The 49,012-nt window shown below is 70.4% G+C and carries 45 protein-coding genes and 2 pseudogenes; 8 read left to right on the top strand and 39 right to left on the bottom strand.

What is annotated here, in order from left to right:
• Positions 1-318: 318 nt before the first annotated feature.
• The gene (locus ACWD6N_RS27465) at positions 319-1,077 is read left to right on the top strand and encodes a transposase family protein (RefSeq protein WP_354967762.1); all 759 of its coding nucleotides are present in this window, start codon (positions 319-321) and stop codon (positions 1,075-1,077) included.
• Positions 1,078-1,389: 312 nt separating this feature from the next.
• Entirely contained in the window at positions 1,390-2,226 is an 837-nt protein-coding gene (locus ACWD6N_RS27460; protein WP_354967763.1) for an IS5 family transposase, read from the top strand.
• A 40-nt stretch (positions 2,227-2,266) separates the two neighbouring features.
• Here ACWD6N_RS27460 and ACWD6N_RS27455 read toward each other — a convergent pair whose 3' ends face one another.
• The 9 genes from ACWD6N_RS27455 to ACWD6N_RS27415 all read right to left on the bottom strand — a co-directional run bounded on the left by ACWD6N_RS27455 (position 2,267) and on the right by ACWD6N_RS27415 (position 13,359).
• The gene (locus ACWD6N_RS27455) at positions 2,267-3,883 is read right to left on the bottom strand and encodes a glycoside hydrolase family 13 protein (RefSeq protein ID WP_450005258.1); all 1,617 of its coding nucleotides are present in this window, start codon (positions 3,881-3,883) and stop codon (positions 2,267-2,269) included.
• Positions 3,880-5,910: a hypothetical protein gene (locus ACWD6N_RS27450; protein ID WP_450005257.1), complete on the bottom strand. Its 2,031-nt coding sequence runs from the start codon at positions 5,908-5,910 to the stop codon at positions 3,880-3,882. Before ACWD6N_RS27450 ends, ACWD6N_RS27455 begins: the two co-directional genes overlap by 4 nt.
• Positions 5,911-5,924: 14 nt before the next feature.
• Positions 5,925-7,205: a Gfo/Idh/MocA family protein gene (locus tag ACWD6N_RS27445; protein ID WP_354967766.1), complete on the bottom strand. Its 1,281-nt coding sequence runs from the start codon at positions 7,203-7,205 to the stop codon at positions 5,925-5,927.
• A 63-nt stretch (positions 7,206-7,268) separates the two neighbouring features.
• Entirely contained in the window at positions 7,269-8,339 is a 1,071-nt protein-coding gene (locus ACWD6N_RS27440; RefSeq protein WP_354967767.1) for a glycoside hydrolase family 130 protein, read from the bottom strand.
• 4 nt (positions 8,340-8,343) lie between these two features.
• Positions 8,344-9,156, bottom strand: coding sequence for a carbohydrate ABC transporter permease (locus ACWD6N_RS27435; protein ID WP_354967768.1), 813 nt, complete (start codon positions 9,154-9,156; stop codon positions 8,344-8,346).
• Positions 9,157-9,259: 103 nt separating this feature from the next.
• Complete coding sequence (locus ACWD6N_RS27430) at positions 9,260-10,186, bottom strand: carbohydrate ABC transporter permease (RefSeq protein WP_354967769.1); 927 nt, start codon at positions 10,184-10,186, stop codon at positions 9,260-9,262.
• Entirely contained in the window at positions 10,183-11,466 is a 1,284-nt protein-coding gene (locus ACWD6N_RS27425) for an extracellular solute-binding protein (RefSeq protein WP_354967770.1), read from the bottom strand. The genes ACWD6N_RS27430 and ACWD6N_RS27425 overlap by 4 nt, the downstream gene beginning before the upstream one ends.
• 67 nt (positions 11,467-11,533) lie before the next feature.
• Positions 11,534-12,574: a LacI family DNA-binding transcriptional regulator gene (locus tag ACWD6N_RS27420; RefSeq protein ID WP_354967771.1), complete on the bottom strand. Its 1,041-nt coding sequence runs from the start codon at positions 12,572-12,574 to the stop codon at positions 11,534-11,536.
• Between the two features lie 356 nt (positions 12,575-12,930).
• On the bottom strand, positions 12,931-13,359 hold the full coding sequence (locus tag ACWD6N_RS27415; protein WP_387328803.1) for a transposase: 429 nt from the start codon (positions 13,357-13,359) through the stop codon (positions 12,931-12,933).
• Between the two features lie 125 nt (positions 13,360-13,484).
• Here ACWD6N_RS27415 and ACWD6N_RS27410 point away from each other — a divergent pair, with 125 nt between their 5' ends.
• Both ACWD6N_RS27410 and ACWD6N_RS27405 read left to right on the top strand, forming a co-directional pair.
• Positions 13,485-14,024, top strand: a complete 540-nt coding sequence (locus tag ACWD6N_RS27410; RefSeq protein WP_354967772.1) for a transposase family protein — start codon at positions 13,485-13,487, stop codon at positions 14,022-14,024.
• A 33-nt stretch (positions 14,025-14,057) separates the two neighbouring features.
• A pseudogene (locus tag ACWD6N_RS27405) lies at positions 14,058-14,357 on the top strand (hypothetical protein); the annotation flags it as partial.
• Between the two features lie 36 nt (positions 14,358-14,393).
• Here the strand turns inward: ACWD6N_RS27405 and ACWD6N_RS27400 are convergent.
• Both ACWD6N_RS27400 and ACWD6N_RS27395 read right to left on the bottom strand, forming a co-directional pair.
• Complete coding sequence (locus ACWD6N_RS27400; RefSeq protein WP_354967773.1) at positions 14,394-15,155, bottom strand: IS66 family transposase; 762 nt, start codon at positions 15,153-15,155, stop codon at positions 14,394-14,396.
• The gene (locus tag ACWD6N_RS27395; RefSeq protein WP_354967811.1) at positions 15,152-15,484 is read right to left on the bottom strand and encodes a DUF6444 domain-containing protein; all 333 of its coding nucleotides are present in this window, start codon (positions 15,482-15,484) and stop codon (positions 15,152-15,154) included. Before ACWD6N_RS27395 ends, ACWD6N_RS27400 begins: the two co-directional genes overlap by 4 nt.
• Before the next feature lie 263 nt (positions 15,485-15,747).
• Here ACWD6N_RS27395 and ACWD6N_RS27390 point away from each other — a divergent pair, with 263 nt between their 5' ends.
• On the top strand, positions 15,748-15,981 hold the full coding sequence (locus ACWD6N_RS27390) for a hypothetical protein (protein ID WP_354967774.1): 234 nt from the start codon (positions 15,748-15,750) through the stop codon (positions 15,979-15,981).
• Between the two features lie 89 nt (positions 15,982-16,070).
• Here ACWD6N_RS27390 and ACWD6N_RS27385 read toward each other — a convergent pair.
• Both ACWD6N_RS27385 and ACWD6N_RS27380 read right to left on the bottom strand, forming a co-directional pair.
• A pseudogene (locus tag ACWD6N_RS27385) lies at positions 16,071-16,187 on the bottom strand (IS701 family transposase); the annotation flags it as partial.
• Positions 16,142-16,498: a Rossmann-fold NAD(P)-binding domain-containing protein gene (locus tag ACWD6N_RS27380; RefSeq protein ID WP_354967775.1), complete on the bottom strand. Its 357-nt coding sequence runs from the start codon at positions 16,496-16,498 to the stop codon at positions 16,142-16,144. The pseudogene ACWD6N_RS27385 and the gene ACWD6N_RS27380, both read right to left, overlap by 46 nt.
• Before the next feature lie 62 nt (positions 16,499-16,560).
• On the opposite strand from ACWD6N_RS27380, the gene ACWD6N_RS27375 reads away from it, so the two are divergent.
• Positions 16,561-18,414 carry a GH39 family glycosyl hydrolase gene (locus ACWD6N_RS27375; RefSeq protein WP_354967776.1) on the top strand — a complete coding sequence of 618 codons (1,854 nt, stop codon included), beginning with the start codon at positions 16,561-16,563 and terminating at the stop codon, positions 18,412-18,414.
• A 207-nt stretch (positions 18,415-18,621) separates the two neighbouring features.
• Here ACWD6N_RS27375 and ACWD6N_RS27370 read toward each other — a convergent pair whose 3' ends face one another.
• The 5 genes from ACWD6N_RS27370 to ACWD6N_RS27350 are packed head-to-tail and all read right to left on the bottom strand — an operon-like array spanning position 18,622 to position 24,355.
• Entirely contained in the window at positions 18,622-20,163 is a 1,542-nt protein-coding gene (locus ACWD6N_RS27370; protein ID WP_354967777.1) for a glucoamylase family protein, read from the bottom strand.
• Between the two features lie 27 nt (positions 20,164-20,190).
• Positions 20,191-21,039: a carbohydrate ABC transporter permease gene (locus ACWD6N_RS27365; protein WP_354967778.1), complete on the bottom strand. Its 849-nt coding sequence runs from the start codon at positions 21,037-21,039 to the stop codon at positions 20,191-20,193.
• 2 nt (positions 21,040-21,041) lie between these two features.
• Entirely contained in the window at positions 21,042-22,010 is a 969-nt protein-coding gene (locus ACWD6N_RS27360; RefSeq protein WP_450005256.1) for a carbohydrate ABC transporter permease, read from the bottom strand.
• Position 22,011: 1 nt separating this feature from the next.
• A complete protein-coding gene (locus ACWD6N_RS27355; RefSeq protein WP_354967780.1) occupies positions 22,012-23,280 on the bottom strand; it encodes a sugar ABC transporter substrate-binding protein in 1,269 nt (422 codons plus the stop codon).
• 43 nt (positions 23,281-23,323) lie between these two features.
• Positions 23,324-24,355 carry a LacI family DNA-binding transcriptional regulator gene (locus ACWD6N_RS27350; protein WP_354967781.1) on the bottom strand — a complete coding sequence of 344 codons (1,032 nt, stop codon included), beginning with the start codon at positions 24,353-24,355 and terminating at the stop codon, positions 23,324-23,326.
• Between the two features lie 199 nt (positions 24,356-24,554).
• Here ACWD6N_RS27350 and ACWD6N_RS27345 point away from each other — a divergent pair, with 199 nt between their 5' ends.
• Positions 24,555-24,962 carry a hypothetical protein gene (locus ACWD6N_RS27345; protein ID WP_354967782.1) on the top strand — a complete coding sequence of 136 codons (408 nt, stop codon included), beginning with the start codon at positions 24,555-24,557 and terminating at the stop codon, positions 24,960-24,962.
• On the opposite strand, the gene ACWD6N_RS27340 is transcribed toward ACWD6N_RS27345, so the two are convergent.
• The 19 genes from ACWD6N_RS27340 to ACWD6N_RS27250 all read right to left on the bottom strand — a co-directional run bounded on the left by ACWD6N_RS27340 (position 24,949) and on the right by ACWD6N_RS27250 (position 45,128).
• Complete coding sequence (locus ACWD6N_RS27340) at positions 24,949-25,731, bottom strand: enoyl-CoA hydratase/isomerase family protein (RefSeq protein ID WP_354967783.1); 783 nt, start codon at positions 25,729-25,731, stop codon at positions 24,949-24,951. The genes ACWD6N_RS27345 and ACWD6N_RS27340 overlap by 14 nt on opposite strands.
• A complete protein-coding gene (locus tag ACWD6N_RS27335) occupies positions 25,731-26,993 on the bottom strand; it encodes a TetR family transcriptional regulator (RefSeq protein ID WP_354967784.1) in 1,263 nt (420 codons plus the stop codon). Before ACWD6N_RS27335 ends, ACWD6N_RS27340 begins: the two co-directional genes overlap by 1 nt.
• Positions 26,994-27,003: 10 nt before the next feature.
• Entirely contained in the window at positions 27,004-27,411 is a 408-nt protein-coding gene (locus ACWD6N_RS27330; protein ID WP_354967785.1) for a PaaI family thioesterase, read from the bottom strand.
• Positions 27,408-28,979, bottom strand: a complete 1,572-nt coding sequence (locus tag ACWD6N_RS27325; RefSeq protein ID WP_354967786.1) for an AMP-binding protein — start codon at positions 28,977-28,979, stop codon at positions 27,408-27,410. Before ACWD6N_RS27325 ends, ACWD6N_RS27330 begins: the two co-directional genes overlap by 4 nt.
• 32 nt (positions 28,980-29,011) lie before the next feature.
• Entirely contained in the window at positions 29,012-29,986 is a 975-nt protein-coding gene (locus tag ACWD6N_RS27320; RefSeq protein WP_354967787.1) for an LLM class flavin-dependent oxidoreductase, read from the bottom strand.
• Between the two features lie 2 nt (positions 29,987-29,988).
• The gene (locus ACWD6N_RS27315) at positions 29,989-30,792 is read right to left on the bottom strand and encodes an SDR family NAD(P)-dependent oxidoreductase (RefSeq protein WP_450005255.1); all 804 of its coding nucleotides are present in this window, start codon (positions 30,790-30,792) and stop codon (positions 29,989-29,991) included.
• A gap of 11 nt (positions 30,793-30,803) precedes the next feature.
• Positions 30,804-32,525, bottom strand: coding sequence for a branched-chain amino acid ABC transporter ATP-binding protein/permease (locus tag ACWD6N_RS27310; protein ID WP_354967789.1), 1,722 nt, complete (start codon positions 32,523-32,525; stop codon positions 30,804-30,806).
• 40 nt (positions 32,526-32,565) lie between these two features.
• Positions 32,566-33,447 (bottom strand): branched-chain amino acid ABC transporter permease, encoded by an 882-nt coding sequence (locus tag ACWD6N_RS27305; RefSeq protein WP_354967790.1) that lies wholly within the window; start codon positions 33,445-33,447, stop codon positions 32,566-32,568.
• A 67-nt stretch (positions 33,448-33,514) separates the two neighbouring features.
• On the bottom strand, positions 33,515-34,723 hold the full coding sequence (locus ACWD6N_RS27300; protein ID WP_354967791.1) for an ABC transporter substrate-binding protein: 1,209 nt from the start codon (positions 34,721-34,723) through the stop codon (positions 33,515-33,517).
• A gap of 52 nt (positions 34,724-34,775) precedes the next feature.
• Positions 34,776-35,525 carry an ABC transporter ATP-binding protein gene (locus ACWD6N_RS27295; RefSeq protein WP_354967792.1) on the bottom strand — a complete coding sequence of 250 codons (750 nt, stop codon included), beginning with the start codon at positions 35,523-35,525 and terminating at the stop codon, positions 34,776-34,778.
• A 277-nt stretch (positions 35,526-35,802) separates the two neighbouring features.
• A complete protein-coding gene (locus tag ACWD6N_RS27290; protein WP_354967793.1) occupies positions 35,803-36,981 on the bottom strand; it encodes an acetyl-CoA hydrolase/transferase C-terminal domain-containing protein in 1,179 nt (392 codons plus the stop codon).
• Between the two features lie 10 nt (positions 36,982-36,991).
• Entirely contained in the window at positions 36,992-37,729 is a 738-nt protein-coding gene (locus tag ACWD6N_RS27285) for an SDR family NAD(P)-dependent oxidoreductase (protein WP_354967794.1), read from the bottom strand.
• On the bottom strand, positions 37,722-38,882 hold the full coding sequence (locus ACWD6N_RS27280) for a thiolase family protein (protein ID WP_354967795.1): 1,161 nt from the start codon (positions 38,880-38,882) through the stop codon (positions 37,722-37,724). The genes ACWD6N_RS27285 and ACWD6N_RS27280 overlap by 8 nt, the downstream gene beginning before the upstream one ends.
• Positions 38,879-40,036 carry a Zn-ribbon domain-containing OB-fold protein gene (locus tag ACWD6N_RS27275; protein ID WP_354967796.1) on the bottom strand — a complete coding sequence of 386 codons (1,158 nt, stop codon included), beginning with the start codon at positions 40,034-40,036 and terminating at the stop codon, positions 38,879-38,881. Before ACWD6N_RS27275 ends, ACWD6N_RS27280 begins: the two co-directional genes overlap by 4 nt.
• Positions 40,037-40,038: 2 nt before the next feature.
• Positions 40,039-41,097 carry an acyl-CoA dehydrogenase family protein gene (locus ACWD6N_RS27270; protein ID WP_354967797.1) on the bottom strand — a complete coding sequence of 353 codons (1,059 nt, stop codon included), beginning with the start codon at positions 41,095-41,097 and terminating at the stop codon, positions 40,039-40,041.
• On the bottom strand, positions 41,094-42,224 hold the full coding sequence (locus tag ACWD6N_RS27265; RefSeq protein ID WP_354967798.1) for an acyl-CoA dehydrogenase family protein: 1,131 nt from the start codon (positions 42,222-42,224) through the stop codon (positions 41,094-41,096). Before ACWD6N_RS27265 ends, ACWD6N_RS27270 begins: the two co-directional genes overlap by 4 nt.
• Positions 42,225-42,974, bottom strand: a complete 750-nt coding sequence (locus ACWD6N_RS27260) for an enoyl-CoA hydratase-related protein (RefSeq protein WP_354967799.1) — start codon at positions 42,972-42,974, stop codon at positions 42,225-42,227.
• The gene (locus tag ACWD6N_RS27255) at positions 42,971-44,920 is read right to left on the bottom strand and encodes a flavin-containing monooxygenase (protein ID WP_450005254.1); all 1,950 of its coding nucleotides are present in this window, start codon (positions 44,918-44,920) and stop codon (positions 42,971-42,973) included. Before ACWD6N_RS27255 ends, ACWD6N_RS27260 begins: the two co-directional genes overlap by 4 nt.
• Before the next feature lie 67 nt (positions 44,921-44,987).
• Positions 44,988-45,128, bottom strand: coding sequence for a hypothetical protein (locus ACWD6N_RS27250; protein ID WP_354967801.1), 141 nt, complete (start codon positions 45,126-45,128; stop codon positions 44,988-44,990).
• A gap of 225 nt (positions 45,129-45,353) precedes the next feature.
• Between ACWD6N_RS27250 and ACWD6N_RS27245 the strand changes: the two genes are divergently transcribed.
• Positions 45,354-45,998 (top strand): IS6 family transposase, encoded by a 645-nt coding sequence (locus ACWD6N_RS27245; protein WP_354967812.1) that lies wholly within the window; start codon positions 45,354-45,356, stop codon positions 45,996-45,998.
• On the opposite strand, the gene ACWD6N_RS27240 is transcribed toward ACWD6N_RS27245, so the two are convergent.
• Together ACWD6N_RS27240 and ACWD6N_RS27235 are read right to left on the bottom strand one after the other, a co-directional pair.
• Positions 45,959-47,127, bottom strand: a protein-coding gene (locus ACWD6N_RS27240; protein ID WP_354967802.1) for an IS3 family transposase whose coding sequence is annotated in 2 segments (ribosomal slippage) — positions 45,959-46,854 and positions 46,854-47,127 — 1,170 coding nt in all. Because the reading frame shifts where the segments join, the coding sequence is not laid out codon by codon here. The two genes, ACWD6N_RS27245 and ACWD6N_RS27240, sit on opposite strands and share 40 nt — an antisense overlap.
• A gap of 341 nt (positions 47,128-47,468) precedes the next feature.
• The gene (locus ACWD6N_RS27235) at positions 47,469-48,830 is read right to left on the bottom strand and encodes a hypothetical protein (protein ID WP_450005253.1); all 1,362 of its coding nucleotides are present in this window, start codon (positions 48,828-48,830) and stop codon (positions 47,469-47,471) included.
• Positions 48,831-49,012 lie beyond the last annotated feature (182 nt).

Below are 49,012 nucleotides of genomic sequence, written 5' to 3'. Positions count from 1 at the left end.
GGCGATTCACGGCCAGATCTACGTCAGACGGAATCTGGTACGTGAAGCGAGACGAAACAGGCGTCGACTGGCCCGTCAGGGCGGAGTCGTATCACTGAGGTGATCTCAGCAAGGATCCGGGCGCGGTTCGGCATGACACGGGCATAGCGTCCATAGCGGACAGCGTGGGATAAGGACGTGGAGCCATCGGTAGACAGGTTCTTGCGACGGAATCAGTCTCCGAGAGGGCTCCACGTGATCACCTATTCTGCCAGGCTTGACGTGCCCAGGGAACTCGTGCGACACGTGGCGCGTCTGCTTCGCGCTGAGCGTCGGACGGTGGGAACCCGACCGCGATCCCGGGCGCTGACGTGCTTCTACCAGGCGCTTCTGGTGCTGGTGTGGTTCCGCAAGGGCGAGGACAAGACCACCCTCGGGGCCGGGTTCGGCGTGTCGAGGGCAACCGCTTACCGGTACGTCGCCGAGGCCGTACGCGTCCTGGCGGCGCAGACACCCACCCTGCACGACGCCCTGCAACGGGTAGCCGCCGACGGCTGGTCGCACGTGATCCTCGACGGGAAACTCTTCGACACCGACCGGCTGGCCGAGACGACCACCAGCGTGAAAGGCGAAACGATCGACGCTTGGTACTCCGGGAAACACCGCGACTTCGGTGCGAACATCCAAGCCATCATGCGCCCGGACGGGCTACCGATCTGGACCTCGCAGGCGATGCCCGGACACCTGCACGACCTGACCTGCGCCCAACAGTTGGACCTCACCGGCGCGCTCTACTGGGCCGCTTCGGCGCTGGATCTGCCGACCCTGGCCGACTCCGGCTACGAAGGCGCTGGCCAGGGCATCCACACCCCGTACAAGCAGCCCGCCGACGGCCGCCGCCTCGCCGCAGACAACCGCACCCACAACGCGATCCTTCGATCCATGCGGTGCCTCGGAGAACGCGGCTTCGCGATCCTCACCGGCCGATGGCGGACCCTACGCCACACCACCGCCAGCCCACGGCAGATCGGCGACATCGTCCGCGCTGCTCTCCACCTCATCCACTTCGAATACCGATACCTACCGGATTCTTGTTGAGATCACGTCACTATCCAAACCGCAAAGCGGCAGAATAGGGCACGCCGCAAACAGGTTATAGCGGGACACCGGTTCATCGAATGCCTTCTGACTGGGCGTTTTAATCTTGTCTGCGTGGGATCAGCAGCATTCGGCCCGCCGGCTGCCGGGCCAGTAGAGCCGACGACTCACGGCTATCGGCACCATTTGCCTGACTGATGTCGCAACGATATGCCAGCTTCGTTCCACGGAACGTGTCTGGTTCAGAAAAGTCCTCGTGTGGTCGGACCGCGGGTGCGATCCACTACCGCTCGTCCACAGTAGAACCACGGCATGGTTGAGCGACCTACCTACCCCTGCGACCTGTCCGACGCCCGCTGGGCGCTGATCGCACCACGCCTGAATGCCTGGCGTCAGGCCCGTACCCAGGCCGGCGTCGGCGGACGCGCTGCCACCCACAACTTGCGGGAGATTTTCAACGCGATCCTGTACGTCAACCGCACGGGCATCGCCCGGCGCTATCTGCCCCACGATCTCCCGCCCTGGCAGACCGTCTACGGCTACTTCACCGCTTGGACTAACGACGGCATCTTCGTCCAGCTCAACTACCAGCTCACCGGACTGACCCGCACCAAGGCCGGACGTGCCGTGCACCCGTCGGCCTGCATCATCGACAGCCAGAGTGTGAAAACCTCCACCAACGCACCCCTGCCCACCCAGGGCATCGACGCCGGCAAGAAGATCGTCGGACGCAAGCGGGGCATCATCACCGACACCCTCGGCCTACTCCTCGCCGTCGTCGTCACCGCTGCCAGCGCCAGCGACAACACCATCGGCATCAACCTGCTCGACCAGGCCAAAGCCATCCACCCTGCCTTGGCCAAGACCTGGGTCGACGCGGGCTTCAAGAACAAGGTCATCGAACACGGCGCCGCCCTCGGCATCGACGTCGAAGTCGTCACCAGGGACCCACAGATCAAAGGATTCTCCGTGGTCAAACGCCGATGGGTCGTCGAACGCACCCTCGGCTGGATCATGCAACACCGACGCCTCGCCCGCGACTACGAAGCCCTACCCGACAACTCAGCCAGCATGATCCGCATCGCGATGATCGACAACCTCACCAAACGCATCACCGACGAAACCACCCCAACCTGGCGAGACACCTGAAGGCAGCATCACTCGCAAAATACGTGAATCAGACGCCCTCTCAGGCCGGGATGAACCAGACCGCGGCGTCCGGCGGCAGCAGGAGCGCCCCGCCCGCCGGTTCGGCCGGTACGCTCGCCAGCAGCACCCGGCCGACACCGGTCAGCGGCACCGCCCCGCCGCCGGTGTTGACCGCGCAGCCAAACCCGTCGCCGCGACGGAACGCCACCACGTCCGGTCCGGCGTCCCACCAAGTCAGCTCAGCGGCCCCGATGTTCTCCCCCACCTTCCGGCGCAACCGAATCGCCGCCCGGTAGAGCGCCAGCGTGGAGGCCGGGTCGGCCGTCTGCCGCTGCACGCTCCAGGCTCCCCAGCCGTCGGGCTGCGGCAGCCAGGGCGGGTCGGCGCCGTCTGGCGAGAAGGCGTACGTCTCGCCGTCCGCCGTCCACGGAATCGGTACCCGCGAGCCGTCCCGCCCGCGCACGGTCCGCCCGGAGCGTTCCCAGATCGGGTCGCGGAGCGCCTCGTCGGGGAGGTCCACCTGGGGCAGCCCCAGTTCCTCCCCCTGGTAGACGTACGCCGCGCCGGGCAGCGCCAGCATCAACAGGGCGGCGGCCCGGGCCCGGGCCGCCCGCGGGCCCCCACCTCCCGAACCGTAGCGGGTGACGGTCCGGGTCGCGTCGTGGCTGTTAAGCACCCAGGCCGGCCGGGCGCCGACCCGGCGGTACGCCTCGAGCGTCCGCCCGATGGTGTCCCGCAGCGCGGGGGCGAACCAGTCGCACTCCAGCAACTCGAAGGTGAACGCCTGATGCAGCTCGTCGGGGCGGACGTACCGGGCCTGCCGGTCGGCGTCGAAGAGGCACACCTCCCCGATCAGCGCCCGCTCCCCCGGCACCGCGTCGACCATGGTTCGCCACTGCCGGTACAGCCCGTGCACGCCCGGCTGGTCGAAGAAGGGCATCAGGTGGTTACGCCGGAACTCGATGTGCTGTCCGGCGCCGGCGTCGACCATGTCGGGGTGCTTGAACAGAGCGTGCGCCATGTCGATGCACAGCCCGTCCACACCCCGGTCCAGCCAACACCGGACGATCTTCCGGAACTCCGCCCGCAACTGCGGGTTGTCCCAGTTCAGGTCGGGCTGTTCGGGGCTGAACAGGTGCAGGTACCACTCGTCGGGCCAGCCGTCCGGGCTCGGCACCCGCCGCCAGGCGCTCCCGCCGAACGCCGAACGCCAGTCGTTGGGTGGCCGGTCCGGGTCGTGGTCATCGACCGGACGGAAGACGTACCGGCGACGGGCAGGGCTGCCCGGCGGTGCGGCGAGCGCCTCGCGGAACCAAGGGTGCCGGTCCGAGGTGTGGTTGGGCACCAGGTCGCAGACGACCCGCAGGCCGAGCCGATGCGCGTCGGCGACGAGCGCGTCGAAATCGGCGAGGGTGCCGAAGGCCGGGTCGACACCGCGATAGTCGGCGACGTCGTACCCGCCATCGGCCATCGGTGACGGATAGAACGGGGTCAGCCAGACGGCGTCCACGCCGAGGGAGACCAGGTACGGCAGGCGGGCGGTCACCCCGGGCAGGTCGCCGACTCCGTCGCCGTCGGAGTCGGCGAAACTGCGCACGTACACCTGGTAGCAGACCCCGCCGCGCCACCACAGCTCCCCCGGCGCGGACCCGGTCATTGGCGGACCAGGGTGAAGCCGCCAGGCAGCACGGTGACCCGCAGCGTGGCGGCGGCGCCGGTGCCCCGCGAGCGGAGCACGCCCGCCGCGTCGTACACCTCGACGGTGGCCGGTCCGGTGGCGGTGATCTCCGCCGTCCGGGCGGTCCGGGCAGCACTGCGCAGCAGCGTCGTGCGCCGTTCGCCGCCGGCCAGGGTGAGCCGGGAGACCAGCGGCTCCAGCACGACCGCGTCGACGGTCGCCGGCTCCCCGGCCGCCGCCTCGACGGTCAGGTCCGTGGCGTGGGCGGCGAGTTCGCGGGGCAGGGTGACCGGGAGCAGGGCGCCCGGGGCCGGGGAGTTGCCCTGGGCGCCGATCCGGGCGTGGTCGACCTCGCCGAGCGGTCCGGCGTCGCTGCGCCAGACCGTCCGGGCGGGTACGCCGGAACGCAGGTCCACCACGGGCAGCACCAGCCGGGGCTGGTCGGCCGGCGGGAGCTGCCAGCGCAGCCCGGCCCCGGCGGGCAGGTCGACGTACGCCCCACTGATCAGCGATTCGTCGGTCCAAGCGGACGGTGGGGTGACCACGGTCGCCCCACCCGATCGGGCGGCATCCTCGGCTTCCAGGGTCACCGCGCCGACCCGTTCGACGACCTCGGTGCGGCGGGCGAGGGCGGTCAGCTCGGGACGGGCGTCCAGGGCCAGCATGCTGAGCAGCGTGTGGATGGTGGACTCGGCGCCGGAGTTCCGGTTGACCTGCCCGTCGCCGTTGATGCCGTCGATGGCCCGGCCGGTGTCCGGGTCGTAGCCGGGCGTCCCGGCCGGGTTCGCGCCGAAGTACCAGGCGGCGGTGACGGCGGCGAGCTGCGCGAACCCGGAACGTCCGCTGGCATCGGCGACGGCGAGCAGCGACTGCACCCGGGAGTCGACGCCGTAGGCGATCTGGGTCCGGTCGGTGCGGGTGGGCAGCCGGCCGTTGTCCGGGCCGCCGGAGGTGAGCAGCCAGGGGGTGAAGACGGCCGAGTCGGTGACGGCCGGGCCGAGCAGGGTCCGGTCGCCGAGTGCCTGCGCGGCCCGGGCGAGCGCGGCCGGCATCTGGGCGCCCCATCCGTGCCAGACCGAGCGCGAAAGCGCCCAGGGACGGATCGCACCGAATGGCCATTCCCGCACGTCGCCGTCGGCGAGGGCGGCGATGCCCCGGGCGAGTTGGCGCAGCGCCCGGCGGGCGGTGGTGCCGCCGCCGGCCTCGACGTAGGCGCCGAGACCGAGCACCGCCTCGGCGGTGGCGTCCGCGCCGTCCACGATCAGCCAGGCCGGGGTACGTTCCCCGTCGATGATCTGCCACCGGTTGTAGCGGACGAGCACCTGGCGCTGCACGGCGGCGATCGCCAGGTCGAGGCGGTTCCGCAGGAAGTCGGCGAAGTCCGGGTCGGTGGCGCGGAACGCGGCGTACCCCTCGCCGAGCGCCCAGATCGTCCGGGCCAGCCAGTACGACGCGTCGCTGTCGGACGGGTCCGGCAGTTCCTTCGGCTCGGCGCTCGGGTTGAGCGTGCCGTCTGGCTGCATCCAGAGCACCACGTTGCCGGCGTGCGGACCGTCCGCGGTCTGCAGATAGGTCAGGCCGCGCAGGAGCTGGTACGCACCGTCGCGGCTGGTGGTGGCCCCGGTCTGCCGCCAGTGCCGCAGGTAGACCACCGCGGCCCGGGAGATGTCGTCGGCGTTGTAGGCGCCCTGCCCCCAGGTGTCGGTTTCCGGGTCGTATGCTCCGCCGCCGACCCGGCGGAACTCGCCGTCCGGCCCGGGTTCGGCGTACGTCCAGAGCACCCCGATTCGCGGGGTGTCGGCGAGCCGGTAGGTGGTGTGCCCGTGCTGGTCCGGCGGCGTGACGTCCTGCCGCAGGAAGTCCAGGTGGGCGAGGTTGGTGAGCGGACGGCCCCGCGCCACCGTGCTCCGCGGGGCGGCGGCGGGGGCGGCGGCTCCGGCCGGGGCAGGAGCCAGCAGCGGGGTGGTGAGCGCGAGGCTGCCCAGCAGCAGCGATCGACGTTTCACGGGGGTCTCCTCGGTCAGGACGGGTGAGTGGTGGGGGCAGCCGTCGGGCGTCCCGACGGCTGCTGTCCGAGGTGGACGGTGCGTTCCTCGCAGGCGGAGCGGCGGGCCGCGGCGGCGACGGTCACCGCCGTCACGCCCTCGGTGACTCCGGCGACGGGCCGGTCGCCGGTACGGACGCAGCGCACCAGGTCGTACATGACGGCCCGCACGCTCTCGGCGTAGACGTACGGTTTGGCGGCCTCGCCGCCGAGGTCGACGGTGATCCGGCAGCGATGCGGCAGCCGGCGCTCGTGGCCCCGATCCCGGGTGTGTGCCGGGCCGGCGTGCCGGTGCACCGCCACCTCGACGGCGGCCCGGTCACCCAACCTGTGGCCGTCGACGGCCAGCAGTTCCGCGACCCGGGCCGGCAGGCTTCCGACCAGCGCGGCTCCGGCGTCGTCGGTCCAGAGGTCGACGGTGGCGTGCACCGGGATCCAGCCGGTCACCCGGGCCTCGGCGGTGCCGAAGTCGATCCGCATCAGTTGCCGCTCACACCGGTGGGCGTGGCTGAAGCCATGCGCGAACGTCGCCACCGCGCCGTCCGGGTACCGGGTGGTGGCGACCGCCAGGTCGACCAGGTCGCTGCCGGGGCGGTGGCCGAGCATGCCCTGCACCGACTCGGGGGTCGAGCCGACCAGGGCGTCGGCCGCGTCGAAGAAGTGCACGCCGTGCTCGACGAAGATCCCGCCGCTGACCCGCTCGTCCCAGAACCAGTGCTCCGAGCCGAGATCCTCGTCGCTGGCGTCGTTCTCGAAGGCAAGCCGCCGGAGCGGACTGAGCAGCGGGCCGGGCGGCGGGCCGGGCGGGGAACCGGGCGGCGTGCCGAACCTTGGGTCACGCAGCCGGGCCAGCGCCCGTAGCACGGGGTTGTAGCGCAGCACGTGGTCGACCACCAGGACGCGGCCGGTGGCGGCGATCGCGTTCCGGATGGCGATGGCGTCGTCCTCGCCGGTGGCGAGGGGTTTCTCGGCGAAGACATGCCGGCCGGCGCGCAGCGCCGCGAGGATGATCTGCGCGTGGCCGGCCGGCGGGGTGGCGACCACCACGACGTCCACGTCGTCGGCGGCGACAAGCGTCTGCCAGTCCGGCACCGCCCGGGCGGCCAGCGTCCCGGCCAGCCGCCCGGCCCGGTCGGTGTCCGGGTCGGCGACCACGGTCACCGTCACGTCCGGCAGGTCGCGCAGGGCGCCGGAGAGGAAGGTGGCGAAGCCGCCGGCCCCGACGACGCCGAGGCGCAGCGCGGCCGGGCCGGTCACCGGGCCCACCCCGGTGCGGCAGCCGGCCCGGTAACGATGACCGGTCGGGCCGGACCGCCCGACTTACCGGACACGGTCCAGCCGGGCAACGCCGATTTTGGCGTCTGCCATCCCGTAGAAGACGTACCGGAGCCCGTCGACCTCCTCGATCGCGGTCGGGAAGACCACGTTCGGCACGGTGCCGGAGCGCTCGTCCTCCGTTTCGGGCACCAGGATCGGCTCGGCGGTACGGGCAAGCACCCGGCCCGGGTCGGCCGGGTCGAGCAGCATCGCCCCGGCCGCGTACTCGACCTTCTGAGTGCTGGGGTCGAAGGTGTCGGGGATGTGGCCGGTCACCCCGTGGTGGATGAGCAGCCAGCCCTCCTCCACCCGGATCGGCGGCGGGCCGGCGCCGATCTTCAACTCCTCGTACGGGAACTCGGACAGGGCGACGCAGCGGTGGTCGCGGAGCCGGACCAGGGCGGTGATGTCGGAGTGCACCTCCTCGGCGGGGACGTAGGAGATCCAGATGCCGGGCCGCTCGTCGGTGATTCCGGCGGGCAGGTGCACCCCCTCACCGGGGCGGAACCAGCCCAGGTCCCACATTGGACGGTGCAGCATCGCGTAGCAGGGCCGGCCGTCCGGGCCGGGTACCGGCTCGGGGAAGAAGACCGCGTCCTTGTTCGGGAAGAGGTTCAGGTCGGTGTCCAGGCCCGGCTGGTAGGCGAACTGCATCGGACCGAGGCGGCGCCAGGTGCGCAGGTCGGTGGAGACGGCCAGGGCCAAGCGCGGCCCGAGTGGCCCGTAGGCGACGTACGTCATCAGGTGCATACCGAGGCTCGGCACCCAGGTGGCGCGCGGATCCTCTACCCCGGCGTTGTTCAGCCCGCGCTCCCACCTCTCGTCGGGGGCGAGGACGACGCCGCGGCGGATCACCCCGGCCGGTACCCCGTCGTGGAACTCGACCTCGGCGAGCCCGACCCGGGAGACGTTCCCCTCGGCGACCAGCCGGGGCAGCAGGTGGAGCTTCCCGTCCGGGGTACGCCCGCTGGCCGGGTTGAGCACCCCCTCGACCTCCAGCGGCTCCGCCGCCTCGGGCGCCATGACCACGCCGAGTCGGGTGAGGGTGTACGGGACGACGGTGGAGACAGTCAACGGTTCAACCCTTTACGCCAGATCCGATGTTGCTGGAAGTGAAGTGCTTCTGAAAGGCGACGAACAGCGCGACGGCTGGTGCGGCCAGGACGCAGGCGCCGGCGAGAATCGCGCCGTACGGGTTGGCGGCCCGCGCGGCGACGTTGCTCAGGTAGTTGGCGAGCGAGACCGCCAGCGGCTGCATGTCGGTCTGCTTCGTGATCAAAAACGGCCAGAGGAACTCGTTCCACGGGCCGATGAAGGTCAGCAGCACCACTGTGAGCAGTGCCGGGCGGACCAGCGGCAGCGCGACCGACCAGAGGATGCGCAGTTCGCCCGCGCCGTCCATCCGGGCGGCGGCGAAGAGGTCGGCCGGCAGTTGCAGGAAGAACTGCCGGAAGACGAAGACCGCCGTGGTGTTGATCGCATACGGCAGGATCATCCCGAGGTAGGAGTCGGCCAGCCCGTAGCCGCGCACGATCAGCACGTAGAGCGGGATCAGCAGGAGCTGGAACGGCACCACCTGGACCAGCAGGACCAGCGCGAAGAGGGTGCCCCGGCCCCGGAAGCTGAGTTGCGCCAGCGCGTAGCCGGCGAGTACGCCGAAGACGACCGTGCCGAGGATGACCCCGCCGGTGAAGATCCCGGAGTTGGCAAGGGACCGGAGCAGGTCGATCTCGGCGTTGATCTCCCGGTAGTTGTCCAGGGTGAGGCCGCCGGTAGGGAAAGCCCCGGCCGGGGAGGTGTCCGGTTCGGCCTGCAACGACCCGATGAACATGTAGTAGAACGGGAAGATGAAGGCGAGCGCGAAGGCGACCAGGGCCGTAGTGCGCAGCACCCGTCGGAGGGTGCCGGGGCGACGGCGTGCCACGGACGCGGACGCGACTCCGGGTGCGGGTGTGGGTGCGGGTGTGGGTGTGCCGAGGGTGCTGGTCGACATGTCAGGGCCTCTCCAGCAGTCGACGGTTGATCATCGATACGGTGACGACGCCAACGACGAGCAGCACACCGATCGCCGCCGCAACGTCCGGGGCGCCCTGCTCGATGCCGCGCTGGTACATCAGCAGCACCGGGGAGGTGGAGGCGCCGTTCGGGCCGCCGCCTCCGGTGAGCAAGTAGGGCTCGGTGAAGAGGTTCGCGCCGGTGATGGTCGCCAGGATCACCACCAGGGTGGTGGCGGGGCGGACCGCCGGTACCGTCACCGAGCGGAACCGCTGCCAGGCAGTCGCCCCGTCCACCGCCGCCGACTCGTACAGCTCCTTCGGGACGGTCTGCAACGCGGCGAGGTAGAGCAGGATGAAGAAGCCGAGCTGCTTCCAGGCCACGAAGACCGCGATGAGCGGCATCGCGAGCGTCTCGTTGACCAGCCAGGACGGGTCCGGGGCGAGCGGGCCGAGGACCCTGTTGACCAGGCCGTCCGAGCTGAACAGGAAGAGCCAGACCCCGACCACGGCGACGCTGGCGGTCACGTACGGCACGTAGTAGGCGACCCGCAGGAAGGTGCGCCCCCGGATGGACCGGTTGAGCGCCACGGCGAGCGTGAGCGCCAGCACGGCGGTGAGCGGCACGTTGATCAGCAGGAAGACCAGAATGTTGCCGAACGCCTGCCGGACCCCCGGGTCGCCGATCACGGCCCGGTAGTTCTCCAGCCCAACGAAGGGACGCTCGACCTGGGCTCCCGGCGCGGCGAAGAAGTAGTCGTGGAAGCTCATCCAAACGGCGAACCCGAGCGGGTACGCGAAAACCAGCACGATGAACGCGGCGTAGGGCGCGGTCAGGGCCAGCCCGACCGGGTGACGGCCGAGCAGGGCCGTCACCGGTCGGCGGCCGGGGTGCTGGTGCGTACCCCGGGTGAGGCGGGCGCTCATCGCTGGCCGGCTAGCCCGTCGACCTTCTGCGCGGCGTCGCCGAACGCGTCGGCCACCGGCCGCTTGCCGAAGATCACCGACTCGGAGTACGCATCCCGGAACGTCTGCCAAATGGTGATGGAGTTCGGCACGTTCGGTACCTCGACGGTGCGCCCGGCCTGGTCGGCGAAGTCGCGGTAGGCGGGCTTCTGGGTAAAGAAGTCCGCGTAGGTGGCGGTCAGGTCGGTCCGCAGCGGCATCTGGCCGGTCGCCTTCAGCAGCGCGCCGTCCTGCTCCTGGCTGGTAGCGAACTTCAGCACCTCCCAGGCGGTGCCCCGCTTCTGGCAGGAGGAGTACATGGCGGCGTTTTTGGCGTCGCTGAAGGTCTTCGTCTCGGCGGCGGGCTTGCCGGCGGAGGTCGGGACCGGCTTCAGACCCCACTTGATCTTGTTGCCGTAGACGGCGATCGCCCACGGGCCGACGATCGCCATGGCGGCCTTGCCCTCACCGAAGGAGTCACCGTTGTACTGCTCCTTCGGGGCCAGTCCTTCGGCGTAGAGGGTCTTCCAGAAGTCGGCGACCCGCTGCCCCTCGGCCGAGTTGAGTTGCGCCTTGCCGTCCTCGACGAGCTGCTTGCCGCCGGTCTCGGCGACGAACAGCGGGTAGAAGTCGAACCAGGACTGGAAGAACTGGCTGGTCGGCGAGGGGTAGATGGCCGCCTGCGCGGCGCCGGAGGACTTGATCTTCCGACTCGTGTCGAGGAACTCCGCGTACGTGCCGAGCGGCGGGTTCTCCGAATCGACACCGGCCTTCTGCATGATCGCCTTGTTGTAGACGATCATGACCGGGTTGGCCTTCCAGGGCATCTGGTAGTACTTGCCGTCCGGCGACTTGTACTGCTCGGCGACCGAACCGGACCGCTGTTCGATGTAGCCCTTGGCGCCCTCGAAGTCGTCCAACGCGACCAGCCCGCCCTGCTTCTGGAACTGCGGCACCGCGGCCGGCGCGGTGTTGAAGATCAGGCAGGGGGCGTTCCCGGCCGTGATCGCGGCGCCGATGACCTCCTCCGAGGACTTGCCGGCCGGGATCTCCTGGGCGGTAATCTTCTGGTCGGCGTGCTGGCTGTTCCACGCCTCGACCATCGCCGTGCCCCAGGCCAACTCCTCCTTGTTGTTGGAGAGCCAGATGGTGATCGGCCCCTTGGCCGAGGAGTCGGCCTTGGCGTCGGAGCCGCCGTCACTGCAGGCTGCGGTGAGGCCGAGGGAGAGCACGAGCAACGCGGCGGGGACGGTCCGTTTCATGATGGGTCTCCGATCTCGACTGCCGTGACGATCGACCGGCCGGGCCGGCGCGACGCCGGCCGGCCGGTCACGGCGGTGGGGGTGGTGGGGGTGGTGCGGCGGTGGAGGCGCGAACGACGAGCTGCGCGGGGGGCATCTCGACATCCGCGCCGCCGTCGCCGTCGATGAGGTTGAGCAGGGTACGGGCGGCGGCGCCGCCCCACCCGGACGGATCCGTCCGGACGCTGGTCAGCGCCGGGCTGATGTGGGCGGCCAATTCGGTGTCGTCGAAGCCGGTGACCGAGAGCCGGCCCGGGACGTCCAGGCCACGCTCCCGGGCCACAGCCATGCCGGCCATCGCCGTCACGTCGTTGGCGTAGATAATCGCGGTCGGCGGCTCGGCCAGGTCGAGCAGTCGGTGGGTGGCTGCGGCCCCACCGGCCGCCGAGAAGTCGGAGGGCACGCACGGCCCGGGCGACAACCCGGCGGCCCGCAGCGCGTTCTCCCAGGCCTCCCGCCGCGCCCTCCCGTGCAGGAAGTGGTCCGGGCCGGCGACGTGCGCGACGTGCCGGTGCCCCAACTCCACCAGATGGCGTACAGCGGCGGTGATCCCCCGCCGATCGTCGACGAGCACCGCCGGGAACGGGCTGGCAACGTCGGGACGGCCGAGGGTGACGGCAGGCAGCCGCAGCTCCTCCAGCAGGGCGATCCGGGGATCGGCGATCCGCAGGTCGAGGAGGAAGACCCCGTCCACCCGCCCATCGGCGGCCAGACGCCGGTAGCCCGCCTCCTCCGCCCGCTGGCTGGGGACGACCTGGAGGACCAGCGCCTGGTTCCGCTCGACCAGGACTCGTTCCACGCCGGCGATGAAGGCGGGGAAGAACGGGTCGGCGCCGAGCAACTCCGGCGGGCGCGCCAGGACCAGGCCGACGGCGAACGCCCGCGAGGTGGACAGGGCCCGGGCACGGTGGCTCGGGGTCCAACCCAGCGCCTTCGCCGTCGCCAGGATGCGCTGGCGGGTCTCCTCGGCCACCCCGGGCCGGCCGTTGAGGGCGAAGGAAACCGCTCCCTTGGAGACCCCGGCGGCACGGGCGACGTCGGTAATTGTCGGCCGGTCTCGGCTGACCAACTCGGCCTCCTTCCCGTACCCGCCAGAGCGCGGAGCACCACTGTCGCTAAACCGGTTTGGGGAATGCTAGACCGGTTTAGCAGACGGATCAATAGGTCGTTCCGATCACAATCAGTGACCATGCCGTGCTGATCATGAGAGAAGATCACCGGTAGACCCGGCCGAGGGCCGGCCGCCGCGCGACCCAGACGCGTCGACCGGCGGCTGGCAACTGAGCCCTTCGACGCGCGAGGACGACCACTGTGTCCGACTACAACGAGATAGACGCCTTCGGTGTGAACTCTCGGCAAGCCGGTCGGAATCGGGTGTCGTCCGAGGTCATCCGGCTTGCGGAGGGTCGTCTCGGCCTGGCGCGGCTAGTGTGCCGCGCCGGAAATTCGCCTACAAAATCGCGCGAGTGATTCGAGGATCTCTTCGGCGGTCTTGGTCCAGATGAACGGTCGGGGGTTGCTGTTCCAGTCGGCGATCCAGGATCGGATGTCAGCTCCAAGGGCCTGGACGCTTTTGTGGGTTCCGCGGCGGACTTTCTGGTCGGTAAGGAAGCCGAACCAGCGTTCGACCTGGTTGATCCATGATGAGCCGGTCGGGGTGAAGCGCATGTGGAACCGCGGGTGTTTCGCCAGCCAGGCACGTACTGCCGGCGTTTTGTGGGTGCCGTAGTTGTCGCAGATCAGGTGCACGTCGAGCTCGGCCGGGACGCTCTTGTCGATGGTGATCAGGAATTTCTTGAACTCGGTCGCCCGGTGCTGACGGTGCAGCTCGCTGATGACTGAGCCGTCGGCCACGGCCCCGGCGTTGTGCCGACTTGCGGTGGTCTGTTCACGTTTTGGGGGTGGAGTTGTGGGACGAGCGCGACTTCTGATGATCTTTCGGGTGCCTACGCCAGAAGATCGTTTCAGGAGCCGCGCTCGTGTCCTCATCTTCCCCGATCAGCCCTGCTGTTGACCACCTCGCGGATCTGGCCCTCTGGGAGGCCGAACTTGCCACGGACCCGTTGTCGGTGCCGTCATCGCTGCTCAACCGTCTAGGGCAGGTACCCAACCCGCGCCGGCTGCGGGGTCTTCGCCACCGGCTCGTGGTGATCCTGGTCCTGACCGCGTGCGCAACCTTGGTGGTGGGCAACGACTCCGTGGCGGCGATCCGGCAGTGGGCGGCGGGTACCCCGCAAGATGTCCTGCACCGGATCGGGGCCCGGTTCGACCCGCTGCTCGGCCGGTACACCGTGCCCAGCGAACGGACCTTCCGCCGGGTCCTGGCCGGTCTGGACGGTGACGCCCTCGATACGGCGACCTGCGGATACGCCGCGGACGTCGTGCGAGGCGATGCGCCCGTCCCGGTCATCGCGGCCACCGCGGGACCCCTCGAACGGGAGCAGCGCCGGGCCGAGCAGCGGGCGGTGACCCACCCGCGGCCGGCCGGGCTGCTGCCCGCCGCCGCGGTCGACGGGTAACTCCTGCGCGGGACCCGCACCCCGACCGGGCAGGTGTTCCTGGTCGCGTCGATCACCCACCACGGCGGCGTGATCCTGGGCCAACGCCAGGTCCCGGACAAACGCGGCGAGAACACGGTGGTCGCCGACCTGCTGGCACCCCTCGATGTGGCCGGGATGATGCTGACCTTGGACACACTGCACACGACGAAGAAGACCGCCCGCCTGATCACCGAGGTCCTCGACGCCCACTACCTTCTGGTCTTGAAGGGGAATCAGCCCCTCGCCTACCAGGCCGCCCAGGCGCTGCTACGCGGTACCGACACCGAGTTCGCCGACCACACGCACGTCGACGACGACCGCGGACACGGTCGCACCGAACGCCGGACCCTACGCACCGCACCGGCCGATGACAGCCTGTTCCCCGGCGCCCGCGGTGGCGTTCGCGGCGAGGACGACGGCGGATCGCAGCCGGTGGGTGTGTTCGGTGGTGGCGGCCGCGTCGAGGGCCGTGCCGGTGGTGGCGGCGGTGTCGGCCAGTGTTTTCAACTCCAGCAGGGCGGTGATTGCCTGCTGGGCGTATGCGGCGATGAGGGTGTCGGCGTTGTCCACGACGTAGACCAGTTCGCGCAGGACGTGGGCGTTGCACAGGGCGTGCGTGGCTTGGGTGTAGGTGTCGTAGGGCGCCCACGCGTCATGCACGGCGATCCCGGTGAACACGGGCAGGATCCCGGCGTCGTTCATCGCCGCGGTCCCCCGTTTCGGGTGCGCGGTGTACAGGACATCGGTGGGGGTGGACGCGGAGTGCAACCAGCCCAGCCCACCGGCGGTGCGCCACCCGGTCTCGTCGAAATGCGCCACCGGCGCCGCGGTGATCCGGTCGCGGATCACCGGTAGGACCGTGTCGATGACGCCCAGGGCGGCGCGTTTCACCCAGCACGCCACGGTGCCCGCGCTGACCGGCGCGGCGAACACCTCGGCCAGGGTCTGCGCGGTGCGCCCGATCGACAGGAACTGCCCGTGCAGCAGGTACACCCCCAGGGCGGCGATCCGCGGCCCGTACGCCACCGGCGCGCTCGCCTGCGCAGGTACGCCGGCCTGGGTGTGGTGCCCACACGGGCAAGCCACGGTGATGATCTCGTGCTGGGTCACGACCAGTCTCGGCTCGGAATGCCGAACACCTGCCGGATCAGTACTCCCACCTGCGTCGCGTCGTCACCCAGACCGGCACCGCAGCTGGCACACGCCGCCGGGACATGCCGCACCGTGACGTCCGGCACGGCGACGCGCTCCAAGGTCGACCCGGGCTGCCCCGGCGGGCGTCCCGGTCCCCGACCGGTCTTCTTCCGCAGCGACTTCGGCGCGGGCTTGACCAGGCCATCCGACGAGGGTGGCTTCGACGAGTTCCTCGACGACATACCCAGCCGGGCCTCCAACTCGGCGATCCGGCCGAGGGCCTGCTCCAACCGGGCCACCAACACCGCGTTCAAACGCCAGCAACTCGTCATACGACGGCGGCTGCGGCGACTCGGCGAACACGATCCGCCAACCTACCAGCCTCCACCATGGACACCTCTGGCGGCCAACGACCTATCCGGTCACCCGGATTCTTGTTGAGATCACGTCACTGCTGGACCGGCGTGCGAATGTCGTCGAGCTTACGGTCTCGGGGCCGAACGGAAGGATCGAGGGCCTCAATCTGCGGCTCTATGAGCCCCAGCCGGGGCGCTGGAGCCTGACCTTCGTGAACCTCCGCGATGGACTGCTCACCCCGTCCGTGCATGGCGGGTTCCACGACGGTGTGGGCGAGTTCTACGGCGACGACCAGCTCGGGGGACGCGCGATCAGGGCGCGTTTCCTCATCTTCCGGCAGGGGCCGGACAAGGCGAGGTCCGAACAGGCCTTCTCAGACGACGGCGGGAAGACATGGGAGACGAACTGGATCGCCGCGGACAATCGAATTGCCAACGCCAGGTGAGCATTTTTTTCTATAACCTCGGCGGCTGGTCCTCGCCGAGGTCCGCGACGACATGCGCGACTTGAAGCTCGTGCGAGTCATCACCATGGCGTGCCCTTCTTCAGATCGCCGGTTTCATCGACCACCAGCACCGCGTTCGGGCCACCGAACCGGTCGGCGATCAGCTGCCGCAGGTCGTCGCGGACGACGTCGGCGTCCCACACCGCCCGGTATCAGGCCGACGAGGAACTCGGTGAAGAGGCCGGCGCGCGATGGGGTACGGGAGGCCGGAGGCGCGGAGCAGCCGCTCGGTGTGGCCGTTGGTGTACGCGTAGCAGAACGGGGAGGTCACATCCGCGTCGAGGCCGCTGAGCAGCACCACGTGCCCGACCCCGGTCCGCGTGGCCGCGTCGAGGACGTTGTGGTGGTGGACGAACACCCGCGCGGCCTCGCCGTCGCTGGACACGAACACCAGCGTGTCGTTCAGGGCGGCATGCAGCGCCGCGGGGTCGTCCGGCGGCGGGTAGCGGGATCGCACGACGGACGGTAACCGGTTACATTCGTCGAACCGGTTCAATCAAGACCGCCAGGAGGTACCCGGTGACGAACACCAGCGGACCCCAGCCGTCCGACGCCCGGACCGATTGGGAAGCCCGCATCGCCCGCCGCAGCGACGAAGGCGACACGGCCGCGCTACCCGACCTACCACCACCGGCCCGCCTCACCGCCACCCCCGGCCGCGGACACGTCCGCCTCTCCTGGCATCCCGTCGACGGCACGGTCGGCTACCTGGTGCATCGTGCAACGCTGGATGGCGATCGGGTGTCCGGCCCGTTCACCCCGCTGGACCACCTCGGCGGCGACGTGCTCTCCGTTCCCGACACCTGGTACGTCGACACCACCGGCACGCCGGGCGAGCGGTATGCGTATGCGGTGGCTGCCGTACCCGAGGTGACCGTGACCAGCGCGCTGAGCGACCCGGTCACGGCGGCCGCCCTGCCCGGCGCCGGCGAACCAGGCACCGTCACGCTGCGCCTCGACGCGGACGCCCCGGGCACCACCCTGCACCGTCCCTGGCAGCCGATGATCGGCAGCGAGCGGCTGTCCCAACTGCTCTGCCGGGACCACTCAGGCGGCCGGGAGATCGGCATCGAACTGCTGGCCGCGCTCCGCCGGGTACGCGAGGAGATCGGCGTGACCGCCGTGCGGGCGCACGCGATCCTGCACGACGACCTCGGCGTCTACCGCGAGGTCGACGGCGAGCCGGTGTACGACTTCAGCCGCGTGGACCAGATTTACGATCTACTCCTGGGCGTCGGAATGACGCCGGTGGTGGAGATCGGGTTCATGCCCCGCGATCTGGCCAGCGATCCGGACCGCACCGTCTTCAACTATCGCGGCATCATTTCCCCGCCGCGCGACTGGGACCGGTGGTCGGGGCTCGTTCGGGCGCTGGTGACCCACCTGCTGGACCGGTACGGCGAGCAGGTGCTCGGTTGGGACTTCGAGGTGTGGAACGAGGCCAACCTGGAGGTCTTCTGGAGCGGCAGCCACGAAGAATGGATGCGGCTGTACGACGTGACCGCCCGCGCGGTCAAGGACGTCGACCCGCGGATCCCGGTCGGTGGGCCCTCGTCGGCGGCCGCTGGCTGGGTGGACGCGCTGCTGGAGCATGCCGTACGGTCCGGCGCACCGGTGGACTTCGTCTCCACCCACACGTACGGCAGCCCGCCGCTGGACCTGCGGCCCACTCTGGCCCGCCTCGGCTTCCCCGACGCGCGGATCCTGTGGACCGAGTGGGGCGTCACCCCCACCCACTTCCACCCGATCAGCGACGGTACCTCGGCCGCCACGTTCCTGCTCACCGGCATGCGGTCGGCCGCAGGCAGGGTCGAGGCGCTGTCCTACTGGGTGGCCAGCGATCACTTCGAGGAACTCGGCCGGCCGCCGAGGCTGCTGCACGGCGGGTTCGGCCTGCTCACTGTCGGCGGTATCGCCAAGCCGCGCTACCACGCGCTGCGGATGCTCGCGCAACTCGGCGAGACCGAACTGCCGGTACGGGCCGCCGGCGACGGCGCGGACGGTCTGGTGCAGAGCTGGGCCAGCCGGCGCGGCGACGGCAGCCTGGCGATCCTGGTCTGGGTGTCCACCCTCGACCAGGGCAAGCGGGACGGAGACCCGGCGCTGGCCCGGCGGATCCGGTTGGTCATCGACGGCGCGGCCGGACGGCCCGCCCTGGTTTCCCGGCTCGACCGGGAGCACGGTGACATCACCACCCTCGCCGACCGGTTGGGCGTCGCCGAGTGGCCGACCGATGAGCAGTGGGCCGCGCTGCGCGCCGCCGACCAGGTCGCGGCGGAGAAGGTGCAGCCCTCCACAGACGCTGGAGCGGCGGTGATCGAGCTGGACCTGCCGCAGCCCGGCGCGGTGCTGGTGGAGGTCCCCGGGGCCTGATCCCTGCCCACCCCGGTGCGTCGTCGGCCGGGGTATCGGGCAGCCAGGTCCGCGGACCGGCCGGCCTCGGCTCGGCTCCCGCGGTGCCGACCACTCGAAGGATCGTGCTCGATTGCGGAAGTAGCGCCCTACGGCGCGTGGCCGTGGGCCCTACTTCGCTGCACCGCGACGGGTTGGGCAGGTCGACCGTTACCTTTTCCGGCGCCGTCAGGCGGCCCCACGCAGCTGTGGAAGGCTCTGGTTGGCCGGCACGTTGAAGGTCTCCTGTGCGATCAGTGGACGGATCCGGCGTTCGAACTGTGGCGAGACGAACGCGCGGCGCAGGAGGTCGTTGGCGAGCTCGTTGCCGAGCGCACCCATGATCATGGCTTGATCGAGCGAGAGGTAGCGCTTGGCCACGGTGCCGCTGCCGACCGCGATCGCGTCGTAGAAGCCGCCGGGACCGTACGAGTCGAAGTTGGCCCTGAGGCGGGCGAGGTTGTCGACGACCGCTGCCTTGGCGTACGGGAGGGCGAGGAACGCCGCGTGCGGGGTCACCACGCCGTCGCCGTAGTCGGGGTCCGGGCCGGCTGGGCGGCAGTCACCGAACCCGGCGTCGTACTTCGAGCGCTCCATGTCGGACGGGTAGCCGTCGGTGTCCATGCCTATCGCGTCGACGCCCCAGGCCTGGTAACCGCCGGCCGGGTCGCTCGCCGGGGAAAAGCCCCAGTATCCGTACCCGGCGTCGTTCATCCCGTGCTCAATCTGGCCGGCGACCGTCGCGGGATGGTTGCGGCCCCAGCTGTTGGGGGCCCACTGCGCTTCGGGCACGAACAGGTCCGGCATCAGGGCCTCGAACATGTCGCCACCCCAGCTGGGTACGAACTGGATGCCGCGGTACCGGTACGCGCCCTCGTACACCGGCACGCCCTCGTAGGTGGTGTCGAAGCCGACCGGCTGCATCTCGTGCCAGCTCCAGTCGCAGGTGGCCGGCAGGGTGCGCATCGTGTTGTAGTAGGCCTTCGGTGGGATCTGGCCCATCGCGATGCCGAGGTACGTCGCGATGCGGGGCTCGGTGACGGTGATGTCGTAGTGGTTGCAGGTGAACCAGACGCCGTCGCGCTGCTGCGAGCACCCGGGGGGCGGCGCGTCCCAGAAGCCGCCGGCGATCAGGCCGCTGGCCCCGAACGGCGTCGACGCCGCCGGGTTGTAGTAGAAGCCGAAGTTCATCTTTCGCAGGATCGCGTCGGCCTTGCCGCGCAGCTCCGGCACGGCGCCCTTGACCACGTTGAGCGCGGCCGCCAGCCAGCCGTTGTCCACGCTCGACATAAAGGGATAGACCGGGTCGCCGTTGTCGGGCCATACCGTGACGACCGAGCCGTCTCGCGGGTCGTACCAGTTGTAGTACATGCCCGACGCGGTGTGATGCTTGAGCCGGGCGAGCGTGTCGAGGGTCCTGGCGATCCGCTGGCGGGCTTCGGCCCGCGAGATGATGCCGAGCCTACTGGCGACCACCGCAGACCACAGGTAGCCGCCGATGTTGGTGGGGGACGTGTAGGTGGCGCGGCCGCCGGCGGCAAGGTCGCCGGTGATGTTGTCGGCGACCAGGCCGGTGCCGGGGTCGGTCATGGCGGCCATCGACCGCCAGGTGTCCGTGGCGTAGCGGAGCAGTGCCCGGTCGGGGCCGCGCTCGCCGGGTGCCGCGACGGCGGCCGGGCCGCCTGCCAGCACGAGTGCCAGCGCGAGCAGCGGTGCGAGAAGGCGTCGCATGGGTCTCCTTGTCTGGTTCGGGGATGGTCACTTGATTCCGGTGGTCGCGATGCCGCGCAGGAAGTGCCGCTGGAGGAACAGGAACACGATGAGCACCGGGAGCACCACGACGACCGCGCCGGCGAGGAGCAGCCCGTAGTTGCGTTCGTTCTCGCCGACGCTGTAGAGCGCGAGGGCGACCGGCAACGTGTACTTGTCCTCCGTGGTGGCGACCACGAGGGGCCACAGGAAGTTGTTCCAGGACGCGAGGAACGTGAGGATCCCGAGGGTGGCCAGTGCCGGCCGGCACAGCGGAAGCACCACCCGCCAGAAGATCCGGAACTCGCCGGCGCCGTCGACCCTGGCGGCCTCGATGAGCTCGTCGGGGATCGACTGGAGGAACTGCCGCATGAGGAACACGCCGAACGGTCCGACGAGGAACGGCAGGATCAGGCCGGCGTACGTGTTGGTCAGGCCCATGTTGCTGACCAGCACGAACTGCGGGACGAAGGTGACCATGCCGGGCACCATGAGCATGCCGAGCACGGCCAGGAAGAGCGCCCGCTTGCCGGGGTACCGCAGCTTGGCCAATGCGTACCCGACGAGCGAGCAGAACAGCAGGTTGCCGACCATGACCAGCGTCGCGACCAGTGCGGAGTTGAAGAAGTAGAGCGGAAAGTCGAGCCGGGAGAACAGCCCACGGAAGTTGTCGAGCGTGACCGTCTCGGGCCACCAGGTCGGCGGCACGTCGCGGATCTCCCGCTCCGGCTTGAGCGATGACAATGCCATCCAGAGGAACGGTCCGGCCACGGCGAGTAGCCCGAGGAGCAGGACGGCGTAGAGCGCGGCCTTCGCAACCCGATCGCGGGTACGCAGGGTGGTGTCCTTCGTGGCCATCGTCAGTTCCTCTTCCTCTCCCCCAGCAGGCGGAACTGCACGACCGACAGCGCCACGATCGCCAGAAAGAGCACGTAGCTGGCGGCGGCCGCGTAGCCGTAGTTGCCGAAGCCGAACTGGTTGTAGATGTGGAACGACACCGACAGCGTCGAGGAGAGCGGGCCGCCCTGCGTCATGACGAGCGGCTCCTCGAAGAACTGGAGATAGCCGATGCCGGTGATCACCCCGGCGAAGAGCAGCGTCGGCCGGAGCATCGGCACGGTGACGTTGCGGAACTGCTGCCACCGCGTCGCGCCGTCGAGCGTCGCCGCCTCGTAGAGGTCGGCCGGCACCGCCTGGAGTCCGGCCAGGAAGATCACCATCAGGAAACCGAAGTTGCGCCAGGCCGCCATGACGATCAGCGACGGCAGCGCGAGCGTGGTGTCGTACAGCCAGTTCGGCCCGTCGACCCCGACCAGGCGCAGCAGGTTGTTGACCAGCCCGATCTCGGGATCGAGCAGGAAGCGCCAGACCACCGCGATCGCCACGATGCTGGTCACGACCGGCAGGTAGAAGCCGACCCGGAACAGCGCGCGGAAGCGTACGAGCCCGGAGTTGAGCGCGGTCGCGGCGGCCAGGGCCAGCACCATCGTCAGCGGCACGCCGATGACGACGAAGACCAGGGTGTTGACCGACGAGCGCAGGAACAGTTGATCAGAGAACAGGCGGGTGTAGTTGTCGATGCCGACGACGTTGACGGCCAGCGGGTGGCGCAGGTCGGTGGAGCGCAGGTCGGTGAAGCTCATGAGCAGCGAGACCACCACCGGCAGTGCCATGAACACGAGGAACAACACGGTGAAGGGCGCAGAGAAGGCCCAGCCGGTCAGCGCCCGCTGCAGGCGCTGCCGCCGCCGGACCGACCCGGCGGGCCGGTCGGGGCTCGTCGCCCCGGCCGGTCGCGCCGGTGCCGTCGCCGCGGGGGCGGCGGCCATGTCAGCTCCCGGTCCCGATGGCGCTCGCTCTCTCCTGGATCGCCTTGGCGGTCGCGGCCGGGTCCGCATTCTGCTTGCACAGCTTCTCGGCCTCAAGGTCGAAGGCAGCCGCGATCTGCTCCCAGGTCGTGATCGCCGGCGGCGCCTTGGCGCTCTTGAGCTGCTGGCCGAACGTGGTCAGGAACGTGTCGCCGGACAGCGTCGGGTCGTTCCAGGCCGACTGCACCGCGGGCAGGTCCTTGACCGCCTGGTACCACCTGACCTGCACCTCGGGCCGGCTCAGCCACTGCACGAACTTCCAGCCGCCGTCGCGGTTCTTGGCATCCTTGAAGACCGCGAGATTGCTGCCGCCGATGAACGAGGTCGACGACTTCTTCGTCGGCATCTGCGCGACCGCGTACTTGTCCTTGAAGCCGGCGCCGCCCTGCTCCTCGACGATGCCCATGTGCCATGGGCCGGAGATGAAGGAGCCGATCTCACCCTTGACGAAGCCGGGCTCGAGCGAGCCGTCCGGCAGCGCGGTCGGGGACAGGCCCTCCTTGAAGAAGGACTGGTAGTAGGCGAGCGCCTCGGTCATCTCCGAGGTGTCGAAGCTCAGCTTGTCGGCGCTGGCCACGTCCGCGCCGTTGGACCAGGCGAACGGCAGGACCGACTGCCAGCTGCCGGTCTTGCCGGGCTGGAGGTTGAGGCCCCACTTGGCGCCGGCCTTCTCCTTCATGCCCTTGGCCATGGCCTTGAGGTCGTCCCACGACTTCGGGCCGTCGGGAAACCCGGCCTTGGTGGCCAGGTCCTTGCGGTAGTAGATCAGCCGGGTCTCGACGTACCAGGGGACGCCGTACGAGGTGTTGTCGACGATCGTGGTGTCCCAGGCGCCGGGGAAGAAGTCGTCTTTCTTGATGAGGTCCGGCGGGGCCGGGTCGAGCGCACCGGTCTTGGCGAACTCGCCCTGCCAGGTGGTACCGATCATCGACACGTCCGGCGTCTGCTTCGCGGCGATGGCGCTCGCGATCTTCTGGTGCGCCGCGTCCCAGGGCACCGCCGTCACGGAGACCTTGGCGTCGGGGTTCTCGGTGGAGAACTCCTTCGCGAACTCGGCGAGCTTCTCGCCTTCGGTGCCCATCGCCCAGACGGTGATGTCCCCGCTCGCCTTTCCCGCGCCGACGGACTTCGCCTCGTCCTGGCCGCCGCCCGAGTCACGGCCACAACCGGCCAGCGCGACCGACGCGGCCAGGACGACCGCGGCCGCGGCGGTTAACCGCCTACTTCTCATCTCGTACCTCCGGAGGTTGGTGGTTTCGATGGGTGTGAGCTACTCACCTGCCGGTACCTCCGGTCGGAGGCGCCGAGCAGCCGCAACTGCCGCGCAGGACGAGTTCGGTGGGCAGCACGAGACTGCCCGCAGGAGTGTCGCCGGGCTTGTCGGCGGCACGCAGGATCAGCCGGGCCGCCTCGGCGGTGAGCTCGCGTACGGGTTGCCGGACGGTGGTCAGGGACGGGGTGACGAGGGCGGCGGCCGGCACGTCGTCGAAGCCGGTGATGACCAGGTCCTGCGGCACCCGCAGGCCCCGGCCGAGCGCACCGACCAGCACGCCGAGGGCGATCTCGTCGTTGGCGCAGACCACCCCGGCGGGCCGGGGTGCGTCGCCGCCCAGCAACTGGTCGGCGGCGAGCAACCCGTCGGCCTGCTGCATGCTGACCGCGACCGGCTCGTTGGGCGGCTCGATGCCGAGGTCGTGGTGCGCCCGCCGGAAGGCGGCCCAGCGTTCGTTGACGTCGGGCGAGCCGGCCGGGTTGCCGACGAAGGTCAGCTCGCGCAGGTCGTGGTCGGCGAGCAGGTGACGGGTGAGCGCCAGCATGCTGCCGGCGTTGTCGGCGCGTATCGAGGGGATGTCGCCGGGCCCCTCGCCGGCGACCACCACCACGGGGACCATCCCGGCGAGCCGGAGCAGCGCCCCGTCGGCGATCGTGCCACCCATGACGGCGACGCCGTCCACCCGGCGGCCCATCTCCAGCACCTGGTCGTCGGAGTCGGAGCGCAGGTGCGTGCAGAGGATGTGCACGCTGGCCCGCGACCCCACCGCCTCGGACTCGAAGCCCTGGATCAGCTCGGTGAAGTAGGGGCCGGACAGACCGGGGAAGACCAGACCGAGGGCGCCGTGCCGGCCGGCGGCCAGGGCTCGGCCGAGGTGGTCGGGGCGGTATCCGTGCTTCTCGATCGCCTCTAGCACCCGTCGCCGCATCTCCTCCGAGACCTGGCCGGTGCCGTTGGAGACGCGCGAGACGGTCGCCACGGAGACGCCGGCGAGCCTGGCGATCTCGCGAACCGTCATACGGCTGTTGCCCATCGCTCCCTCAATCCGTAACCGGCCTCACAGAAACCGGTTTCAGGCGACCATAGGCAGCCGCGACGAAGTTCACAACCCTCGGGTCCACAATCTCCCGTGCGAGGAGGCCTGCCCCTGTGGGGCTCGAGAATTGGGTTACATCGGCTGACCTGCGGTTCGGCACATGCTCGCCGCCGGCGTGGCCGACACGATGGCGGCCATGACCGCGTCCCTTCTGTACCTGCTGCTTCGGCAGGTCCTGCAGATGTTGACCCAGATCGTCCGCGATGGCGGGGCCAAGGATGTCGAGATACTTGTACTCCGCCACCAGGTGGCGGTGCTACGCCGAGAGGTGCACCGCCCCGATCTCGAACCGGCCGACGGGGTGGTCCTGGCCGCCTTGTCGCGGCTGCTGCCCCGCCCGCTCTGGGCGGCGTTCTTCGTCACCCCAGCGACCCTGCTCCGCTGGCACCGACAGCTGATCTCGCACTGGACCTACCCGCACGCCCGGCCCGGCCGGCCACCGGTCGACCAGCAAGTGCGGGAGCTGGTGCTGCGACTCGCCGCGGAAACCCGACCTGGGGACACCGCCGGATTCAGCCCCGGTAAACGTGTCAGCCGGCCTTGACGTCCTCCCAGCGGGGTGGGCGGCGCTTCAGGTACGCCCGGACGCCCTCCCGAGCCTCGGCGCTGCCCATCGCGGCCCCGGCCTCCCGGGCCGAGATCGCGCCCCAGGCATCCGCGGGGGCGTCCGCCACCTCCCCGAGCAGCGCGACGGTGCGCCGCAGCGCCACCGGTGAGGTGCCGCCGAGCGACGCGACGATACGGTCCACCTCCGCCGCCAGGTCCGCGTCCTCGACGACCCGGCTGAGCAGCCCGGCGGCGAGAGCCTCCGCGGCGCTCCGCTGACCGCCGGTGAGCAGCCAGTCCCGGGCACGCTTGTCCGGCATCACCCGCAGCGCGTCCACTAGCACGAGCGACGGCACGACCCCGATCGCCAGCTCCGGCAGCAGGAACCGCGCCGAGCTCGCAGCCACCGCCAGGTCGCAGCGGCTGACCAGGGAGACACCGAGCCCGGCCGCGACGCCGTGCACCGCCGCGACCGTCACCTGGGGCAGCGACCCCAGCGCGTCCAGCATCGCGACATGCCCCGCGAACACCGCCTCGCACTCGGCCGGGCCCAGCTCGCCCAGCTCCCGGAACTCCGCGATGTCCCCGCCGGCGCAGAAGCTCGGACCGAGGCCGCGCAGCACGAGCGCGTCCACGTCCTCGTGGCCCGCCATGTCGTCGAAGACTTCCCGCAGCGCCGCGACCATGTGCCGGTCCACCGCGTTGCGGCGGTCCGGCCGCGCCAGGCTCACCCACGCGCAGCGGCCCTCGATCTTCACCTCGACCATCAGCGTGCCTCCCCCGCCAGCAGCCCGTGCAGCAGCAGATCGCTGAGCTGCACGCCGATCGCGTCAGCGGAGAGCCGTCCACCGGGCCGATACCAGCGGTACGTGGAGTTCAGCATGCCGAGGATCGTCAGCGTGTCGACGCGGTCGTCGGTGACCCGCAGCTCCCCCGCCTCCCTGGCCACCCGCAGCAGCTCCTGGATCCCCGCGGTGTAGCGGTCGCGCCGCGCGATCACGGCCGCCTTCGGCTCGGGGTCGAGGTACTTCAGCTCCTCGCTCACCACCGCCATTGAGTGGTGGTAGTTGTGCAGGATCCGGAAGTGCCCCACCACCATCCGGGCGAGCGTCTGCGCGGCCGAGCCGGGCGTGTCGAGCACCGCGCCCTGCATGGCGATGCCCTCCTCCACGACCGCGCTCTGGATCGCGAACAGCACCTCCGCCTTGTGGCCCACGTGATAGAACAGCGCGCCCTTGGTCAGTCCGGCCGCGTCGGCGAGCTCGCGGGTGGCCGTGCCGTGGTAGCCACGGGTGCTGAACAGCTCGGTCGCCGCGTGCATGATCCGAGCCATCGGCTCGTCGGAGTCCGCGGTGGACCCGACCTCGGGCACGCCCTCGACCCAGCTCGCCGGTTCGCCTGCGGTGTCGGCGCCCGGCGGCAGCAGGCCGCGGAGGAACAGATCGCTCACCACGCGGGCAATGGCGTCGGGCCGGGAGTTCCGCCGCGGCCGGTACCAGCGGTACATCTCGGTGAGCGCGCCCAGCACGCCCTGTGCGAGCAGCCTTACGTCCCCGCGCACGAACACGCCAGACTCCATGCCGTCGGTGAGGATGTCCCGCAGCACGGCCTCGTACGTGTCGCGTCCCCGGTAGATCTCCTGCTTCTTATCCTCCGGTAGGTGCTTCCGCTCCTCCATGAAGACGCGGATCTCCTGCGTGTGGTTGGCGACCACGTTGACGTGCGTGCGGAGCATGTGCTCGAAGCGCTCCACCGCTGTGCCCGCCCCGGTGACCTCCTCGAACACGGTCCGGTTCAGGAAACGGTCGTGGATCTCGAAGAGGATCTGCTCCTTGCTCGACATGTACCGGTAGAGCGTGCGCTTGGTGACCCCGGCCGCCTCGGCGATGTCGTCGGTGGTGGCGCCGTGGAACCCGCGCTCGTCGAACAGGCTGGTCGCCGCGTCGAGGATCGCGCGACGGCGCTGCTCCTCCGCGAGGGCACGGCGGGACGTCCGCGGAGCCTGCTCGGTGGCTACCCGTATGTTCATGCTGCTCGTCCTACCACGACGGCCTGACCAAGAATGTCCCCGTACCGACCGCCACGAGCGCTCCCGTGTTCGTCGTCACCTCGGCCCGGGCGGTGGCGACGGACCGTCCCGCCCGGATTACGGTGGCCTCACACTCCAGATCCTCGTCAACGACCGGCCGTAGGTACTGCACGTTGAGGTCGATCGTCGGCGCCGACCGCGGATGGATCAGCGACGAGACCGCCCACGCCATCGCGACATCGATGAGCGTAGCGGTGACCCCGCCCTGGAGCACGCCGAGGTGCTGCCGGTGTACCTCCCGGAACGGCAGGCAGACCACCGCGGAGCCGTCCCCGCAGCGCTTCATCGTCATCCCGAGGTGGGCCGGCAGCAGCCCCGGGGCGAATGCCTCCACCTGCTGCTCCTCCAGCGAGCTCACGTCTGCGCCTCCAGGAACCGCTTCCGCAGCAGGTACCGCTTGATCTTGCCGCTCGCCGTCATCGGGAACACCTCGACCAGCTGGATATGCCGCGGCGCCTTGAACCGGGCCAGGTGTCCGAGCACGAACTCCCGCAGCTCCTCCGGCGACACACTGGTGCCGGGCAGTAGTTGCACGTACGCGACGCCGACCTCCTCCAGCCGCGCGTCCGGCACGCCGACGACCGCGGCCATCGCGACCGCGGGGTGGCGCAGGAGGGCGGTCTCGACCTCGATCGGGTCGACGTTTTCACCGCCGACCTTGTACATATCCTTGATCCGGCCGCCGTACCGCACATACCCGTCCTCGGTCAGCGCCGCCAGGTCCCCGGTGCGGAACCAGCCCTCGTCGTCGAGGACGGCCGCGGTGGCCTCCGGCTTCTTGTAATAGCCGAGCATCACCGGGTGCCCGCGGACCACCAGCTCGCCGCTCTCCCCGGCCGGCAGCGACTCGCCGGCCGGCCCGACGATCTTCACCTCGAACCCGGGCAGCGGGTACCCGACCGTGTCTCCCCGCCGCTCGAACGGGTCCTCGATGCCCGCCAGCGTGGTGATCGAGGTTGTCTCGGTCATCCCGTACACGTTGATGGCGGGGCTGATCTTCTCGGAGACCAGCCGGATCAGGTCGCCGGTGCCCGGCACGAGGCAAAGGCGGACCCGGGACAGGTCCCGGGAGGGGAACGTCGGGTGCTGCAGCTGGTCGTAGTACATGGTGGCGACGCCGTACACAACCGTGGCGCGCTCGCGCTCGATCAGCTCCAGCGTCTGCGCCACGTCGTACGACCGCTGCAGCACGATCCGGCCGCCCGCGTACATGAAGCTGAGCAGGGCCGCGGCGCCGAAGACGTGGAACAGCGGCAGGTACAGCACCAGCGTGTCCTCGGACGAGATCCGCATCCGGTCGGCGGCGTCGCACATGTTCCGGATGACCTTGTGCGAGTGCATCGCGCCCTTGGGGAACCCGGTCGTCCCCGAGGTGTAGAGCATCAGCACCACGTCGTCGGCGTCCACGGTGGACAGCCGTGCGGCAAGGTCGGCCTCAGAGGTCTCATCCGCCCGCGCGAGCAGATCGTCCAGCGGCAGCGCCCCCTCCGGGCAGCCCTCCCCGGCCACGACGACCGTGTGCGCGCTGACCCGGTCGTCCCGGAGCACCGCGAGCGCATCGGCGGCCAGGTCCCGGTCCCGGATCCGGTCCCCGACGACAAGGATCACCGAGTCTGACTGGCCGACGACGTACGCCGCCTCGTCCACGGTGAGACCGGTGTTCACCGGCACGAGCACCGCGCCGATGCGGGCCGCCGCAAGGTAGAAGCAGACCCATTCCAGCCGGTTGCCCATCCAGATCGAGACGCGGTCGCCGGAGGAGATGTCGAGCGCCATCAGGGCCCGGCCGTAGCGGTCCGCTTCCGCGGAAAGCTCGCGGTACGTCAGCCGCCGCCAACCGTCCACACAGGCCTCGCGGTCGCCGGACCGCTCGATCGCCCGCTTCAGCAGAGCGCCGATCGTTACCCCGGCCATGTCCTGGGTCATCACACCTCCCATAGAGTCCGGCGCGCTCGCGCTCACCGCGAGCACCGCGCGATCACGTCGCCGTAGGCCGCGATGCTCGCGAGCACGTCGGAGTGCTGGAGCCCCGGCCACTGCATCCGCAGGCCGAGGAACGACGTGTTCACCTCGGCGCGGTACCGCTCGACCTGCTCGACGCACCGATCGACGTCCCCGAGCACGAACGAGTCCCGGGCCATCTCGTCGAACGAGCCGACCTCGTGACCCCACCGGGCGTACGCCGCGTACTTGGTCTCCAGCGCCGGCCGGGCGATCCGCACGGCGTCGTCGTAGCTCGCCGCGCAGTACGCCTCGCGCAGGATCGGGAACTGCTTGTCCTCCGCGCGCACGCCCTCGGGCAGCGCGTCCCGATACCACTGCTGGCGCTCGACGATCGTGCCGATCGGCAACTCGGGCGACACCAACCACTCGTCTCCGATGCGCGCGGCCTGGGCGACGCCCTTCGGTCCGGTGGCCCCGATCCAGAACGGAGTGGCCTCCCGGTTCGCGGGCAGCAGCCGGAGCCGGGCCTCGTTCAGCTCGACGCCGTTGCCGCTGTACGTGACCGGCTTGCCGCTCCACAGCTGTCGAAGCAGCTTCACGGTCTCGGCGAGCCGACCGGCCCGCACCTTCCGCGGTACGCCGAGCGCCTGGAACTCCTCCTCGCGGTACCCGGCCCCGGCCCCGACGATCAGCCTGCCGCCGCAGAGCACGTCCAGCGTGGCGAGCTCCTCGGCCAGCAGCACCGGCGGGTACATCGGTGCCAGCAGCACTGCGGTGCCAAGGGACATCCCCTCGGCCTCCGCGGCGACCCGGGAGAGGAACGGGATCGGCTGGAGGAACTGGAAGTCCGCGAGGAAGTGCTGGGTCACCCAGATCGAGCCGAACCCGGCCTCCCGCGCGGCCCGCACCTGCTCCAGCGCCTGGCCGAGCTGGGCCTGCGGGTCCTCGCCCTCCAGGAACTGGCCGGCCAGCAGATACCCGAACTTCATTGCTACTCCTCTCGCTGCGGGACACGCAGCGTGGCGGGCCCCCCGGTCGTGCGCTCGATCGCGCCGAGCACACCCTGCATCTGGCCCGCGGCGGTGAAGCCGCCGTCGACCGCGATCTCCGCGCCGTTGATGTAGCTCGACCCGTCGGAGCACAGGAACGCGACCAGCGCCGCCACCTCCTCCGCCCGCCCGCCCCGACCCAGTGGGGTGAGGCTGGCGAACGCGTCGAGCATCGCCTGGGGCGCGTCGCCGAGCATCGGCGTCTCAATCAGTCCCGGGTGGACGGAGTTGACCCGGATGCGGGACGGGCCGAGCTCCAGCGCGCCGACCTTGGTCAGCCCACGCAGCGCCCACTTGCTCGCCGAGTACGCGGAGGCGGAGTATGCCGTCAGCCCGGCGATCGAGCTGACGTTGACGATCGACCCGCCACCCGCACGTCGCATCGACGGGACGCAGGCGCGCATCCCCAGCAGCGGGCCGGTGAGGTTGACATCGAGGACGTGGTTCCAGTCGCCGAGGTCGATCTCCATCAGCCCGACGCGGTGGCTCACGCCGGCATTGTTCACCAGCGCGCGCACCGGGCCGAACGTCCGCTCGGCGAGCTCCACGGTGCGCGCCCAGTCCGCCTCGGACGTGACGTCGAGGTGGGCGTAGATTACCTGGTCCCCCAACTCGTCCGCGAGATCCTCGCCCACTGCGTCGAGTACGTCGGTGAGCACGACCGCCACGCCCTGCCCGGCGAGCAGACGCGCCTCGGCGGCCCCCTGCCCCCGGGCGGCGCCAGTGACGATCACGGTTCCGTCCACTCTGGTTCCTCTCATGTTCCGAAGTACATCGCGGCAAGCTCGCGGTCGCCGGTGATCTCCGCGGTCGGGCCCTCTCTGACGAGCTTTCCGTCGGCGAGGAACACGACCCAGGAGCAGACGCTGCGGATCACGTCGAGGCTGTGCTCGACGAGGCAGATCGTGGCGCCCTGCGCGACGGTGTCCCGCAGCAGCGCGAGGATGCGTTCCCGCCCGGCGGCGTCCAACCCAGACATGGGCTCGTCCAACAGGTAGCAGTCGGCCTTCGTGGCGAGTAGCCGCCCCATCATGAGCAACTTCTGCTCGGCGTACGACATGTCGCCGGCGTTTGTGTCGGCGTGGTGGGCGATGCCGAGGTACTCCAGCATCTCGTCGGCCCGGGCCAGGCGCTCCCGCTCGGGTCCGTGCTTGCCGCCGAGCACCACGCCCGGGGTGAGCAGCCGCTCGTCGCTTTTCGGGGTGAGCGCAAGGAGCAGGTTTTCCCGCGCCGTCATGCCGCCGAACAGCCGCATCTCCTGGAACGACCGGACAATTCCGCCCCGCGCCCTGGCGTCCAATGGGGACCGGGTGATGTCGCGTTCGCCGAAGTACACGCGGCCGGTGTTCGGGTCCAGCAGCCCGGAGAGCAGGTTGAACAGCGTGGTCTTGCCGGCGCCGTTCGGACCGACCAGGCCGGTGATGCTGCCCGGCCGCAGCGTCAGCGTGACGTCGTCGACCGCGGTGAGGCCGCCGAACGAGATCGACACACCCTCGCACCGCAGTGCGTCGCCGCCAGAACGCCCGTCGACCGGGGAGGCGGCCTCGGGGAGCAGGATCGACTCCTCCTCCCGCTGCCTCGAGACCACACTCGCCGCCGGAGTGGACGCGGCCTCCCGGCGCCGCCGGCCCGCGATGCCCTGCGGCCGGAACAGCAGGAACGCGAGCAGCAGCAGCGAGAACGCGAAGCCCTTCACCGCGCCGACGAGCGTGTCCGGCAGGTCGAGGTAGGTGAGCGCCTCGGGGATCAGCAGCACGACCGCGGCGCCCACGAACGGCCCCCACCACACCGCGAGCCCACCGATGATCGTCAGCGACAGGACCTCGATTGAGCGGTCGAGGCCGAAGTCGGCGGTGCTGATGTACCGCACCTGGACGGCGAACAGCGCGCCTGCCATCCCTGCCAGCGCCGAGGAGAGCGCGAACGCCTTGATCTTCGCGGCGGGAGTGGCCTTGCCGAGCGAGCGGGCCGCCAACTCGTCCTCCCGCAACGCCTTGAGCGAGCGGCCGAACGGCGAGCGCACCACGCCCCGTAGGAGGGCCGCGACCAGCAGGCAGAAGACGACGGCGAGGGTGGCAACCTCCTCGGGCGTGATCAGCACCGCCCCGAGGAGATCCGGCCTCGGGATGCCGATCAGGCCGCCCGCTCCGCCGGTCAGCTCGGAATTGCGGATGATCTCGATGGCCCCGACCTGGAAGGCCAGCGTGAGGATCACCAGGTACACGTCGGTGACCCGTCTGGCGGCGATGCCGAGCATCATGCTGATCAGCGCGCACAACGCGCAGGCGGCCAGCAGCGCGGGCAGGAATCCCCAGCCCGCATCGCGCATCAGCAGGCCGGTGGTGTACGCGCCGAGGCCGAAGAAGGCGCCGTGTGCGATCGAGAACAGCCCGGCGTTCCCCATCAGCAGGTTGAACGACATCCCGAGGATGATGAAGATCGCCAGCAGCGCGATCAGGTTGCTCAGATAGAAAGCCATGCTGACGCGGCCCCTTCTGTGGCGACGGCGGCGGCCGCGGTCATGCCGACCGCAGCGTGTTGCGGGTCAGGCCGTTCGGCCGGATCACGACGAACAGGAACAGGACCGCGAACAGGACGAACTCGGCCCAGTGCGTCGGGAGCTGGTAGACGGCTAGGCTCTCGACGAGCCCGATCAGGACGCCGCCCAGCAGCGCGCCCGGCATGCTGCCGACGCCGCCGATGACCAGCGCGATGACCGCCTTCACCAGCAGGTCGAAGCCCATGGACGGGGTGACGGGGTTCTGCACGGCGAGCAGCACCGCGGGCAGCCCCGCGACCACCGAGCCGGCCAGGAACACCCACACGTACGTGTGCTGGAGCCGGATGCCGAGGGTCTCCGCGCGGTGCGGGTTGTCCCCGACGGCGCGGAACGACAGCCCGACCGCGGTCCTGGTCTGGAGCAGGTACAGGCCGGCGAACGCCGTGAGGCTCGCCGCGATCACCAGCAGGTCGAACGTGCGAATCAGCAGCGGCCCGAACGAGGCGTTCCACGACATGAAGTCCGAGGGCGGTGTGGGCTTGGGGTCGGTGCCGAAGAGCAGCACCAGCAGGTTCTGGCCAAGGGTCAGCACCGCGAGCGAGGCGACGAGGAAGACCATCTCCCCCGCCCGGCGGCGCCGCAGCGGGCGGTAGATGCCGAGCTCGATCAGCACACCGATCGCCCCGGCCGCCGCCAGGGTGATCACCGCCGCGAGCAGCGGGTGGACGCCGTGGCCCTGGAACAGCCACCAGAACGTGTACGCGGAGCCGACGAGCGTGAACCCGTGGGCGAAGTGCAGCACGCCGGTCGTCGAGATGATCAGGCTCATGCCGTACGCGAACAGGCCGTAGAGCAGCCCGATGATCGCGCCGTTCTTGGCGAGCTGGAGGAGCAGGTCCATGGTCGTCCCTCGGTTCAGGGGGTCCCGCCGCCCCGCCCCTGGGGTGGGGCGGCGGGAGATGGGTCGGCTAGGGCTCGATGGTCGCGACGGCCTTGTCCTTGGCCGGGTTGTCCGCGGTCGCCGCGATCTGCTTGAGGATCACCGGCTTGCGGACGGTGCCCGTGTCAGTGAACTCGGTCGACTTCTGCAGCGGCAGCGGGAAGCTGTCGGTGTCGCCGATAGCCTTGAGGATGTTCTCCCCGGTCACCGGCTTGTTGGCGGCGCGCAGGCCCTTGACCAGCTCGGCGAAGAAGAACGCGCTGTCGTACATGTAGACGTCGTAGGAGAGGCCGGCCGGTTCGCGGTTCTTCTCCTTCTTGAACCGTTCGACCAGTGCCGCGATCTTCGGGTCCTCCGCCGAGGTGTTCGCCAGCGTCGTGTAGACCAGCCCGTCCATCGACGAGCCGGCCGCGGTGCGCACCGCCACGGCCTCGCCGAGCCCCGCGTAAGTGGTGAGGGGAATCGTCGAACCCTGCTCGCGCAGCGCCTTGAAGATGACCGGCGCCTCACCGAGCAGCGCGTGGATGTGGATGGTGTCCGGCTTCGCGGCGAGCACCTTCGCGACCTGCGCCGAGGCGTCGACCGCGTCCTGCCGGATCGACTCGACCGCGACGACCTCGCCGCCGGCTTTCTCGAACGACTTCTTGTAGACCTCCGTCGCGCCCTGCCCCGTCGCGTTGTCGACGTGGATGATTGCGGCCCGCTTCTTCTTCTGCGTCTCGGCCATGTACGTGCTGACCGCGGCGACGTCGTTGGAGGCGAGCGGGAAGAAGTTGCGCAGGTTCTCGCCGGCGCCCTCCAGCTCGGGGCTGTTCGCGCCGCTGTTAATCAGCGCGACGCCGACGTCCTTCGCGGCCGGCACCATCGCCTTGACGACCGCGCTCCACGCCGTGAACACGACCGGCGCCTGCTCGACCGAGGTGAGCTTGTTGAACGCCCTGAGGCCGACGTCGGCGGTGCCGGCGGTGTCCTCGGTGACGAGCTCGATCTGGAAACCGTCCGCCTTGTACTGCTTGTTCGCGTCCTCGACGCCGTACTTCACGAACGTGACGAAGTCCTGCCCCAGCGCCGCTTGACTGCCGGACAGCGCCATCGCGACGCCCATCTTGTACGTCGTCACGCCGTCCTTGGTCACGGAGGCGTCGCCGCCCTGGGCGGCCCCTCCACATGCCGAGGTACCCAGTGCGGCCACCGCCGCTATCGCGACCAGCCGCCGCCGACCTGCTCCGAACTTCACGGCTTCTCCTCTCAAGGTGGGCCGGGCGCAACCAGGCCCGGGTGGTGCGCGTTCAGAAGAGCTCTGCCCAGTCCCTCGTCTCCAGCTGCGCCGGAGTCCCCGCGAAGACGAGGGCGCCCAGCTTCAGGACGTACGCCCGGTCGGCGACGCCCAGCACCCGCTTGATGTCCTGCTCGACGACCAGGACGCTGGTGCCGAGTTCCCGGTTCACCGTGCGCACCGCGGCGAGCACCTCGTCGACGAGCACCGGGGCGAGGCCCGTGGACGGCTCGTCGAGGAGCATCAGCCGTGGCTGGGTCATCAGCGCCATCGAGATCGCGAGCATCTGGCGCTGCCCGCCGGAGAGCGATCCGGCGCGGTCCTTCGGGCGATGCTTGAGGATCCCGAAGAGGTCGAAGACGAACGCCTTCGTCTCGGCCAGCGTGCTCGCCGAGGCGCCGCGCTTGCCGCCGGTGGCGGCGGCGAGCGTGAGATTCTCCTCGATCGTCAGCGAGGGGAACACCCCCTGGCCCTGCGGCACGAGACTCATGCCCGCGACCGCGGTGGCCGAGGGCGGCCGGCCGGTGAAGTCCCCGCCGTCCAGGGCCACCCGGCCACCGGCGGGCTTGACCTGGCCGGTGACCGAGCGCAGCAGGGTCGTCTTGCCGGCCCCGTTGTGCCCCAGCAGGGCCACCAGCTCGGCCTCGCCGACCGTGAGCCCGACGCCCCGCAGGACGGTGTGCTTGGCGTAGCCGGCGGTCAGGTCCGCGACCGCCAGCACCGCCGGTCGGCCCGGGCCGTCCGGTGCGTCATCGGTCCGCACCTGGGCTCCCCTCGTACTGGATGTCACGTGGCTACTCCTCTTTGGAGACCTGTAACGAGCATCACATTGATACTGACCGGACGGTATACACAAGGGCCCCGGCGGGTCAAGAACCTCGGGATATCGAAACTCGGGTGGGACGGTCGGAACCTGCACCTGCCCAAGGGCGCGGATCAGCACCGGTCCGGACGGGCAGGCAGGGCGAAGTCTGCGCCCGGGCAGCGTCCCGCGGCCCCGGGCGGCGACGCCCCCGCTCATCCCAGTTCGTCCCGGAGCCTCAACACTCCCACAGGCGCCGCAGCGCGGCCGTGCGCTCGGCGTCGGTGCGGCCGCGCAGGTCCACCGACCCGTGCTCGGTGACGACCACGTCGACGTCCGAGCGGGCGGTGGAGGTGGGCGCGGACAGCCGGTCGACGAGTGTGCGGTGCCCACCGCGCCGGGTGGGCAGCGCGACCACGCTCAGACCCCGGATCGCCCGGGCCGCAGCGACGGCGTAGTCCGGGTGGCCGCCCACCCCGGCCACCACGTCCCCGCCGAAGCCCTCGACGTTGACCTGGCCGACCAGGTCCAGTTCGAGCGCGGTGTTCACGGCGACCAGCGGCTGCCGGGACAGCCGGGTGAGGTCGTGGGTGTGCTCCAGCCGCGCGGTGATCGCCCGCCCGTCGGCCCAGCGGTACGCCGCCGCCGTCCCGGCGACGTAGGTGGCGAGCGGAACGCCCTCCAGCAGGCCCCGCCGGTCCAGATCCAGCACCGCGTCGCCGACGATCCCGGAGTCAATGCGCACCGGGACGTCCAGCGCCCGCAGCGTGGCGTCGCCGATCGTGCCCGGGCCAAACTGGACCGCCGAGCCGGGCCGCACCAGCGCGGCGACATGCCGGCCCGCCGCGTCGGACACGTCGTCGACCCGGGGCCGTAGCAGCTCCAGCGGCGGCCGCTCCACCTCGCTCACGATCGTCACCCGGCCGGCGGGCAGCGCGGGCTCGCGGCTGGCGGCCGGGAGCGCGTGGTTCACCTCCGCGAGCACGTGCGCGCCGGCGTCGACCGCGGCGCGCATCCAGGCGACCTCGCTGCCGAAGCCCAACCCGCCCGGCGTGGGCCGCAGCCCGGCCAGCAGCACGTCCGGCCGCCACGCCGAGGCGAACAACGCCGGGACCGCGCTGAGCCGGACCGGCAGGTACCGCACACCGCCGCCGAACGCCCGCCGCAGCGCGTACCCGCCGAGCAGCGTCCGCACCTCCGGGAACGCTACCGGGTCCTCAGGCACCGGCAGGGTGAACGACCAGCCGAGCAGCAGCCGCACCCCGCCGACCTGCCGGGCGGCGTACGCCAGCGGGCGGCCCAGTCCGACCGGAGCCCCGGCCCCGTCCGCGATCGCCACCCGGCAGCCCGGGGTCAGAAACTCTGCGATCCGCGCCGCGACCCGCGCCTCGTCCGGGGTCAGCTCCGCCGGAACCATGCCTTCCACGTCAGCTGGCCATGTAGGTGCCACCGTCGACGCAGAGGACCTGGCCGGTGACGTACCGGGACGTGGCCCCGGCGAGAAACACGAACGCCTCCGCCACCTCGTCCGGCTCACCCCATCGCCGCAGCGGGATGCGCTCCAGGTAGCGCGCGGCGAACCGCTCGTCCGTCCGGATCTTCTCGGTCATCGGAGTGGCCGCGGCGGGCGACACCGCGTTGACCCGGATCCCGGCCTTGCCGAGCTCCCGGGCGGCGGACTTCGTCATCGCCACAATCGCGCCCTTGGCGGCGGCGTAGTTGATCTGCCCGATCGTGCCGTCCAGCCCAGCGGACGAGGTGACGTTGATGATCGAGCCCCCGGCGCCCATCCGCCGGGCCGCCTCCCGCAGGCCGAGGAATGTACCGCGGGCGTGCACGCGCAGCACCAGGTCGAAGTCGTCCGCCGACATCGACGGCAGCATCGCCGGACGGGTGATGCCGGCGTTGTTCACCCAGACGGCGAGCGGGCCGAGCTTTCGTTCGACGCGGTCCGCGGCCTCCGTGACGGCGGCCTCGTCCCCGACGTCGACCGCGAGCGCGAGAGCGCGGTCACCCAGCTCCGCGGCGGCGCGCGCGACGCCGTCGCCGTCCCGGTCCAGCAGCGCCACCCGGGCGCCCTGCTCAGCGAGCGCGAACGCCACCGCGCGGCCGATGCCCTGCGCCGCGCCCGTAACGACCGCGACCTTGCCGTTCAGCTCATGCATCGGGACCCTCCAGGATCGTCACGGCGGAGACCGCGGTCGGGCCGCCCACGTTGTGGGCGAGGGCCCAGCGCGCGCCGTCCACCTGGTTGATTGCCTCGCCACGCAGCTGCTCGAACAGCTCGGTGCACTGCGCGAGGCCGGTGGCGCCCGGCGGGTGCCCCTTGGACTTCAGCCCGCCACTGGGATTGACCGGCAGCCGCCCGCCGAGGGTGGTCGCGCCCTTCTCCAGCAACCGCGGGGCCTCGCCGCGGCCGCAGAACCCGAGCTCCTCGTACGTCATCATCTCGACGCCGGTGAAGCAGTCGTGCACCTCGGCGACGTCGATGCGCTCGGACCCGATGCCCGCCATCGCGTACGCCTGCTTCGCCGCCTTCGCCGTGGCCGGGAATCGTGCGAGGTTCGCCTTCTCGGCGTGCAGCACCCGGTCCATTCCGGTGCCGACCCCACGGACCCAGACCGGCCGGTCGGTATAGCGGTCCACCACGTCCCGGCCGGCGAGCAGGACTGCGGCCGCGCCGTCGCTCTGCGGCACACAGTCGAGCAGCCCGAACGGCTCCACCACCATCGGCGCCGACAGCACCTGCTCGATCGTCACCTCGTACCGCAGGTGGGCGTAGGGATTGTTGGCGCCGTTGTGGTGGTTCTTCACCGCGACCATCGCGAGGTGCTCGCGGGTGGCGCCGAACTCGTGCATGTACCGGGCGACGTGCAGCCCGAAGCTGGCCGGCGAGATCAGCGCCAGCGGCAGGTCCCAGGCCGTGTCCCGGTTGGTGCTCATCCAGTCCCAGAACGTGGAGCTGGCCGAGGTGTCCCGGATCTTGTCGGTGCCCAGCACGAGCGCGACGTCAACGTACCCGCCGCCGACCGCGTAGAGCGCGTTGCGCAGGGCGTCGTTGCCACTGGCGCAGGCGTTCTCCACCCGGGTCACCGGTATGTCGTCGAGGCCACAGCTGTCCGCGAGCAGCCCGGCCGGGAACCCGTCGACGCTCTGCACCTCGCTGAACCACGCGGCACCGATCTCGTCCGGCCGCATGCCCTTGTCCACGGAAGAGAGCGTCGCGTCGAACGCGCGGGCGACCATGTCCTTGATGCCCTGGTCGAACAGCTCGCCGAACGGGATCATCCCCGCCCCGACGATGGCCACATCTCTCACGGCTGCTCCTCGGGTTGGAAGGCGTATCCGTAGTCGGGCACTCCGGCGCGGACGGCGACGCAGCGCAGCACCAGCGCGCCCGGGTCCCCGATCCGCGCGCTGCCGGCCTCGGCGTCGGTGACGTGCGCGAGCGTCCGCAGCGAGGTGCCCGCGAGGCCCACGACCGCGAGCGAGTACGGCCCGTGCTTGCCGGGCACCGTGGCGTGGATCGTGACGATCGAGTAGACCTCCCCGCTCCGGGGCAGGGCGACGAGGTCCTGGGTGTCCATTCCGCCGCAGTGGAGACAGCGGGTCCGCGGCGGGAGGCTGCGCTCGCCGCAGTCCCGGCACTCCCCCGCTTTGAGGCCGACCTTGGCCTCCAGCGCCCGCTCGTAGGAGGCGAGCGAGGCGGGGATCTCGGCCGGGGTGCGGGGCGCCCAGGTCTCCGGGGCGGTGTGCGGGGTACGGGCGGTCACCGTGCAAGGGGCGTCGCCGGTGACCCGGGCGGAGACGCTGTGCCCGTTCTCGACCGCGACCAGGAGTCCGGGCCCCCGGGCCAGCGCGAAGATCGGGGCAGCTGCCTCCTGTGCGTCGGGCACCCCGTGCGCTCCCTCGGCGAGCTTGCGAACGTCGCGGTCGGGGAGCCCGGCGACGACGGTCGCCTCTCCCGCGCCGGGCAGCGCCCGCCGCCAGCCCCGCTCCCGCAGCAGCCGCGGGTCGTCGTACACCCGGTCGGTGGCATCGCCGGTGGCCCGGGTGCGGACCGGGACGCTGTGGCGGACCGTGTCCGCCCGCTCCAGCGACAGCCCGCCCGGGCCGGTGAGCGCCGCCCCCGCGGCCGCCGGGGCCGCCGGGTCCACGCCGATCACCAGCGTCCCCGGCGCGGCGGACAGCAGGGCGTCCAGCGTGGACGGCGCGCCGCCGAGCCGCTCCTCCACCGGGGTGGCCGGGTCGAGGCCGAGGGCCTGGAGCACGATCTCCGGGAACGTGCCCAGGGTCGCGTCCGGGCGGCGGGTCACGAGCACGACCCGCGCCACCGCGACCAGTGCCTCCCCGCCCAGCCCCGTGGCCGCGGCGACCGCGAGCGTGGTGACGTCCTCGTCCGGGCCGAGCATCCGGCGGCCCCGGGCGTCGGCCCAAGCGGGCCGGTACACCGACAGTGCGGTGATCTCCATCGTCACACCCCCGCCCGGACAACGGTGGGCCAGAAACCCGCGGCCCCGCGCTCGGCCAGGATCCGGCCCAGTTCCTCCTGGAGCGTGCCCTCGGCGTCGCCATCGTCCCGCCAGGCCCAGAGCCGCCGGGTGAAGTGCTGCAACTGGTGCTCCCTCGTGAAGCCGAGCGCGCCGTGGAGTTGGTGCGCGATCGCGGTCGCCGCGGTGGCCGAGCGCGCCGCCCGGACGCGGGCGGCGAGCACGGCCGGTGCGGCGTCGGTGGAACCTGCCGCCACTGCGAGCACCGCCGCGTCCGCTGCCGCACCGGCCACGGCCACCTCGCCGGCGAGGACGGCGACCTTCTGCTTGACCAGCTGGAACGAGGAGATCGGCTTGCCGAACTGCACCCGTTCCCCGACGTACCGCCGGGTCAGCTGCAGCACCCGGTCGAGCGCCCCGGCGAGCATCACCGTGGTTGCCAGCGCCTGGCGCAGCCGGAGCTCGCCGAGGAGTTCGGTGGTGACCGGGCGCACCCGCTCGTCGGGGAGGCCGAGGCCGTGGAACCGCAGCGTGTCGGACGGCTCGCCGGCCGGGCTGGTCCCGGGCGTGGCGGCGGCCCCGACGACTTCCGCGAGCGCCAGCCCCTCATCTGTCGAGGCGAGGACCAGCACGCTGGCCGCGCACCCTCCCCACGGCACCCCGCGGGCCTCGCCGTGCAGCGTCCAGCCACCGTCGGCGCGTACCGCCGTCACGTCGGCCTTCCCGGCGACGGCCGCCGGGCCGGGCCGTTGCGCGAGCCCGGCCGCGTCCCGCAGCCACGGGGCGACGAGCAGCGTCGGCGCGATCGGCACCGGGGCGGCGAAGCTCGCGCAGAGCCGCGCGACGACCGCCGCGTCGGCCACGTCGCCGCCGGAGCCGCCCGCCTCCTCGGGGATGCCGATGCCGGTCAACCCTGCGCGGTCGAGGTGCCGCCACAACCCCTCGTCCCAGCCGCCGTCGGCGGCGGCGACCCGATCTGGCCCACAGTGGTCTGTCAGCAGGTCGGTGACAGCACCGGCCAGCAGCTCACGTTCGTCGCTCACAGCCCCAGCCCTCTCGCCACGATGACCCCGAGAATCTCGGTGGTGCCGCCCCGGAGCGTGAAACCCGGGCTGTGCAGCACGGCATGCGTCAGCAGTGCCGCCGCCCGGCTGTCCCGGTCCACGTTCCCGGCCAGCGCGACGCGGACCGCGTCGACGACCTCCTGCTCGAAGCGGGTGCCGACGTCCTTCACCAGCGCCGCCTCGACCTCGACGGAGGCGCCCCGGTCCAGCGCCCCGGCGACCCGCAGGGACAACTGCCGGATCGACCACATCTGCGCGAAGAGCCCGCCGAGGGTGGCCAGCGTGCGGGTGTCCCGTGCGGCCTCGGCGTACCTCGCCAGCTCGACCAGGAGCTGCGCGGTGCTGAGGAATCGCTCGGGGCCGCTGCGCTCGTTCGCCAACTCCGAGGTGACCTGCTTCCAGCCGTCGCCCTCCGTGCCGAGCAGCATCTCGCCGGGGACGTACACGTTGTCGAGCACGACCTCGTTGAAGTGGTGCTCCCCGGTCAGCAGCTCGATCGGACGGATCTGCACGCCCGGCGCGGACAGGTCCACCACGAACTGGGTGAGCCCGCCGTGCCGGTCCGGGCCGGTCCGGCAGAGCGCGATCATGTAGTGGCAATGGTGCGCGCCGCTGGTCCACACCTTGGTGCCGTCGAGCCGCCAGCCCTCGCCGTCCGGGGTTGCTCTCGTGCGCACCGAGGCGAGGTCGGAGCCGCTGTCCGGTTCGGACATCCCGATCGCGAAGTAGCACTCGCCCCGGGCGATCGCGGGCACCAACGTCTGGCGCTGCTTCTCGGTGCCGAACCGCAGGAGCGACGGGCCGGACTGCCGGTCCGCCACCCAGTGCGCGGCGACGGGCGCGCCGGCCGCGAGCAGCTCCTCGATGACGACGAACCGCTCCAGCGCCGAGCGCTCATGTCCGCCGTACCGCTTGGGCCAGGTCATCCCGAGCCAGCCGCGCTCCCCCAGCCGGCGACTGAACTCCGCGTCGAAGCTGGACAGCCAGGTGTCGACGCCGGGCACGAACGCCCCGGACGCGCGCTGCTCGGTCAGGAACTCCCGCACCTCGGCGCGGAGTGCCTCCGCGGACTTCGGCAGCACCGCGGGCGGGAGGGTGAGGGCCACTCAGGCCTCCCCGAGTGGGCCGCGCCGGAACGACCACATCTGCGCGGGGTGCTCGACCTGCACGCCGACGTCCCAGCCGACGCCGGGCGGGCCAGCCTGGAGACGGAACGAGCGGGCCGCCGCCCGGGCCAACGCCGGGTCCTTGGCCACCGTGGACGCCAGCCGGATCGCCTCGGCCTCCACCTGGTCCGCAGGACTGGACGCGAACGCGAGACCGCGCTGCACCGCCTCCCGGCCGGTGAGCGCTGCCCCGAACAGCCCGATCCCCGCCGCCACCTCGCGCCCCGCCGTCCGACTCAGCAGGGTGAAGTGCCCGCCGCCGGGGTGTGCGCCCAGCGGCAGGAAGCCGGACGCCAGCCGCACATCGTCGGCCACCACGCGCAGATCCGTGGCCAGCATCAGGTTCATCCCGGCGCCGACCGCGGGCCCACGGACGGCCGCGATCGTCGGCGCCGCGAGCCGCCCGACCCGGGTGAACGCGGCGTAGATCCGGGTCAGCGTCCGATACGCCCCGTCGGCGGCAGGATCCTTCGCTACCGCGGCGAGCACGTCGCGGTGCGCCCCGGCGCAGAAGGCTTTGCCCTGCGCCTGCACCACCACCGCGCCGACCCGCTCGTCGGCGTCCAGCGCGTCGCAGGCGGCCACCATCTCGTCGGCCATCTCCGCGGTCAGCGCGTTGCGGCGGTCCGGCGCGTTCAGGGTCAGCGTCGCGACCCCGTCTGGGCGTACCTCGATGAGTACCTCGCTCACGACGCTCCCTCCACGTGGAACTCCTCCAGGCGCGCCCTGCGCGTCATCTGCCAGTAGTCGACGACCCGCCAGGGCGAGTTCGTGACGATCCGGCCCCGCGCGTTGCGGTACCAGGTGTCCATCCCGGTGTGGGTCCAGATCATCCGGCCGTGCGCGGCGTCTACCCGGGCGTTGTACGCGTCGTGGACGTCCAGACGGCACTCCACGGCGGCCAGTCCGCCGGAGACCATCGCCTGGATGATCTCCATGATGTAGCGGACGCCGCACTCGGTCAGGAAGATCAGGCTGCCGCCGTGGCCGAGGTTCGTGTTCGGCCCATACAGGCAGAAGAAGTTCGGGAAGTCCGGGATGGCGAGCCCGAGGTACGCGTGGGCGTCGTCGTCGCCCCAGGTCTCGCGCAGGGTCCGGCCGGACCGCCCGCGGATCTCCATCGGCGCGAGCATCTTGCGGCTGTCGAATCCGGTCGCGAACACGATCACGTCCGCCTCGTGCTCCGCACCGTCCGCAGTGATCAGACCGTGTGGGCGGATTTCCGCGACGGACTCGGTCACCAGCTCAACATGGTCCTGCGTGATCGCCTCGAACCAGCCGTTGTCGATCAGCATCCGCTTGCCGAACGGCGGGTAGTCGGGCAGTACCTTGGGGATGAGCTCGCTGCGGTCCCCCAGCTTGCCGAGCATGTAGTCGGTGAAGAAGCGGCGGTGCCCGTCGTTGACCGCGTTCACCGAGCGCTCGGGGTGTGGCCAGTCCGGATCCACCTGCAGCGAGGCGTGCACTTTGTCGTTGAAGGCCCACGCCAGGCGGAACCGGTACCAGGCCGCGTAGAGCGGCACTTCCTTCATGAGGAGTTTGATGCCGTCGGTGACCTCGCGGCGGTAGTTCTCGCTGGGTGCCGTCCACTGCGGCGAGCGCTGGAACACGGTCAGCTGAGCGACCTCGTCCACGATCGCCGGGACGAGCTGCATCGCGCTGGCGCCGGTGCCCACCACCGCGACCCGTTTGCCCCGCACGTCCACCTCTGACGGCCACTGGGCGGAGTGGAACGCCGGCCCCGCAAAGGTGTCCCGCCCTGGGATGTTCGGCACGGAGGGCCGGTTGAGCTGCCCCACTGCGCTGATTACCACGTTGGCGACGACTTCGCGCTCGGTGCCGTCGGGGCCGCGCAGCATGACGGTCCACGTGTGCGTCACGGCGTCGTAGCGCGCGGAGCGCACCTCGGTGCGGAGCTGGATCCGGTGCCGTACGCCGAACTCGGTGGCGCACCGCTCCAGGTAGTCGTGCAGGTCCTGGCGCTTGGAGTAGTAGTGCGGCCACTCCTGCTGCGCGAATGAGTACGAGTACAGGTGGCTCGGCGTGTCCACCCCGCAACCCGGATACCGGTTGTCGAGCCAGGTACCGCCGACGGCGTCGTTCTTCTCGATCACCGTGTACGGGATGCCGGCCTGCTCCAGCTTGAAGGCCGTGCACAGGCCGGAGACCCCGGCACCGATCACCAGGACGTGGAAGCGGCTCAGCGCCTCGGGGTCCGGCGACGTGTCCCAGGTGACGTCGCGCGCGCGGAAGCCCATCTCCTCGGCCATCATCGGCGCGTACTCCGGCGGGACCGGCTCGCCAACGCAGACGCTCATCATCTCGACGAACAGTTCCTCCGGCGGCAGACCCATCGGGGTCAGCTCGCCGGCGCGCCATCGCCGGATGGCGTCAAACGCCTCGCCGCGGATCAGCTCCTGGACCTCCGGCGGCAGCCCGCCGGTGTCGTTGTCGCTCATCCCCTTGGTGCGCTGGGGCCGGTACGGGTCCGCCAGCCAATGACGGTCGCCGGTGAGCTGCACGAGGACCATCAGCAGCGTCGGGATGTTCGCCTCCGCGAGGGCCTCACGCAGCGCCGCAACCGTGCTCGCGTCCTCCTCGACGGCGATCGGGTACGTGGCCGAGCTTTCGATCACATCGTCCCCCAAGTTCCGCGGGCCACCGTAGCCGGGTGTGCGCGGACGGCCGGAATCGGTTCCTTCGCTATTTGTATACTCTCCGGTCAGTATCCGCAAGGAGTTCGGAGATGCGGCCGACGAGCAGCTCGGCAAGCTCGGCACGGGGCTGGGCCAAGTGCCGGTTCAGCAGCTCGGCGCCGTCGGCGCGTTGCAGCAGGTCAAACACCGCCAGGGTGAGCCCGGTGCTCCACCGGCCCGACGTTCGACTGCAGCCCCCGCCCTCAGCCGTCCGCCCGCACGCTCACCCGCAGTTCGGCACAAGCCGACCTGACAGCCCTGCTGGAACGCGTCAACGGCGTGCTACGGGGGTAGAGCGGCTCCGTTGCGTTGAGCGTTGGCAAGATCGAGGCAGGCTGGAGCAGTGACGTCATCGACCCGACCCGACCCGTGGCTGCCTCCGAAGTCGGCGTTCGCCGGGTTCCGGTTCCCGCCGGAGGTGATCGTGGTCGCGGCACGCTGGTATCTGCGCTACTGCTTGTCCTACCGGGATGTTGAAGAACTGCTGGTCGAAAGTGGCGTGGAGGTCGATCACGTCACCGTGTACCGCTGGGTGCAGCGGTTCACCCCACTGCTGGCCGACGCCGCCCGCTTCTGCCGCCACTCACCAGGCGACAGGTGGCACGTTGATGAGACGTACGTCAAAGTCAACGGGGTGTGGCGGTACGTGTACCGGGCGGTCGACGAGAACGGGCAGGTCATCGACGTGCTGGTCTCGGCCCGCCGGGACGCCGACGCGGCCCGGCGGTTCTTCCGCCAGGCGCTGTCGACGTTGAAGGTGACACCCAGCGAGGTGGTCACCGACGCCGCGCCGGTCTACCCCAGCGTGCTCGACGAGCTGATCCCGTCCGCGTGGCACCACGTCGAGCAGTACGCCAACAATCCGATCGAGGCTGATCACAGCCAGCTCAAACACCGATTGAGACCGATGCGCGGGCTACGGACCGACGAGACAGCACAGGTGATCATCGCTGAACCGCCCCGAGTCTGGTGGAGTCCTCAGACTGTGACCAGCTCCGGCTGGTCGGGCTGTTGGTGAGCGTAGAACATCGATTCGTGTTCGGCGGGTGGGCGGTGTCCGATCGCGGAGTGCAGGCGGTGGTGGTTGTACCAGTCGACCCATTCCGCGGTGGCCAGCTCGACCTGGGCGAGGCTGCGCCGCGGCCGCCGCGGTTTGATCAGTTCGGTCTTGTACAGGCCGATCGTGGATTCCATGAGGGCGTTGTCGAGGGCGTCACCGACGATGCCGATGGAGGCGTCGACGCCGGCGGCGACGAGGTGGGTGGTGAACCGGAACGACGTATATTGGCTGCCCCTGTCCGAGTGCACGATCGTGCCGGTCGGGTCCCGGAGTCGGGCCGCGTTGGACAACGCCGCGACGGCCAGGGATGCCTTCATCCGCGAGTCGATGGAGTAGCCGACGATCCGGCCGGAGTACACGTCCTTGATCGCGCACAGGTACAGCTTGCCCTCGGCGGTGGGGTGCTCGGTGATGTCGGTTAGCCACACCCGGTCCGGGGCATCGGCGGTGAAGCGGCGTTGCACCAGGTCGTCGTGCACCGGCGGCCCGGCCCGCCGGGTCAGCCCCTTCTTCTTGGCGAACACCGACCAGATGCGCTGCACCTTGCCGAGCCTAGCCACCCGATTGGCGCCGGCGGTGATGCCGTGGGCGGGTAGTTCATCGGCGATGAACCGGTACCCGAACGCCGGGTCGTCGTGGTGGATGTGAAGGGCGGCGTTGATCAGATACGCGTCGTTGAGGTCCCGTCGGGTGACCGGGTTGGCGCGCCACGTGTAGTAGGCCTGCTTGCTGAAGCCCAGCACCCGACAGGTCACCGCGACGGGAATCCCGTCCGCGGCCAGGTCACCGACCAGCGGGTACATCATTTTGGGGCGATCTCCTTGGCGAAGAACGCCGCCGCTCGACGCAGGATCTCGTTCTCCTGCTCCAGCAGCTTGTTACGCCTGCGCAGCTCCCGCAGCTCAGCGGACTCACTGCCGGTGGTCCCGGGACGGACCCCTTCATCAATGTCGGCGAGCTTGAGCCAGCGGTGCAGACACGACTCGGAGATCCCGAAGTCCTTCGCGATCTGCGACAGGGGCGCCTCGCCCTTACGGGCGACCGCGACCACGTCACGGCGGAACTCCGGCGGGAACGCTTTCGGCATGACAGACATCCTTCCAGCGAGGAACGCATCCCCACAGGTCAGGAGTCAACCGAACCGGGGGCAGTCCCGGCTCAGCGAATCCGTCGCAGTCGGCGTCCTCGCCGTGGTCACCCCTCTGGCTAGGCTCTGGCGCGCCGGTCGCACAAGACGTGACGACCAGCCTTTCAGAGACTCCGGCGCGGTCACGAACCGGGGACGCAGCAACAAGGTGATCACCAGTTGTCACCGCTGGTCAACCATTGACACGGGTTTTCGAGGGTAAATGGGGGAAGGATCTCGGACGGCGCATCGCCCGCCGCCCGGGGGCTCACGCAGGTCGGCGCCGGACTGTGATGGGTAGATCATCGGACCCGCGTAGACGGCTGCGCCGATGGCGCAGCGTGCCGTAGCGTTCTGGCTTTATTCGATGCCCCTTCGGCGATGGCGACCGTGATCAGTTCGTCTGCGTCGAATAGAGGCTCCAGCCAGCTTCGGATCTCGTCGCTTGTGGTGCCGCACGAGCCGATCCAGCCGTCCCGGAAGAGTTGCGTGAAGTCGGTGTTGTTCAGGTGCCGTTGAGTTGGCCATCGGTCGTCGTCCCACGTGACGCGCAGATTGTCGCCACCTTTGGTCGTGTCGGCCGCAGATTCGTGCATGAGGTCGACGAGATCCAGTGGAAGATAGAGGCCCTTCATTAGCTCTGTCGACTGGCCGTCGTAGTCACTGGGGCGGACGATCTTGAGGTAGTGCGGTTGAGCGCTGAGCCGGTATTGCCCGACCGTGCCGGGTTGTTTCCCTGGATCAAGTGCGCGCATGCTGCGAAGTTGAGTCGCCAGTTGGGGATCGCCGCGGTAGGTCCATCCGCCATCGGGATCCTGCTTCATACGTTTGTACTGCACAAGGATGCCGCAATGTCGCTCGGCATGGTAGTAGATGAGGTCACTGCCTCTGGTGGTTTCCAGGTCGCGCTTGTTCGTGTTGAGGACAGTGAGCCTTTCGCCGCCACGAAGGCGGATCAGCATGCCCCGGGCGTTCCTGCGTGCGCGCCGTCCTAGAATGCCATCGAAGCGTTCCATGTCGCGATCGATAAGTGTGTCCTCGTCGTTGTAGCTGAGCCGCGCTGTCTCCAGCAAGGTGCGGCGCGTGTCCAGTTCGTCGGGCGGAGTCATTAGCGCGCGGCCTGGCTGGCCAAGGCGACGACCGAGACCGGATATCTCGGCGATGAGCCCGAGGGTGTCCTTTTCTTCGGCGAGTAAGGTTCGCCGTGCCTCGGTGATCCGCCTGGTACCGATGGGGTAGCCGCTCGCTTGTTCGATCAGGCCGGCTGCGTCACTCGTCAGCTCGCTCAATACACGAACAACGGCGGTAGAGCTTCCCTCGGGCAGAGCGCTCCTCGCGGTGTGCGCCGGGGCCACATGTGGCTTGATCTGGGGCGACACACGATCCAGCACAGCTTCAAGCGGAACCGGGCGCCGGAGTAACGAGATGCCGGAGACTTCGTACCGTCGGGCGAAGCTGGTTACTCGCACGCTACGGCGAAACGATCCGATCGCGATCGCTTCAACGGATGACGGCTCTGATGAGGACCGCGAGCAGATGACCGCGACGGCATACCTCGGCAGGTCATTGTCGATCGGGGCGCTGTCGGTGTAGCTATCGCGTACGAGCGTGTCGTTGAAGGCGATGCGGTGTCTCGGCTGATGATCGATGAAGATCGCCGGCATTTGGCTACTCCTTTCGCATCACTGTTCGCGCCCTACCGGCCACCGGCCCACAAGAACGTCGCGATGATGCAGGTCGGTCGAGCGTAGTGAGGTGATCTCAGCAAGGTTCGGCGGCCGAGTGGGGATGACACGGGCGTAACGTCCATACCGGACGGTGTTGGATATGGACGTGGAGCCATCGA

This window comes from Micromonospora sp. NPDC005163 (assembly GCF_053599835.1).
The sequence above is the reverse complement of the archived record's forward strand: the minus strand, read 5'-3'. Positions and strand labels throughout refer to the sequence as shown.

Bases quoted from the DNA above. Each gene is read 5' to 3' on its own strand.
- ACWD6N_RS27460 (WP_354967763.1), top strand. From the start codon at position 1,390: ATGGTTGAGCGACCTACCTACCCCTGCGACCTGTCCGACGCCCGCTGG.
- ACWD6N_RS27455 (WP_450005258.1), bottom strand. From the start codon at position 3,883: ATGACCGGGTCCGCGCCGGGGGAGCTGTGGTGGCGCGGCGGGGTCTGC.
- ACWD6N_RS27430 (WP_354967769.1), bottom strand. From the start codon at position 10,186: ATGAGCGCCCGCCTCACCCGGGGTACGCACCAGCACCCCGGCCGCCGA.
- ACWD6N_RS27425 (WP_354967770.1), bottom strand. From the start codon at position 11,466: ATGAAACGGACCGTCCCCGCCGCGTTGCTCGTGCTCTCCCTCGGCCTC.
- ACWD6N_RS27370 (WP_354967777.1), bottom strand. From the start codon at position 20,163: ATGCGACGCCTTCTCGCACCGCTGCTCGCGCTGGCACTCGTGCTGGCA.
- ACWD6N_RS27365 (WP_354967778.1), bottom strand. From the start codon at position 21,039: ATGGCCACGAAGGACACCACCCTGCGTACCCGCGATCGGGTTGCGAAG.
- ACWD6N_RS27360 (WP_450005256.1), bottom strand. From the start codon at position 22,010: ATGGCCGCCGCCCCCGCGGCGACGGCACCGGCGCGACCGGCCGGGGCG.
- ACWD6N_RS27355 (WP_354967780.1), bottom strand. From the start codon at position 23,280: ATGAGAAGTAGGCGGTTAACCGCCGCGGCCGCGGTCGTCCTGGCCGCG.
- ACWD6N_RS27350 (WP_354967781.1), bottom strand. From the start codon at position 24,355: ATGGGCAACAGCCGTATGACGGTTCGCGAGATCGCCAGGCTCGCCGGC.
- ACWD6N_RS27345 (WP_354967782.1), top strand. From the start codon at position 24,555: ATGACCGCGTCCCTTCTGTACCTGCTGCTTCGGCAGGTCCTGCAGATG.
- ACWD6N_RS27340 (WP_354967783.1), bottom strand. From the start codon at position 25,731: ATGGTCGAGGTGAAGATCGAGGGCCGCTGCGCGTGGGTGAGCCTGGCG.
- ACWD6N_RS27335 (WP_354967784.1), bottom strand. From the start codon at position 26,993: ATGAACATACGGGTAGCCACCGAGCAGGCTCCGCGGACGTCCCGCCGT.
- ACWD6N_RS27325 (WP_354967786.1), bottom strand. From the start codon at position 28,979: ATGACCCAGGACATGGCCGGGGTAACGATCGGCGCTCTGCTGAAGCGG.
- ACWD6N_RS27320 (WP_354967787.1), bottom strand. From the start codon at position 29,986: ATGAAGTTCGGGTATCTGCTGGCCGGCCAGTTCCTGGAGGGCGAGGAC.
- ACWD6N_RS27310 (WP_354967789.1), bottom strand. From the start codon at position 32,525: ATGGCTTTCTATCTGAGCAACCTGATCGCGCTGCTGGCGATCTTCATC.
- ACWD6N_RS27305 (WP_354967790.1), bottom strand. From the start codon at position 33,447: ATGGACCTGCTCCTCCAGCTCGCCAAGAACGGCGCGATCATCGGGCTG.
- ACWD6N_RS27290 (WP_354967793.1), bottom strand. From the start codon at position 36,981: ATGGTTCCGGCGGAGCTGACCCCGGACGAGGCGCGGGTCGCGGCGCGG.
- ACWD6N_RS27285 (WP_354967794.1), bottom strand. From the start codon at position 37,729: ATGCATGAGCTGAACGGCAAGGTCGCGGTCGTTACGGGCGCGGCGCAG.
- ACWD6N_RS27275 (WP_354967796.1), bottom strand. From the start codon at position 40,036: ATGGAGATCACCGCACTGTCGGTGTACCGGCCCGCTTGGGCCGACGCC.
- ACWD6N_RS27235 (WP_450005253.1), bottom strand. From the start codon at position 48,830: ATGCCGGCGATCTTCATCGATCATCAGCCGAGACACCGCATCGCCTTC.